Source organism: Sulfuricurvum sp. (assembly GCF_028713855.1).
Taxonomy (GTDB): Bacteria; Campylobacterota; Campylobacteria; order Campylobacterales; family Sulfurimonadaceae; genus Sulfuricurvum.
This window is the reverse complement of sequence record NZ_JAQTNN010000008.1, coordinates 1-57671: the sequence shown is the minus strand read 5'-3', so window position 1 is coordinate 57671 and position 57671 is coordinate 1. Positions and strand designations below refer to the sequence as shown.

Genomic DNA, 57671 nt, shown 5'->3' with positions numbered 1-57671 from the left:
GCTCGATAAGGTTGTGAGTGATGATCCTAAAATACAATCCTTGATAAAAGCTTCACGGGAAGAGATTGCGGCGGGTTGTATTACACTTCCAAAAAAATAGTATAGTTTTCATTACGAGCGATTTAGAATCGAATGAGCCATATTCGTGAAGATCAGGTAATGTAACGGGATCAGGATGTACCAGTAGAGTCGACCGATGATCCCATACGGGTAAAAATAGGCACTTTGGATTAGCTTGCCATCATGAATTTTAAACTCCAGCCACGCCTTTCCCGGAAGCTTCATTTGGGCGAACAAAAGCAACCGTTCGTTTTCAACCAAATCCACCACTTTCCAGAAATCGACACTGTCTCCGATACGGAGTGTGGTGGAATCACGGCGTCCGCGATTGGTTCCAGCACCTTTGAAAAGTTTGTCGATAAAACCGCGCAGACTCCAGAGCCAATCGTATCCGAACCATCCGTTTTCTCCTCCGATCGAACAAAAACTCCGAAAAACTTTTTCGTGTGTAAGGGTATTTAATTCGATAACACGGCGATCCATAAACAGTGCATCGGCAATATCATGGGAATGATCGATCTCCCATGCCTCTGAACCGCTGTCGCTCCATCGGCTGAGCACTTGATTCGATTCGATCTCACTGATAGCTTGTTTTACCGTCTCTTCGAGTGTTTTGGGATGGATTTTAAAGTATTCATGTTGCAGATTATTACTTACCGTCACTTCACTGCGCAGCCCTTCGATCAGTGAACTGGAGACACTGTAGGGAACAGGGGTGAAGATGGCAAGCCAATACGAGGAGAGCTTCGGAGTTAAAACATTGACCGGGATGAGATAGCGTTTTAACCCCATAGCTTTTGAAACACGCAGCATCAAATCACCGTAACTCATTGCCTCATCCCCTAAATCAATCATCAGGTTTGTGGTTGCAGGGAGCTCAAGCGCAGCTAAGAGAAAATCGATAACATCATCGACACCGATAGGTGTGACGAGTGTCCGAACCCATTTGGGGGTGATCATAATGGGGAGTTTTTGAACTAAGTGCCGAATGATTTCGAAGCTGGCACTTCCTGAGCCGATAATAACTCCGGCTCGAAACCAGATACAGCGTACTTTATCGGGACGGGAACTGAGAATTTCTCCTGTCTCTATACGGCTGAGGAGATGTTCACTTCCCGTTTTTTTATCTCCCAAACCTCCCAAATAGATAATGGTTTTTACATTTTGGCGCACACAGGCATCGACGAAATTCTGAGCGCTTTGACGATCAATTTCTCGAAAATTGCCGTGATTGAGCCCGTGGATGAGGTAGTAGGCGACATCGATACCTCGGAGTGCATCATCGAGCGTTGCGGGATTGAGAACATCTGCGGTCACGATTTGGGCATGTTCTTGAACAGCAGAGGATAAACTGTTCGCATTGCGCACCATTAATCTAAGCTCAATATCATCTTTAGAGAGTAAAGCGTATTTGAGGCGTCTTCCTATATAACCGTTAGCTCCGGTAAGTAAAATACGTTTCACGGGGAGACTCCTATAGGGTAAAAATTGTATTCATTATAGTGTAAAAAGATTAGGTTGAAAATGTATTTTTAAAATATTCCAATGCCCTCTTGGAACTTTGTTTATGATCCACAATGGGTTTAGGATACTCACACCCAGAGTCAGGAAGATATTTTTTGATATAAAGTCCCTCTTTATCAAATTTAGCACTTTGGGTGTAGGGGTTGAAAATTCGAAAATACGGTTGTGGATCGACTCCCGTCCCCGCGCTCCATTGCCATGAGAGGATGTTGGAAGCCGCATCGTAATCCATTAGATGCTCTGCAAAAAATCGCTCTCCCCATTGCCACGGCAGCAGCAGATTTTTCGTGAAAAACGAGGCACAGATCATCCGCACACGGTTGTGCATCTCTCCAGTACCCAATAACTCACGTATCCCTGCATCGACGATGGGGACTCCGGTACATGCTGTGCAAAATGCCTCAAAATAGTCGTTATTGTCGACTCCTCTGAACGGGTAGCGGAAGTTCTGATCCACGAGACGGGGGAACTGAGCCAAAAGCATCGCATAAAACTCACGAAAAATGAGCTGACGGAAAAATGGTTCGGTATCTACTCCCAACTTTTTTTGCTCCACCAACCATCGAATCACTGCTCGGATCGAGATCGTTCCAAACCGCAGATCAGTGCTCAACCTGGAAGTTGCATTCAGTGCCATAAAGTCGCGATCATGGGGATAAGTACCCAGTTTCGAAGCAAACTGTTTTAATTTGTCCTCAGGGAGGAGAAGCTGATGAGGTGATAGCGATTGCTCAAAAAATCCGATCGAGGTGAGGGAGAGGGGGACTTTGGTATGCGTATCTCCCTTGATACGGTGGATATCCTTATAATCAAAGGGGATAAGGCTCTGAGGAACAGCCATCGATTCCGCCATATGTTCAGGCCGAAACACTGCTTTTGCACGGTTGTAATAGGGGGTGAAAACGAGGTAAGGTGAGCCATCGTTTTTGAGGACTTCATCCGGTTTGAAAATGTACGTATCGTGTAGATAGGTAAATGGGAGAATATGCGATACTTCACGATCCCGCTCACGCGCATAGGGATCATAATCTCCCGATGCACATATGTCATAATGCGATTCTTGCGCTAAAAACCATTGAAAAACTTCGGTCGGTTTTCCATAAAAGAGGGCTAAATCGAGACCACGGATTTTTAGATTCTCTTTCAATCGTATCAGTGCATTAAAAATAAAGCTCACCCGACGATCGTTAGCGGAGAGTTTTTCGAGTATATCGGTATCGAAAATAAAGATGGGGAGGACGTTTCCCTCTTGAGATAGGAGCGGATTATCTTCTACTCTTAGATCACGCCGAAACCACAAAATACGACGCATACTCATTTCCCGCTGCTGATATGAGAACGTAAGGAAAGCGTTTTTGGGTAGGGGGTTAGAAACGTTTGGTCGAGGAGATAGTCGGTGTTGTATTTTTTGGCATAAAGATGGATTGTCGATGAGGGGACGATGAGGGGGATGATTTTTGAGGCGTAATCATCGATTTGGGTGTGTAATATCTCTTTTTCACTCTTGGTCAGTTCACTTTTGAAAAATCCTGCTAAATGTTCTAATACGTTACGGGTTTTTTTGATCGAGCTTTTTCGCGCGATCGCGGTTTTAAACCCCAACTCGTAGATCCCTAACAGTGTCTGGAGTGTATGGTTTTCTCGGTTTGCGACGATATTCCCCAATTCACGGTAAAGAGCTTCGTCTTTGGATTGAAGCATGAATTTGTTGATCGTATGAAAACGAACCAAATCGCCTATCGAGGGATTGGTTGCTTTGAACTGCTCATACGCATCATACGCAAATATTTGCATCACGAAGTTTTCCCTTAGCCATGCATCTTCAAGCCGTCCTTCCTCTTCCATCGGCAGCAAAGGAAATCGCTCGCGGCACAGATGCATGAACACCCCGTCTTCTTTCCCTTCGCAGTAACCGTTTTCGAGATAGAGTTTGGCACTTTTCATCCCACAGCTGGGTGATTTGGATTTGAAGATGATTCCGCAAAGTGACTGGGATTCGAGTCTACTCAACTCATCACGACTCGTTTGGATCAGCGCGTCTGTCAGATTGTTACCGCTTTTGTTCGAATGAACCTGTATAGTTCCCTCTACACTGACAAGACGAACAGAGGGGCGTGGAGTCCCGAAGGCTAAATGTTCAGGACAAAAGGGGATGAACTCAGCAAAAGCAGAGAGTTCATCGGTGATGAAACGGTCACGTTTGTGTCCGCCGTCAAAGCGGATTTTTTCGCCCAGAAGGCAGGAAGATACAGCGAGTCTCATGGAATAATCCCTTTTATACATAGTCATAGTGTAATAGCGCTGAACTTAAAAACTCTTCTTGCAGTTCACGATTGCTCCACATAACGCTCCTATACTGCTACAAATTATAAATGGCGGAGGAAACAACCATGAAAAAGATTATTATTGCGTTGGCTATTACAGCTTCAACAGCGCTTTTGGCTCACGAGAGTCACCCTAACGATAGTGTATATCGTGAGGCGCCTCGGAAAGTTATTTGTGTGCAACCGCGTATCGTCCATGTTAAACCGGCTCGGGTTTATTACGGATGGAATGATCGCCGTTATGATCGTGATTATTATAGAGGTTATGAACGTCGTGAAGACCGACGAGATGATCATCACGGGTGGAGACATGAGCGGCATGACGATGACGATCGGCATGATCGTAGATAATCCGTATTAAGAAGATTGTTGTCGTTTCAGTCAAAGATAAACAACCGATATATCTTTCTCATGGCATAATATATCGAGAAAAAAACGAAGGCAATTGACATGAACTACCAGCTGAATTTGAGAGAAGTTACGTATGCCCTTTCGGAAGCACTGGATTACGTTGGAATCGATGATACGATGCATGGGAAACGGGTCGCGTTTATGGCCGCAGAAATTGCTAAGAAATTGGGGTGGAGTGATAGCGAAATCAACGATATCATAATGATCGGCATGCTCCATGATTGCGGTGTATCATCAACCGATGTCCATTTGCATTTGGTCAATGAACTTGATTGGAATGATTCATACAAACATTGTGAACGCGGTGCGAAATTGCTTGAAAACGTTCAAATCTTTTCCCATTATTCCCAAACTATTTTATACCATCATACCCATTGGGATGAATTTCCAAACGAGATAGATGATGATACCAAGCGCAATGCAAATCTCATTTATCTGGTCGATCGTGTAGATGCCTTACGAGTGCAGCTTGGTGATACGACCGAACAAGAGCGTCATTCGATTTTCGCAATGATTGAAAAATACACCGGTTCGATGTTTTCACCTGAATTGGTGGAGGCCTTTTTGGTATGTTCCGCTGCCGATTCATTTTGGTTTTACATGGATCAAGAAGCCTTAAACGGATATTTCGATGTTTGGATGAAAAATGGACTTTCCGACGAGTACTCTTTTGAGCTTTTAAAAAATATTGCGATGATGTTTGCCGGTGTTGTCGATGCCAAAAGTACATTTACAACCGAACACTCTTACGGTGTGGCATCAGTTGGTGTGTATATAGCACGATTATACGGATTGAGTGAACGACAGCAAGAGATAGTCTTATTGGCTGCACTGTTGCATGATTTGGGAAAACTTCGGGTGGCAGATGCCATATTGCAAAAAGAAGGACCGCTGAACGACGATGAACGTCAAAAAATGAATCGGCATGGTTTCGATTCGCACATGATTTTACGTAAAATTAAAGGCTTCGATGAGATTGCCAAGATTGCTTCTTTGCATCATGAGCATATGGATGCTACGGGATATCCGTACCATCTTTCTGCCAATGAGATTCCTATCGAAGCGAGAGTATTGGCCGTAGCCGATATTTTTCAGGCACTTATTCAAGATCGTCCCTATCGAAACGGGATGCTTGCGGCGGAAGCTTTGGCAATATTACAGAGTATGGGATATGAAAATAAAATTGACACGACTATTGTTTCTGTGGTGACTGAACATTTGGAACAATGTTATGATCGCGCTCGTAACGGTTTGGAATTATATTAATACCAAATACATTATAAGCAGGTATCCGAATAGATATAATAATGTTCCTCGGTATGATGTTTCGCATAATACATCGCTTTATCGGCACTTTTGAGTAAGGTAGAGGGGTCACTGCCATGTTCCGGATAAAAAGCGATTCCAATACTGATGGAAGGGGTGATCTCATTTTCGTTAATGACAAGCGATTGTTTTATTTTATCAATAAGGTTTTGTGCCACAGTGATAGCTTCATCTCTCATATTGACGGATTCAAAAATGATGACAAATTCATCCCCGCCTAAGCGAGCCGCAAAATCTTCAGAGCGTATATTTTCCTGTAAATGCGTTGCAACGGATGTGAGCAGGATATCTCCGGTTTCATGGCCATGGGTATCGTTGACCTCTTTAAACTGATTGAGATCAATGAAAAATAAGGCAAATACTTTATGCGGGCGTTGTGAACGTGCGAGTGTTTGTTGAAGGATTTGATTGAAAAAGAGACGATTCGGCAATCCCGTCAAAGAATCATGATGAGAATGTATCAACAGTTGATGCTCATACTCTTTTTGAAGTGTAATATCACTGAGTATTGAGACATATCGTATCAGCTTTCCGGAATTATCGTAAATAGCGGAGATACTTTGCAAAGAGGGATAAACCTCGCCGTTTTTTCGTTTATTCCATATTTCTCCGTGCCAATTTCCGGTCGTATTAATGAGTCTGAACATCTCTTCGTAAAAAAGTTCATCGTGTTTACCGGATTTAAGTATTTTCGGATTTTCTCCTAATACTTCTTCCTCTGTATACCCTGTGACCGTGGTAAATGCTTCATTGACTTTTACGATTCTTTTATCGGCATCGGTAATAAAAATCACTTCGGATGTGTTATGAAATACCGCATCTGAAAGTAACAGTTTGGCTTCCCGCTCTTTAACATCTTTGATGTCATCGATACTGAGCCATACGTAGGGAACTTTGAGGATGTAGAGTAATTTGCCGGAGATTCTGACAGGGATGGATTGTCCGTTTCTATCAATGTAGAGACTCTCATAGGGACCGACAGAGTCATTTTGTTTGAGAAATCGCAACTGGCTTGTTTCAAACGCTTTATACTCATCAGCAATAAGATCAAAATAGTTTAGCCCCTCCAGATCCTCTTTATGAAGCGCGACAATATCTAAAAAACTGTTATTGGCATCGACTATTTTTCCTGCTAATGAGCATAATGCCAAACCGGTGGATGAATTGTTGATCAGCATCCGGTTGAAACGGCGGGATTCTTCGATATCTTGTACCAACGGTTTCAGAAAATACCAAAAAAAGATACTTCCGATCAATGCCAAAAAGATAGTTACTCCCAGAGCATATTCAACAGCTTCGATATACGGAGCACGAACTTCTGAGAGATCGATTTTGGCAACAATACCCCACCCTAAATCTTCGATGGGTTGATATGCGGCAAGCACAACGGCTCCGCGATAATCATACATAATACCAACCCCTTTTTTACCTTGTAACGCACGGCGCATCGGTTCGGCAAGATTCGATTTCCAGGGGGTAGATTTCAGCTTATTAGTATTGGCATGGCGATGTTTAATGAGAAACTGGATGTCCTCCCCTTCATGTTTTCCTAGGGCAAACTCACCGGTTTGTTCAAATCCTCCGTATTGATAATGGGCGTTTGCAATGTTTAAAATGATATTTTCGGCAACCTTTTTGGTCATTTTTGGAGAGATGTCTTTATGAAGGATAAGCTCTTGCTGTGCTATGACACGAATCATGAGGGCTTGGGTTTCCGCCAGCTCAACCAGCCGATTTTTTTGCCGTTCAAACCCTATATTGTACAAAAGAAATATTGTGAATATTACTATACAAAGCATATTGCAGATGAGGAGAGAAATAAGATAATAAGGGGTGTATTGTATCCGTCTATGCGAAAAACATTCAATGAAAGATTTTTTAATCGTGTTCATGACTTTTCCTTATATTTTATGAATCCTTGTTCAATTAATTCCACCACCATAACATAGAATAATCATAAAATAATCACAATGTTTTATTTGTGGATTGATCGATGAAATTGGTATTTATTTATTCAAAATATGTATGATTTTTGCTGTTTATGGGTGAAAGAAATATAAAAAATACCTATGAGGAGACGGAAGAGAAGTTCTTTTGTCTCCTTAGAATATCTTGAAGATCAAGACGGCGTATGCTCATTTTTTTGCATATAGTCAACGTATTCGCATACTTGATTGAGTTCGTTGCACGATTGATTATAGCCGGCGATTGGGTCACCTTCAAAATTTGCAAGATTCTCTGAAACAAAATTCCAATTGATAAGTTTCCACCAGTTGGAAAGATAATCGGGACGGACGTTTCGATAGTCAATGTAATAGGCATGTTCCCATACGTCGCATGTCAGCAACGGTGTATCACCATGCCGTATCGGCGTATCGGCATTCGTGGTCATTTTAATCTCCAGTTTGCCTTGCTTCGTAATGATGAGCCATACCCATCCTGACCCGAAAAATCCAGTGGCGGCGGCTAGAAAAGCTTCTTCGAATGCCTTCATAGATCCAAAATCACGTTCGATTAACTCTAAAAGCTCTACGGAAGGGCTTGAGGCAGTGTTAATGAGCCCTTTCCAGTAAAAATCATGATTGTAGACCTGAGCGGCATTGTTAAAAATAGCGTTATACGCATATTTGATAAGGTGGTCCAGCGATTTGTCCGCAAATTCTGTCCCTTCGATCAGCGTGTTGAGTTTGTTGACATATCCGGCATGGTGCTTACCATAATGATAGGAAAGTGTTTCGGCAGAAATGTAAGGTGCCAACGCTGATTGCTCATAGGGCAATTCCATAAGTACATGTTTCATAAATCCATCCTCCTGAATTGTAATACTCTGCTACGATATTAACTTATAATAATAAAATATTACAAAAACAAGATGAATTACAATCCTATTTCAGCAACGGTTCAGAATATTATTTATTTTAGGTATTATCGTTAAGCATACCGAAATGTAAGCAGGAAACTATGCAGCAATTTACTGAAGAAGAGCTCCGAAAATACAACGGTCGGGACGGTATGCCCGCCTACATCGCTTTTAAAGGGGAGGTGTACGACGTCACTTTGTCCGAATTTTGGAAAGAGGGCACCCACTTTAAAAAGCATTTTGCAGGGTGTGATCTGACGTCTGAAATGGCACATGCGCCTCACAGTGATGAGGTATTTGCAAATTATCCCTGTGTCGGACAATTTGTTTCCCCTAGCGCATTAGCTCCGGACAATAAAAAAGAACGGTATCGTCAATGGTATGTCAAATATCATCCGCATCCTGCGGTGATTCATTTTCCGATTGCACTGCACTATTTCAGTGCGTTTGCAGATGGTTTGTTTTTAGCCAACCCCTCCACTGAGTACGAAGCGGCTGTTTTTTTATCGTTTCTGATTGCCACCGTCATGGGATTTTTCGCATTGCTCACCGGAGTTTTCAGCTGGTGGATCAATTACGATTTTTCAACCTCAAAACCGTTTGTTATCAAACTCATCGGGGCATTGTTCACCCTGATAGTCGGTGTTATTCCGCTGGTTCAGAAACTGCTGAATCCCGATGTCCCTTTTAGCACGGGGCTTGATGGGATAATCTATCACACCATTATATTTATCACGGTTATTTCGATCACAATCGTCGGGTATTACGGCGGAAAAATCACCTGGGGGGCGAGACAATGAGAAATTCGGTTTCGGTATTGATCGGGGGGAGTGCCGGGCAGGGGATCGCGAGTATCGAAACTCTTTTGACCAAAGGGTTCAAGCGCTCCGGTTTTTATACCTTTTCGACCAAAGAGTTTATGTCCAGAGTCCGTGGGGGGAGCAATACGACGTTGATACGGATCTCCGATACGCCCGTCAATGCCCCCGATTTTAAGGTCGATATTTTCGTACCGCTTGATACGAACGCTTTTTTTCATGCACAAGAACGGATCACAGATGAGACGTTCGTGATCGCCAAAAAAGGGGATTACGAGTGCGATTGCGTACGGTACGATTATGATTTGGAGAGTTTGGCCAAAGCCATAGGCAATCCCATCGTCTCCAATACGATTGCGGCAGCACTGGTGTTTGGACTGCTGGGGTGCGATGGTGCGGTGTTGAGGGAGATTATTTCGGAATTCTATACCAATGAGTTGTTGGCGGTGAATCTCAAAGCATTAGAGGTTGGTGCAGAACTGGCACGTGAGAATGGGAACTGCCGCTACTGCATTAAACCAAACTCTTTAATGAGACCAAAGAATGATCTCTTTTTAAGCGGCACGGAGGGGATCGGATTCGGCGCGATTGCGGGGGGGTGCAATTTTATCTCCAGCTATCCGATGAGCCCCTCTACGGGAGTACTGACTTTTTTGGCGAAGCAGAGCCGAAACTTCGGCATCTGTGTCGAGCAGGCCGAAGATGAAATCGCGGCTTTTCAAATGGGTTTAGGGGTTTGGTACAGCGGAGGACGGGCGATCACGACGACGAGCGGCGGCGGGTTTTCTCTGATGGGTGAGGGGGTAAGCCTCTCGGGGATGACCGAGAATCCAATGGTCGTTTATCTGGCGCAACGCCCCGGCCCCGCTACCGGTCTTCCGACACGGACGGAGCAGGGGGATTTGGAACTCGCCATCTATATCGGACATGGAGAATTTCCGCGAATCGTACTGGCTCCCGGTGATCCGAAAGAGTGTTTTGAGCTTGCCCGTAAGGCATTTGAGCTCGCCGATGCGTATCAGATTCCGGTGATACTCATGAGCGATCAGTATCTGGCGGACAGTTATTTTAATGTCGAGCAGTTTGAAATCGAAGATAAACAGTCTACTGCACATGTGGTCAAAACTGATGCGAACTACAAACGCTATGCACTTACCCCAGAGGGTATCAGTCCCAGAGGGATTCCTGGATACGGCGGGGGGCTGGTACTGGTCGATTCGGATGAGCATACCGAGGAGGGGCTAATCACCGAGAGTATGTCTGTGCGCAACGAGCAAAACGGCAAACGGCTTAACAAACGTGAATTGATTTATGATGAGGTTATTACACCCGAAGTCGATAAAGAAGGGGAGATTGCTGTTGTCGGATGGGGAAGTACGAAACATATCATTAAAGAGGCAGTTGAGAGGCTAGCGGATGAGAGGATAGCGTGCATTCATTTCTCATGGGTCTATCCGTTGAGCGAATCTCAGCTTACACTGCTTCAAAAAGCCAAATACCTTATTGTCGTCGAAAACAATGCCACGGGGCAGTTTGCAAAACTTTTACGACTGCACGGAATTACTGTACATGAACAGATATTAAAATCTGACGGGCTGAGCTTTTTTGTTGATGAACTTTCCGAAAAACTCTCAGTGTTGCTAAAGGAGATCCGATGAACACACGGTTTGATAGAATCGTAGAGGATAACGCATGGTGTCCGGGATGCGGAAATTTTTCGATTCTGGCTCATCTGAAAGAGGCGCTGGAGGAGATGAGGCTTGACCCGCTTCAATGCGTTGTCGTATCGGGGATAGGGCAGGCGGCGAAAACACCGCAATATATGTCTGTTCATATGTTTAACGGACTTCACGGCAGAGCATTGCCCGTCGCACAGGGGGTGAAAGTCTCCAATCCCTCCCTCACGGTGATTGCCGAGGGGGGTGATGGCGATATGTACGGCGAGGGGGGAAACCACTTTATGAGTGCCATCCGCCGAAACGCCGACATCATCAACATCGTTCATAACAATATGGTTTACGGCCTCACCAAAGGACAAGCCTCCCCGACATCCCAGCGAGGGTTTAAAACACCCGTGCAGACCGAGGGAGTGCATGTGGAGCCTTTTAATCCGATAGCCACGGCGATATCGCTTGATGCATCGCTCGTGATCCGTACCTTTTCAGGGAATAAAGAACATTGTAAAGCTATGCTTAAAATCGCGATAGAGCACAAAGGGTATGTATTGATCGATATTTTCCAGCCGTGTGTCACGTTTAATAAAACCAACACCTTCAAATGGTTCAAAGAGAATGTGTATGAATTACCGGACAACTATGATCCGACGGATAAGGTCAAGGCGTTTGAAAAATCGCTGGAGAGCCATCCGTTCCCGATCGGAGTGATTTACAAAAGCCCGAATAAAGATACCCTTGAAACGATCCTCAGAGAAGAGAGTAATAGGAACGGTGCACCGTTGTACCAGCATCAGATCGATTATCGTTTACTCGGTGATGAGATAAACAAACACATTTAAAACGGGAGTAGAAGATGAAAAAATATGAATGTAACGTATGCGGATATATCTATGATCCGGCAGTAGGAGATCCTGATGGGGGTATTGCTCCCGGTACTGCTTTTGAAGATATCCCTGATGATTGGGTATGTCCGGTATGCAATGTCGGGAAAGAGGATTTCACTGAACTCGCAGAATAATCCATTTATGCTAAGATTATATCAAACCAAATAGAGTTAAAGAGGTTATGATAATGCAAAGTGAGCCCCATAGCCTTTCATCTAAAGAACAGCTAAAACTCAGTTTAAAAGCGGATGATCCGACGTATCGTTATTACAAGTCGATATTTCATCTCACCGACGGAATGATTGCCTTGAGTGACGGAGATCGGATTATTGACGCCAATAGGTCTTTTATCGCTTTTTTTGAAACGATCGGCAGGGATGTTTTTGATCCCTCATTTCGTCTTTCAAAGCAGTTTTTGTCCATCGATAAATACGGGTATGTTTATGAAGGATATTTAAATCATCGGTGGATTGATACGGTTTTATCGGAAGAAAAAGAGCATTACCGAGTCGGAATCAGCGGTTTGGAAAAGATTTTTACGTTTTCAGTTGCTGTAGCACGGTTAGATCCGAACCATGAGGTTTATGTCATCACTTTTTCAGATGTGACGGATATGATCAGCTACAAGTGCGTCCTTGAAGAAGGGCTGAAAACAAGTAATCATGAAAAAGCTCTGACACAATACATCCTGAGTCAATACAATCAAGCGATAGATATTTCTAATCTCGTAGCCCGATGTGATCTAAACGGTGTTATTACCTATGTCAACGATTCATTGTGCCAAGCATTAGAGTATACGCAAGAGGAGTTGGTCGGACAACATGTCTCGATTTTATTTGAATCAAATAACGAGGCAATGTGTCAAAAAATGGCCATGGATGCGGTTTTTGGCGGAGAAATTTGGAAGGGTGTACTTAAAAATATCGGTAAATACGGGAAATTGCACTATTTTGCAACGAGTATCATACCGATTAAAAATCACGAAGATCAAATCGTAGAAATTCTTTCCATACGTCATGAGATCACCGATATGGTCAAAGCCAAAGAAGAGGCGATTCGAACCCTCGAAGCTAAAACAAAATTTTTCGATCAGGTATCGCATGAGCTCCGCACTCCGCTCAATGCTATTCTCAATTTTACCGATCAGGCGCTTGAGAGTTATGATGAGATTACAGAGGATGAGGTGAGCAGAGAACTGGTCAAAAAATATCTCCAAAGAGCGTATAAAAATTCCGAGCATCTTTTGGAATTGATCAACTCCCTTTTGGATATGGCGAAGATCACTTCGGGAAAAGCCAACATTTCGATGGGGAATCATAACGCGGTAGGATTGGCGCGAGAAGCGTATGAAAATTGTTACAGTCTCACCCGAGATCTTTCCGTCGATTATCGTTTCAAGGCTGAAAAGAGCTTTATCGGAATCATGGGTGATCCTTTGAAATTTAAACAGATTATTACCAATTTAATCTCGAATGCTCTAAAGTTTACGACGAGCGGATTTGTCGAAGTGCGGATCAGTGATATGGATAATCAGTGTTTGATCGAGATCGAAGACAGCGGAATCGGAATCCCGAAAGACAAAATAGATATTGTTTTTGAACCGTTTCAGCAAGTACGCGATCACGGGTTTGGAACCGGATTGGGGCTTAGCATCTCACGTGAATACGCTCTAGCGATGGGGATGATGTTGCACCTTCGCTCAGATGAGGGCAAAGGGAGCTGTTTTTCGATAACCGCACAAAAATCGGCCGAACTGTGAGCGACACAACGTTAGACAGTCTCAATGTCCAACGGGAGAGAAATTTTAAAACAGGCTCCATGCGCGGTATTATAAACCTCCAATAGTCCGAGACCATGTTTTTCGACTATTGTTTTTGACATGTAAAGTCCGATGCCGGTTCCATTTCTTTCTATTTTTGTACTGAAATACGGATCAAAAATCTGATGGATGATATTTTCTGATATACCGCCGCCGTTATCTTCAATCTCTAAACAGCTCATTTGTCCTTCCTGTAGTGTACGAATCCATATTTTCGGCTCTAAAATCGCATTGTCTATGAGTACGTCTTCTGCATTTTTCAGCAGATTAAGGATCACTTGCTTGATTTCACGCGGATACATCATCAATGGATGATTTTCATGAAACGTTTTAATAACCTCAATATTTTTGGTTATTAAAATCGGTTTGATCATCATAAGACACCCTTCAATCAGGTCTTTCCACGTTGTCAGCTCTTTTGTTTTATCTTCTTTGAAAAAATTTCTAAAATCATTGATGGTATTTGAAAGTTCCAAAGAGAGATCGCCGATTAGATCAAGCTTTTCAATAAAGTGCTCTTTATGGTACTGATCCATGATCGCTTCAAGACTCAGCAATCCTGAAACAGTCGAGATCGACGCAAGCGGTTGTCGCCATTGATGCGCGATCATACTGATCATTTCCCCCATTGCCGCATACCGTGATTGCATCATCACCATATTATCTTTGTTTTTGAGTTCCGTTATATCCATGGCGGAGGAGATAAGAGCTTTTTTCCCGTCGATGATACCGAAAGGCGTTGAGCTGAACTGCCACGTAACCTTGGTTCCGGATTTGCTGTAGAATGAAAATTCTCCTTCATCGACTTTTTTGGTTATGTTAAATAGATTGCGAATATGTGCTTTAACTTCATCTTGGTGCTCTTTATATACTTTGTCAACCCAACTGTCCGTCGTCGGTGTTTCATCATGAGTATAGCCGCAAATATCTGTCCATGTCTGATTGATTTTTATTATTTTGCCGTCTTGCGTATGGACAATAATAGGGTTTGGAGCCGTATTTATCATATTTTCAAGCTCATCGTTCAGAGCTCTGATCTCTATTGTCATTTTACGTGCCATCGTTTGTGCCTGTTCAGCCGTTTGGGAAAATGAGAGAATCGTGAGCAATACTAAAAAAGAGATCGGCAAACCTGCCAATAAAATCATTCGTGAGCGATCTTTGTCTATCATTGTATTAAAAGTGGGAAGGGTTTGAAACACTGCCGTCCACGTCCGTCCGTACATAACGATAGGAATTGTTGCTGTAAAAAGCGGCTGATTTTTTTTAATATGTCTATTTTCATACAATAAAGCTGCATCGTCAATGGATATACCGTCATACAGTTTGATCGAGATAGTGGGACTTTTATTGAACACAATTTCTTTCATTAGATCATCGGCACGAAAAGGGGCAAATACAAACCCACTCAGATGCTCTTTTCTTTCTATTTGTGTCGATAATGGTTTTGGTGTAGTATAAAACGGTACATACATCAAAAAACCTGCTTGTCTATTGTTTGCCTGCTCTTGAACCAAAGTCACTTTGCCCGAAAGTGCGGTTTGTCCCGTATCACGTGATTGTATCATGGCCTGTTGACGAATCGGATTGGTAAACATGTCATATCCGATAGCGCGTCGGTTTCTCTCATCCAGCGGTTCAAGGTAGATTATAGAGTGATATTCCTCCCGTTTACCCGCAGGTTTAATCGTATAATCCGGGAATCCTTCGGCATGCATCTGTGAAATATGTTCGGCAAGTTTTGTGTGTGGTATCACTTTCGAAAAACCGATTCCCTGAAATCCGGGGTAAGATTTGGCTAGTTCCATACTTGATATATAAATGTGCCACTTTTTTCGATCCATTTGCTCACCGGTATTTAAAAGAGCAACACCGCTTTTTAACGTGTTTTCATAGGTGTGCATCCGAGAATAGATTTCATGAACGGTTTCAGCGTTAGACGTGTCAAAATGTATTTTAGCTTTTTGCATGGCATCGTTTTGTGCATTAATCCATAATACGAATGTGATTCCGACGGTAAGAAAAAAACCTATCCATGCAGCCATATTGGATCGGGATAATACATTGAGTGCACGATGCATTAAACGATTAGATAGCTTTAAATTCACGTATCAGCTCCATTTGTCGATTCGCGATATATTTGAGTAATTTATCACTATTGGGTGGTATAAGTTCAAATAGAAAGACAATGTGAAAAGTTTTGGCAAAGCTGTCAATTCGATAGACTGTTCCGCTGATAGAAAGATTTATTGGTTGGGTATCAGTTTCAAACACTATCACTATTCTGGCACTCTCGCCGGTTCCAAGGCCGGCAGGAAGGGCATCTATTTCAAGTTTAACCGAACAAATCGAAATATCGACAATCCGGGTTTTGCCGAAAAATTTTATTTCGTTTCGAAAGAGTGTGACGGTATGGCGTTCTTCGTCAGGTTCGAGGCGAATTTTACCCCTTTGATCGGCGCTCTCTTTAACGAATTGCATATCGGAAAAGGTTACCGTCTGCTGATCAAAATCAATAGCATTTGCCGCTTTGCACAAAACGCTGTAGGGAAATAACTCGGAAGTAATCGTGATATTTTTTGCCAGTTTGATCGCTTTTAATTGGGAATGTGCTGTTTTCAATACAACATTTTTAGTATCCATTTTTATTAAAACAGCACTGTTAATGATGGTCAGACCGCGATAAAAATTATGGAGTTTAACCTCCGAAGCGTTCTCTTTTATAACATTCATAAGTTTCATAACAGCGCTGCAATCATGAAGTTTTTGATCCTTTTTAGCGGCATCGCCGTCAAAAATCATCATCAAATTTAAATCGGTGATGTCGTCAAACGACAGAATTGAAAACCCCTCTTTTTCGGGGATTGTTCTAAGTTTCATAATCAAATGCCGCGCTTGTTTATGTTGATTCAAAACTTTTGTATGAAACAGTTTCCCGGGGTTTTCGAGCGCTTTTTCAAACCATCCGGATTCCGATGTCGGATACAAGAATCCCTGATGTTCTAACAGCAATCTATCAAGTCCTTCATATTGCTGCATAAATTCATCGAGGTTTTTGACGCCGAAAAAATCCAGGAACTGACGATTAACAAGGACGGGCTTTCCTTCATTCAGCATCATAATGAGATTGTTCTGATAGTTGAAAATATCGTTAAGCTGTCTTTCGAAAATCCGTTTATTATGTTCATGGTGGATCGAAAGGACGGCTTGATGCAAAGTGGTAATCAGCAAAGGGACTTTAGTCGGTTTGGAGAGATATCGAAAAACTCCGATATTAATCGCATGATGCAGATACTCTTTTTCATCAAAGGCTGAGAGAAAGATGATGCGGACATCATTATTTTCTTTTTTAATGGCTTTTGCTAAATCAAAGCCGCTCATCCCAGGCATTTTAATATCTGTCAAAATAATTTCAGGCGTATGTTTTCGATAATGTTCATAGCCTGTTTCACCATTCTCAGCGTAGTCAAGATGAGGAAAAAATTTTGTCAACAGCCCTAAAATGCTCTCTCTTAAGCCTTTGTTGTCCTCAACATACAGAACTTTTACACTTTTTCCTAATTCTTTTAATTCATTGACGATTGCATTCACTTTATTTGTCTCATAGCTTTTTGATTTATACGGTTTCGGTTACGTTTTGTCATCATATAGTGATAAAATCATAAAACTATCTCATTCATTCCACTTCTAGAATTAACGTGTCTTTGTAACCATTCTGAAACCTTCAACTATTAAAAAAAGGAATATTTATTGTTGTGACTTTTTTGAGATTTTTTATAACTAAGATTTCTGCAGTTTCAAATTTCAGACAAAAATATTTTGATGACATATTCGAGACATGAAACCCTATGATGGTGGATTATGAATGATATAAAACTACTGATTGTTGACGATGTCGAAGACAATCGTCTGATATTAAAAGCGATCTGTCGAAAGATAGAGGGTTTTGAGATACGGGAAGCGTGTGATGGAATCGAGGCGCTTGAGTCGGTCGAAGAGTGGCATCCCCATATTATTTTAATGGATGTGATGATGCCTCGTTTGGACGGTTTTGAAGCATCTAAAATCATAAAAAAACGTTATCCGGAAACGGTAATCATGGCCGTGACCGCTGTAATGGATCCGCATATGGAAGCCAATATGGCACAGATCGGCGTCGGGGCTTATATTCACAAACCGATTGATAAAGAACTGATACGCTTTAAGCTCAAAAATTTCGGTGATTTCATCCGCTCTAAAGGGGGCGATTACAAAAAACTTTCTCCCAAAAAAGCGCTGAATCCGTTTTGCTCAGATGTACGGAATTTTAAAACGATCTTTGAGATCGGTGATGCAGAAGCGATGATGGATTTTGGGATGTGGATATTGACCCAGTGTGAAAATAAAATTGTGGCATCGTGTTACCGTGTCGATTCCAGCATAGAACTGTTATATGAGCTGATGCGTCAGGGAACACGTGATAATCGCAGTATGAGTATCATCATCGAAGAGAGTTTTGAAGAGATTTTTGTCACCATGAAATTTGCAGAGGCGATACCTTCTCATCCCAGAGTAGCGATGCTTCTTGAGGATTTAGGGGAGAATAGTATTGTACAGGACAATATTGCTTGTATTCGAATCCGTATTTCTGATGAAACAAAAGTGCAAAAGGCTGCTGTAGCGCCGGTTCAAAAACCTGCTGAAGAAGCTGTGCTGCAATCCCTCATGCAACATGAGATACCCAAGTCTGGGATGGTAGAGAACACTCCTGACGTGATCAAAGAGAAAAGGGTTATCGATACCGAAGAAAAAGAGATGCTGCGTCAAAGTTTTGTTCATAAAACAGCGGCTATCGATTACGTTCGCGATATCGGAGGAGATGTTCTTGACGAGATCCGCGATTTGGAGAGTTTGGATGAAGAATGGGGAGAAAAACTCCGTATTTTTGATTCCGAACCGACAGTAGAAAATCTACGGGATTTTGCCGATGGAGTATTGGGAATCTACGTGCGGGGGATTAATAACCTTTTTGAATTTACCGCACTGGCGTATGCTCTTTCATCACTCGGTACCTTTTTAAAAGAGCACGCTGATTTGGTGACGCAGGATAGGGCAAAAATCAAAACACTTGTGATGTTGCTGGAACATTTGGGATTGGATCTCGTTTCATGGAGAGAACATATTTTCGCCTTGCAAGATACAGCGGATATTCACTATCTGGACAGTTCTTTTTTCAGTTCCTGTATGCAGATAGAGGGGATTATCGGAAACAAAGAGCTGGATGTTGATGATGATAATGACATGGAATTTTTTTAAAACACAACCAAGGAGGAAGTAAATGGCAAAGAGAGTAATTATAGTGGATGATTCAAGAGCGGTTATCGCAACGGCTGAGTTGGCGTTGGATCAGATGATCAGCAGCGGTGTTATTGAGTTCAAATCGTATTTGAATCCGGCGGAGCTTTTGAGTGCGCTGCAGGCAGGCAGTGAAAACTTTGACCTTTTGATTAGCGACGTCAATATGCCTCAGATGAACGGTTTGGATTTAGCCAGATCAATTAAAATGGATGACCGGTACAAAACGAAACCGATTATCATCCTTACCACAGAGAGTTCTGAACAGATGAAAATGGCGGGTAAAGAGATCGGAGTAACAGGGTGGATGGTGAAGCCTTTTAGTGATGACAAACTGGTGAAATCACTTAAAATGGTATTAGGAGTATAACGTTATGGAACAAAACACTGCTCAATCAAGACGGGAACGGTATCTCACTTTCTTTTTAGGAGGGGAGCAATACGGTATAGCCATCGGCAGAATTAAAGAGATTATCGCCATGATGAAGGTGACTAATGTCCCCAAAACACCTGAGTACATGCGCGGTGTCATTAATCTGCGCGGGTCGATTATCCCTGTTGTCGATACACGGCTGCGGTTTGGAATGGAAGAGAGAGAAGCCGACATGCACACGGCGATTATCATCGTCGAAGTGGAAAAAGTCAATATCGGTTTTATCGTCGACCGTGTCGAAGAGGTGGCGTCGATTGATGCAGCCAATATGTCTGAACCCCCAAAATTCGGTGGTCAGATCGATACCGATTTTATCTGCTCAATGGCACAAATGGAAGAGAACGTGGTGATGATTTTGGATGTTTTGAAGCTCTTTGAAGCGGACGAACTTTTAAGTCTTGAACAGATTCAAAAAATACAAACAAGTGAAGGGGAATAATATGAATTGGTTGGAAAATATGGTATTGCAAACAAAGCTGATGCTGCTTACAGGTGTCATGGTGATAGCAATGGTCCTTTTGGGCTTTATGGGATTTAAAGCGACCGATGGATGGCAGTCTGATATAACTGAAATGGCAGATGTCAGTGTCCCAAGTATTGTCAGTGTTGGGACAATCCGTAACGGAACACAATTAGTCGCTATTCAACAAAACCGTGCACGTGGATTAGACGGAGACCCTAAAATGCAGTCTAAAATGGCCGATGCATACAGTAAAATTGATGAAGGGTTTGAACGTTTAGATAAGGGGATCAAAGAGTACGATTCTATAAAAAAAGCGCCTAATGAAAGTAAAATATGGGATGATCTTCAAGATGACTACAAAAAATGGCGTGAGCAAAGCAATAAATTCAAACAAACTGTGAATACCTTATCACAAAGTAATGATACAGCCGAGATCAATGCACTTTTCACTCAGATGGGAGATCAAATAGAAGAGATGCGCACGTATCGTACTAACTTTATGAACGGTTTACAAGATATTTATGATATCAATAAGAAAGAAATCAAAGATAGTAGTACAGCAGCAAAAGAGAAATCGAGTAGCTACAAACAAATGTTTATAATTGTTGCGTTTATTTCGATCCTTTTTGCCATTCTTTTAGCATGGGTATTGATCCGCTCGATCACCCGTTCGATTACTGCAAGCGTCACATCAATCCGTGACGGCGCGATGCAGATTACTTCCGCATCGGATCAAGTTGCTGCATCCTCTTCATCGCTTGCCCAAGGGGCAAGTGAGCAGGCAAGCAGTGTCGAAGAGGTAAGCGCAACGCTCGAAGAATCCACTGCGATCAACACTCAAAATACTGACAATGCACGTCAAGCCGATATTTTGGCAAGAAATGCAAACGATTCGGCAAAAGCAGGATATGAAAAAGGTGAACAACTCTCTCACTCCATGCACGCGATTACCGAATCGGCGGCTAAAATCTCCGGAATTATTAAAACGATTGATCAAATTGCATTCCAAACCAATCTTTTGGCGCTCAATGCAGCAGTTGAAGCGGCGCGTGCCGGTGAACACGGTTTAGGGTTTGCGGTTGTTGCCGATGAGGTACGTAATTTGGCACAACGCGCGGCGTCTGCGGCGAAAGAGACTTCCGTTATCATCGAAGAGGTTGTTACTCAGATCAAAGAGGGGAATCAAATTGCCCTTGCAACGCATACATCGTTCCAGGAGATTGTTGAACAATCGAAAAAAGTATCCGATTTGATTGGAGAAATCGCTATCGCCGGTAAAGAACAGGCAGAAGGTATGGGGCAAATCAATCAGGCGATGGGTCAAGTCGATCAAGTAACTCAGCAAGTAGCGGCTAACTCCGAAGAAGCGGCTGCAGCTGCTGAAGAACTTAACGCACAAGCTACTTCGATGATGGAAACGGTTCGAATTCTTGCAAAAATGGTCGGGATGGAAAATGATGCACCCTCTCATGCTGTGCGCAAAGTAAATCTCCATCATTTAGACCCAAATCCGGTTATTGCCCACCGTTCACCGGTAAAGCCTCAACGTAAGGCGATTTCTTCTTCTAAAGCTGATGATATATTTCCTCTGCATGAAGACGATTTGAAAGAGTTTTAAATGCAATTCGATGGAGATGCGTTAACAATCGATCTGAATATGTCGATGGAAGAGGTGCGCGAGTTTGAACAATTCGTTCGCCCCCGTATCGACTATATCGAGACGATCGAGGTAGATGAGGGTGGGATTCTCAAAAACAGTGCGCTATTGGCTCTTTTGGTGAGCCTTAAACGGACCCGTCCGGAATTGAAAATTCCTTTTTTAGAGAGAGGGGTGAGTACCACGGGTATGTACGGAACACTGCATTGGATTTGTTATGAGTAAATCAAGTAGAGCCCAAAGCGGTTTTGAGTTCTAAATAATTTAATATTTTTGAGTTTTACCAGAGAGGGAGTTTTGATGTCCAATTTCACTGTACGCGGAAAAATATTGCTTTTGTTAACCGTAATCATAGGCAGTATGATGGCGATACTTTTATTTGGCTATGTTAGATATAGCCAAATTCTTACTATGAGTATTCAAGCAGGTGAGGTCACGGCAGCACAGATAGAATACTCTCGCAGCGCACAAGTTGAATTTAAAACCCAAGTACAGGAATGGAAAAATATTCTACTGCGTGGGACGGACGAAAAAGCGTATCAAAAATATTTGAACGGGTTTAAATCATCACAGCAAAAGACTTTGGAGTCGATGAAGAAGCTTCAGGAACAGCTTAAAGTGGATTCGAACGGGGATAAAATATTGCTCAATGTGGATCAATTTTATACTTCGTATGACAAGTTGAACAGTGATTATATGCAGGCGCTTGAGCTGTATCGTAAAGCTGACCCCTCAGTTGCATTTACGATTGCCGATCACGCTGTAAAAGGTAAAGATCGTGATGCATCACATATCATCGATACGATTGTTGAACAGGTAAAAGTTAAACAAGAGCAAATGAAAGAGGAGATAGAAACTCAAAAGCATGCACTGGAAACTGAGCTCATTGCGATTATTTCTATCATTTTTTTCGGGACATTGATGGTTGCAGCTTATATGATCCGTTCTATCACTCTTCCGATTACCGCCAGTGTTGCCTCAATTCGTGAAGGTGCCATGCAAATTACCGCTACAAGTGATCAAGTAGCATCTTCGTCCTCAATATTAGCGCAAGCCTCAAGCGAACAAGCCGCAAGCGTTGAAGAGGTAAGTGGAACGTTGGAGCAAAGTACTGCTATCAATGCACAAAATACCGATAATGCCCGTCAAGCGGATATTTTGGCTAAAAATGCCAACGATTCTGCCCGTGCAGGATACGGAAGAGGGGAACAGTTAGCGCATTCTATGCAGACTATTACCGAATCGGCAGTTAAAATTTCCGGCATCATCAAAGCGATTGATCAGATTGCATTTCAAACCAATCTTTTGGCGCTCAATGCGGCAGTTGAAGCAGCGCGTGCCGGAGAACACGGTCTTGGGTTTGCCGTTGTTGCCGATGAAGTTCGGAATCTTGCTCAACGTGCGGCATCTGCGGCAAAAGAGACCTCTGCAATCATTGAAGAGGTTGTCGGGCAGATTGAAGAGGGAAACCAAATTGCGCATGCAACCCATACCTCATTTCAAGAAATTGCGGAGCAATCGAAAAAAGTCTCTGATTTGATCGGTGAAATCTCTATTGCCGGACGTGAACAGTCAGAGGGGATGGTACAAATCAATCAGGCAATGGGAAAAGTCGATCAAGTGACTCAACATGTTGCGGCTAATTCTGAGGAGACCGCAGCGGCAGCCGAAGAGCTCAACATGCAGGCCGCTTCTATGATAGAAACGGTACGCATCCTAGCTAAAATGGTTGGAATCAAAGAGTAATGAAATCGTGCAAAGAAGGATTTAAGAGATGACTAAACAAGAGCAAGTCAAAGCGATATTTATCGAAGAAGCGGGTGAGATTATCGAAAAACTCGATGTTGATATTCTTCGATTTGAAGAGAACTCAGCTGATTTTGACCTATTGAATGAAATTTTTCGGGGTGTTCATACTCTCAAAGGGAATGCCAATGCATTTGGATTTACGCGCTTGGGCGAGTTTGTTCATCATTTTGAAGATGTACTCGATCACTACCGCAGTAGTAAAGAAGAGGTGGAAGAACATCATCTGGAACTGTTCGTAGGAAGCGTGGATATCATCAAAGAGGTGATGACCTGTGAACTCGATGCCCTTCCTGATTTGCCGTCAGATTATGGTGAGTGTTTATTCAAAATCAAAAATCTGATATCGTCAAAACGTAACGGAGGTGTGCTTGTCGTAGAGGTGCAGTCTCAAGAACCGATGATGATCGATTTGGCATCAGAATTCGGTTTGAACTGCGATGATCAATTTGAATCGGATATGGCAAATAGCATTCAAATCCACCAAATGTCTCAGGAAGAAGGGTTGAACCTCTACCGGATTGATTTGACATTGGACAGGGATGCCTACAAACGCGGATTCGATCATTTGCTGTTTTTAGGGTTGTTAAAAGAGAAAGCGGTGTCGTTGGAGAGCTTTTTCAATCTGGAAAATATTCAACCGCTCGAATCGTTTAACTCGGATGAGAATGCGATTGTCCACGCGGGTATCGTCCTTTTAACGCCTCAAAGTGCTGAGGAGGTAAGCGAAAATTTTGAATTTTTATTCGATCATGAGTATGCGGTTAAAACAATCCCTCTCCCTGCAGCAGAGAAAGTACAAACGCCTCTCGTCGAAGAGCCGCTTATCGAGATGAGAGCCGGAGAAGATCGCAGAGCGTCAGACCGAAGAGAAACCGGCAGTGTCACCGCTTCGAAATCAACCATTCGAATCGATACGTTCAAACTTGATGAGTTGTTTGACTCGGTCGGTGAACTGGTGATCGCTCAGAATTTTATTGCCCAAAATGAAAAAATCAGTGCTATCGAGGATGAATCGATCAGCCGAACCATCGAGACACTTTCGAAGATAACCAAACGGATTCAAGATCGGGTTATGAGTTTACGGATGGTTGCTATTCGCGATACCTTCGATAAGATGAAACGGGTGGTACGTGATACCTCGAAAAAGACCGGAAAAGAGCTTCATCTAAACGTGCAGGGTGAAGAGACGGAGATTGATAAAACGATGATCGACAGCCTTTCCGATCCGTTGATCCATATTATCCGTAACGCTATCGACCATGGTCTGGAAGCAGATGCAACTGAGCGTCTGGCAGCGGGTAAAAAAGTAGAGGGGAACATAACTCTGCGAGCTTACCACAAAAGCGGCAGTATCGTCATCAGTGTCAGTGACGACGGTCGCGGGATCAACAAAGATAAAGTGTATCGTAAAGCGATCGAACGGGGGATCATCTCCGGCGATGAAAATCTCACCGATTCTCAAATCTTCGGTCTGATTATGCAACCGGGCTTCTCGACTGCCGATGCGATCAGCGATCTATCCGGACGCGGTGTCGGACTGGATGTAGTAAAAACTTCCATCGAAAAACTGCGCGGCAAGATCGAGATTGAGTCTAAAGAAGGGGAAGGGACGACCTTCTCGATGGTTCTGCCTCTGACATTGGCGATTATCGACGGTATGCTGGTTCAAGCAGCCGGTGAGATATACATTATCCCGACCCTTAGCGTCGTTGAATCGTTCCGACCTGAACAGGAAATCGTTCATGCGCTAAAAGAGAAAGGGGAATTTGTATCGCTTCGCGGACAACATCTCCCTATTATCCGCCTCAGCGACATCTTTGAACTTTCGACACAGAGAATTGAGCCGTGGGAAGGGATTTTGGTCTGCGTCGAAACCGAATCGGGTCGGATCGCTATCATGGTTGATGAACTCGTCGGTCGCCAGCAGGTTGTCATTAAACCGCTGGGTAAATCACTGGCAAAACTAAAAGAGATTTCCGGCGGAGCAATTTTAGGCAGCGGAGATATTGCATTGATTTTGAATGTGGATGAATTACGTCCTCTTATGGAAGCCACTAATGTTTGAAATCGAGTTAAAGCCTGAAGAATTTTCCCTGTTTCGAAAGTATATTTACGAAACTGTGGGGATATCACTCTCAGACCAAAAGAGTACTCTGATCAAAGGGAGGCTAAACAAACGGCTGAACCAGTTGGGTATGAAATCGTTTAGAAATTATTATGATTTTTTAGTTCAGGACACCAGCGGAGAAGAGCTCTCTTTTTTCGTGAGTGCGATATCGACCAATGTCACCTCATTTTTCCGTGAGAGTGCACAGTGGACATGGCTGGAGAGTTATTTACCCTCACTGATAGCATCCAAACGGGAGAAAAAAATTCGGATATGGTCGGCAGGGTGCTCAAGCGGAGAAGAACCTTATACGATTTTGATGTTTTTGCAGCATCACCTAAGCGATTTTGACTCTTGGGATATCAAAATTCTGGCCACCGATATTTCTCACAAAGTATTGTCCCATGCGATTAAAGGACATTATGAGGCTAAAAATGTTGAGCCTCTTCCCAAAGAGATAGTCCATCGTGCTTTTGACAAAATACGTTCCGAGAATGGGATCAGTTACCAAATAGCGCCGCATCTCCGAGAGAAAGTGTTGTTTCGAAAGTACAATCTCGTCACCGACCCGTTTTTTTTCAAAAATCGGTTTGATATGATTTTTTGCCGTAATGTCATGATCTATTTTGATGATGTTACCCGTCACGATCTGATCGGGCGTTTTACAACGCTCTTGCCCAAAGGCGCTCCTCTCTTTTTGGGGAGTTCAGAATCACTGACAACTCATCGCGAAACCTTAAAACTTTTGGGTTCGTCGATTTATCAACGCGTATAAAGGGTTCATTATGGACAAAACAGAACATGCTCTGGCACTTAAAGAGGCCAAATTCGATATCAATGAACTCTTTTTCTCGATCACCGATCATGCCAGTACAATCTTGTCGGGTAACGATGTGTTTGTCCGAATCAGCGGCTATTCGAAAGAAGAATTAATCGGGAATTTTCACAACATTATCCGCCATCCCGATATGCCCCGTATTATTTTTAAGACATTATGGGATTATTTGAAGGCAGAGAAACCGATTGTCGCCTATGTAAAAAATAAAAGCAAAGATGGGGGATACTACTGGGTATTAGCAGCAGTATTTCCACTGGGGGAGCGTTATATATCGATTCGGATCAAACCGAACACTAAACTTTTTGCAGCGATTAAAGAAGTGTATGCAACGTTGTTGAGAACTGAGGGCAATGGCGGCATGGAAGAGAGCGGTCAACTATTACCCGAACTCTTAAAAATGCACGGATATGAAGATTATGACCATTTTATGAACGATGCATTATTGCAAGAGTTAAAAGAGAGACAACAAAACGTTTCCAAAGCTCTGATTAATGAAGATTATCATGCGCCCTCACCTACGCTTGAAAAACTTAAAACGGTGTATTGCTACAGTACCGAATTGATGAATCAATACGATGAATGGTTTGAAAAAATCGATTTATTTACTCAGGTAAAATCGATGTTTGAAGAGAAGGGGTTGAAATTACGTGAATTGGCACGTGATGTTGTTTTCTTGTCATTGAACGCTTCGGTTTCATCGTACAAAGTCGCAAACGGCGGAGAGACATTCGGTGTTTTAGCGAGCGATATCCGGTTAAATGCCAAACAAAATGATACGTTGATTGCCGAGATCGATACCGTTGTGCAACAATTGTCACTCGCGCTTAATGCCATTGTTTTCTCCGTAGCAGGGATGCGTTTACAGATTGAGATGGTGACTTATTTTATTCAGGAAGTATCACATAATGATAATGAGTTGAAGATTGAGGAACTCATTGAAAATATTTGTGATTTGTTTGCTTTGGTTATGGAATATTCAAATAAATCCAATGTGTTACAACGTAAGCTTGATCAGCATATACAAGAGGCACTGAAGTATTTGGATCAACTGGAGCAGCAAATGATGTATTTGGGCTATATCCAGATTTACGGCATTATCGAAGCGGCAGGCAGTCATGATGAATCGGTACGTTTCGGAGTGATTTTTTCGCAACTTAAAAGTTTGGTGAAAGAGACGACTCAAGAGATTGAATTAATGCAAAAAATGGGTCTGAATTTTTCCAATGAAAATCGCCATAGGATAGAAAAATCAAAAGCTATTGATACTCAGCTGAATCATCTAAAAGAAGAGATGCGTACAATCAAGAAAATGGAAGAATAATCAATGGAAAAAATTAAAAATGATGAAATTGCTTTTTTAAGCCGAAAAATTTTAGAGCTTAACAAGCAGCTCATTGAAAGCGAAAAAGCAAAATCACGATTTTTATCGTTGATTGCAAGCGAACTTAACAATCCGATGACGGCTATTTTGGGGATGATTCCCCATTTAGCCCCCATGGGCGGCGATCTACGCAAGGAAATTTTTGCACTGGTACATGAAGAAGCTCTTTTATTGGATTCACGTATTCAAAATTTGGTGGCTGCTTCTGAGATAGAGAGCGGTAAAATCGATATCACCTATGCCCTTGTCGATCCGAAAGTACTGGTTAAAGAAGCGATTGAAGCATTTAAATACCGTATTAATGAAAAAAATATCACGATAACTGTGACCAATAAATTAGACAAAAAGATAGTTTCAGATCCCAAAAAACTCTATCTTATCATCAAAAATGTTTTGGGAAATGCATGTGATTACGGACTCGTAGATGAAGTAGTTCATGTGGATATTTTCGAGAACAAGAGTGAGATGATTATTGCGATAAAAAATCAGGGGAAAGCGCCACAGGTTGAGTATAAACCTCAGATTTTCACCCGTTTTGCCGAAGGACCGGAGGGGAATCACGGTCTGGGATTAGGCTTGAGTGTAGCCAGAGAGCTATGTGAACGTATGGATGGCGGGATTGATTACACCACCGATGAAACATCAGTGACCTTTATTATTACGTTGCCGCTTCAAAGTGCATGTGCCGATTCCGATGCGTGCGGTTCAAATGAATTTTTATTTGAATCGTTCGATGATGCAATCGAACTCTGATGATACAGGGAAGCTCGACGTTCATCCATGTGGGACAGATACACGTGGACAGTGCGCCGCATGCGATTTCGACAGTCTTAGGGTCGTGCGTTGCCGTCTGTTTGTATGATACTGCGCTGGGTATCGGCGGAATGAACCATTATCTGCTTCCGTTTTGGAACGGGAACGGATTGCAATCACCGAAGTTCGGAAACATAGCGATCCCAAAATTGATCGAAAGTATGATCATGAAGGGATCAAATCCCAAAAATCTGCAAGCAAAAATATTCGGAGGGGCCTCTTTGAATATGGGGATTTCGGATGCGATGATGATCGGACAAAAAAATATATTGGTAGCCAAAGAGATTTTACGAGAGTACAACATTGTTTTAGTTGCCGAAGATGTCGGAGGACAAAACGGACGGAAGATTCAGTTTGATTTGGAACGGGGAAAAGTGCTCTTAAAATACGCGCAGCGTAGCGATATGGTAAAGGGGGGAGTATAAATGGCAATTCGGGTATTGATTGTCGATGACAGTGCAACCGCACGGGCGGTTTTGAGAGAAATTTTGGAATCCGATCCTATGATAGAGGTGGTGGCGACCGCTTCGGATGCCTATATAGCACGGGATAAAATCGTTGAACTGCGTCCTGACGTCGTTTGTCTGGATGTGGAGATGCCTCGTATGGACGGGATTACCTTTTTAAAACGTCTCATGCACTATATGCCTATTCCCGTCATTATGGTTTCATCATTAACGCAAAACGGAGCCAAAACAACGCTTGAAGCACTGGAAGCAGGTGCGGTCGATTTTGTTCCAAAACCCCATTCGCATATTTATGACGGTAAAGATGAGATGCGAGACGAGCTTCTCTCCAAAATTAAAGTCGCTTCAAAAGTACGTGTTCAAAAGCGGATTTTGACGAATCCTCAGCAAGCCAATACCACCTCATTGGCAGAAACAACCCATAAAATTTTGGCTATCGGCGCATCGACCGGCGGAACCGAAGCGCTTAAAGACGTATTGATGGGATTACCGAGAAATGCCCCGGGAACCGTTATTGTTCAGCATATGCCGGCAAACTTTACGGCACCGTTTGCGGATAGATTAAATGGATTGTGTGCAATGGAAGTACGCGAAGCCCGCAACGGCGACTCGATTACCCCGGGAGTCGCATTAATCGCTCCGGGGGATTATCATATGGTCGTACGTCGTTCGGGTGCGCGCTATTATGTTGAAATCGGCAGTGGCGAAAAGGTTTCGGGACATCGTCCTTCGGTGGATGTACTGTTTAACTCGGTGGCTAAAATTGCCGGAGCGAATGCAATCGGTGTTATTCTGACAGGGATGGGGGGTGACGGTGCCCGAGGTCTTCTTTCGATGCGTAATGCGGGAGCCAAAACCATCGGTCAGGATGAGGCGAGCTGCGTTGTGTACGGCATGCCGAAAGTAGCCTATGAATTGGGAGGCGTCGAGAAACAGCTGCCGCTTTCACAAGTGGCAAACGGTATACTTGAGATGCTCTAGCGGTTGTGATTGTTTTAAGACTTTATTCGTTTATAATAGGGTTTATAACAGAATTGAGGAAGGAATGTTTTTATGGGATGGTTTAACGATGACACTAATTTGCTCCGTGAGCTGAATAATGTAAAAAATGATAATGATTCTCTGCGAAATGAAATTCTCCGACTCAAAGAGGAACTCAACGAAAAAAACGGATCTCTGCAAGCACAAACTGAACAATTCAAATGTCAAGACGCTTCGGATGTCATGGCGTATCAAAATGAACAGCTTAAAAAAAATCTGATCGATATTCAGGGCAATATGGCTCAGTCTGTTGCCTCTTCAAAAGAGAATATCGCGCAGTCAACGACACTGTTGGATAATATCGTCGGATTAGTGAGTAAATCCTCTAATATTTCGGAAACATTGGAAAACCTAAATCACCTGGCGGCTGATTCGATGGATACGGTGCAGGCACTCTCTATTAGAGCACAGGATGTCGCGAGTATCTTAGGGTTGATCAAAGATATTTCCGACCAAACCAATCTGTTGGCTCTTAACGCCGCCATCGAAGCCGCACGTGCGGGTGAACACGGACGCGGCTTTGCCGTTGTAGCGGATGAAGTGCGGAAATTAGCCGATCGCACCAATAAAGCGATCAGCGAAATTAATATTTCGCTGCAATCAATGAAACAGGATGTCTCGACTATAGGCGACAAGTTTGAGTTGATTCAGGAGAATATTTCCGAATCCAATGATTCCATCAGAAGTTTCAATGAAAACATGGAACAAAATGCATCTATGATGAATCAGACATTTATCAGTACTGCCCATACCGCTGAGCGGATTTTTATGAATTTGGCAAAGCTTGACCATGTTATATGGAAAGTCAATACCTATCTTTCCGCCGTATCGAAAAAAGAGCAGTTTTCATTTGTTGATCATCATAATTGCCGATTGGGAAAATGGTATCATAATGGTGAAGGTGCCGACTTTTTCCATAAAACGCCGAGTTATGGACAGCTTGAATCTCCGCATGCGATTGTTCATAACTCAACCCATAAAGTATTCGATTTGATCCAAACGAAAAGTATCGGTTCTGAAGATTTTTTTAGAGTTTTCCAAGATATGGAACATGCCAGTGACGAAGTCTTTGTGATATTGGATCGAATGCTTCAAGAGAAGCAATAAGAGTGTTGAGCGTAAAGGGTAAAAGATGGCTACGTTTAAAGATCTACAAAAGTTTTCTCTCCGATTGAACGTATTGTATGTCGAAGATAACGAGGCACTCAGAGAAGAGACAAAAAAAGTTTTTGAACCTTTTTTCGCACGTGTCGATCTTGCTCAAAATGGTGAAGAGGGACTTTCACAATACAACGACGCTCATTATGACATCATTATTACCGATATCAATATGCCGGTGATGAACGGGATCGATATGATTGAGCGTATCCGGGAAATCAATCCCGAACAAAAGATTATTGCGATTTCAGCGCACGATGAATCCACTATTCTTATCAATCTGATGCGCAACGGTATAAGCAGTTTTATTCTAAAACCGATAAATTTGAATGATATGCTCACTGCGCTTTATCCGGTTTGTCGGGATGCTGATGCCCAAAAAGTCAATCTTGAACTCTTTGATACCCTTCATGAGGAGCGAAAAAAGCTTAAAAAAGTGGTTAAACTGCTTACATCGCATTTGCATGCACTTAACGTTAAAAACGAGCAGCTTGGAACACTCTATTCACAAACTCAGCCGGAGGAGAGATCCGAACTTTTAAAAGAGTATTTTGCAAAAGACGAAGACCAAGGGGAAGAGAAAGTAGTTTTTATTGCCGATGACAGCGAAGAGATGAGAGATCTGTTAAATGAGATTCCCGATGAACTTGCTCTTTACACTCAAAATGCGCAGATGCGCCACATTCACAAAACCCATGAGGATCTTTCCAAAATATCCAATATCCTGTTTCGTTATTCCCCTTTTCTAGATCCATTGGCGGAAAATTTAAAAGAATTAGCCCGTCTCATAGCCGAAGCAAATGATTTCATAGCTTTGTTGAAGGATAAATCGGATTTGGTATTAAGACTTTTTGACGCCGTGTGCATCGATTTAAGCCTCTATGTTCAGCGTTTTTCAACAGAGAGTATGGCTATGCGCAATATCCACCATATTCATCAGCCGACATCGCTCAGTATCCAGCAGATTATCGCCTTGGTTCATCCTGATGATGCCGAATCCGGCGATATCGAATTTTTTTGAGATGCCCATGTTGAAACGGATGATTTCTCGCACTTCTCTCTCGTCAGATTTTATACAAAGTCGGTTTGTTACGCTCATGGGATTTGTCTTATCGGTGATTGTCGTTGTCGTCGTTTGGTATGGAACGGACCGATTGTTATATGAGCGTTCCCAAAAACTATTTGAGCATTATGCGGAGGATAACCGTGATGCTACAGACAGACGAATACACCGATATGAAAATGCCTTGCGAAGCGGCGTCGGATTCATGCAAGGGAGCAGTTATGTCTCTCGACAGGAGTGGCATCAGTTCGTTCAGACGCTTGACCCCCAAAATTATTACCCCGGAATGCAGGGGATTGGTTATTCCATGATGCTGACGCCTGAGCAGGTTTCTCCGATAGAAGAAAAAATGAGGAGTGAGGGTTTCTCTTCGTTTGCCCTCAGACCTGCCGGTCAACGAGAATTCTACAGTGCCATTCTCTATCTCGAACCCCTCGACAAACGGAATCAGGCTGCTATCGGATACGATATGTACTCTGAACCTACCCGCCGCGAAGCGATGCAGCGGGCAGCAGATACGGGCAAATTCTCGATTTCGGGAAAAGTAAAATTGGTTCAGGAAATCGATGAAAAGGTACAGGCAGGGTTTTTGATGTACCTTCCATTTTATAAAACAGGAGAACGTCTTGACACGATCGAAGAACGCCGTCATGCATTAATCGGATTTGTGTACAGCCCGTTTCGGATGAACGATTTGATGGAGGCGCTCGGTCAACATGACGAATCGCTTCGAGTGGAGATTTATGACACTCCTCAGCGCACCAAAGAGCATCTCCTTTACCGTTCTGTGCTTAGCGGTTATAGTTCTGAACATACTTCCCATACAACCATGACCATCGGCGGCAGAACATGGCATCTTTATTACTCCAGTTCACCGCAATTCGACCGATCAACGGATAACTTTTATCCTATCTTTGCGGCGATGGTGGGATTAGGACTCTATTTTATCCTGATGTATACCATTGTAGAGCTGTTGCGAAGCCGAAAACTGCTTCAGCGAAATACGGTTGAACTTGAATTAAGCCGTTCATGGTTTCAAAGTATGTTAGAATCTTCCGTTGACGGTATCCATATCCTCGATTCTGATGGAAATCTGATTGAATGCAGCCCGTCGTTTCTCCAGATGCTCGGATATGATGAACATGATACTCAGAGTTTGAGAGTATATGATTGGGAAGCAAAATTGTCAGATGAAGAAATTGTGCATGCATTGAATACCGTATCGGCTGTTCCGATGAAATTTGAAACGGTGTTCCGACGTAAAGACAGAACCTTGTTCGACGTTGAAATCACGGCACGCCGTGTCGATGCAGACGGGGTAGAGTATCTGTATGCTTCCTCTCGGGAAATCACCGAACGAAAAAAAATAGAGCGGTTACTCAAAGAGAGTGCAGAATTCTATCAAACGATGTTTGCCTCGATTAATGAGGCGGTTTGTATTTTAGCGGATGACATTATCATCGATTGCAATGATGAAGCGGTACGTCTGTTTGAAATGACGAAACAACAGTTAACGGGGATGAATATTTTTGATACCGCTACGCATATAGAGTGTCGGGAAAATGACTTTGCTTTTTATCTGAAGGCTGCCTATCGAGGTGAGTCTACAACGACAGTGTGCTCATTGACATTGCTAAACCATTATAATGAGAGTAAGATCGTTGAGATTACCCTTTCAGGTTTTGGCCGGAGTAACAGCAACAAGCTGGTTCTGATCGCCCGTGATATTACCGACCAAATTGAGCAGGAAAAATTATTTAAAATGCATACCCGTCAGGCTCAGATGGGGGAAATGATCTCAATGATTGCCCACCAATGGCGACAGCCGTTAGCCATAATCAACGCTATAACCTCTCAAATGCGTTTACAGGAGCTGATGAAAGACGAGAATGATCCTCACATGATCGAAAATCTGATCAAAATTGAGGAACAAAGTATCCACCTTTCTCAAACGATAACGGATTACAGAGATTTTTTCCGTCCCGATAAGCCCAAAGAACTCTTTAATATTTCGACTCTCATCGATCATGCATTACGTCTGATTGACCATACCCTTAAAAATTATGGGATAACGATCAAAAAAATATCGATACAAGACCCTCAACTGATCAGCTATCGAAATGAAGTGCTGCAGGTATTGATTTCATTGTTGAAAAATGCACTCGACGCATTTGAAGAGAGTCGTGCGCAAGGTTCGATCTCTATTACGATCGATCAGGATGAGCACTATGGCATCGTCACTATTCATGACAATGCCGGCGGAATTGCTCCGGATGTCATGAATAAACTGTTTATCCCCTATTTTACGACCAAACATAAATACGGTACCGGGTTGGGACTGTACATGAGTAAAATTATTATTGAAGAGCACTGTGCAGGAGTGCTTGAGGTGATGAGCGAAGGCAATGAAACGACGTTTACCATCAAACTCCCATACGAAAATCATACAAATCAGGATGCAGAGAATGTTTAAAAAACTTGATTTGTTTGAAACGGTCACTCCGATTGTTTTAATGGTATTTTTATTGGGGATCCGGCTGGGCGAGGGGTATCTACTGTTTCATGTTCTCGTTGAATTATTCGCGGTGATCATAGGGGTACTTATCGCGATTATCGCCTATTACATGTACAAATTCACCCGTAACAATTTTTTACTCTTTCTAGGAATCGGTTTTTTCTGGACAGCGATATTGGATTTGTTTCATATGCTCAGTTACTACGGGATGAATATTTATTCTGACGTTTCTACTCAGAATCCTTCAACAACCTTATGGATTGCAGCCCGAATATTTCAGATTACTACCTTGTTGATTGCCCCTTTTATCCGTTTTGATACGATCTCGCCGCGCAGAGTATTTGGCTGGTTCGCCGTTGCGGCAGGGGGAGCCTATATCGGAACCTTCATGGGGATTTTCCCGACAATGTATGTGGCGAATGAAGGGTTAACGGCGACAAAAATTGCATCCGAATATGCCATTATGTTCGCATCCATGATCGCTCTGGTGATCTACCGTTCCAAACGAGAGAATTATCATCCGCTCATGTATCGTTCGATTTGTTGGTCTTTGTTGCTCGGGATCGCTGCAGAGGGATGTTTTACCCTTTATATCGATGTATACGGCTTTATGAATTTAGTTGGGCATATCCTGAAATTTTTTGCCTATTGGATGATTTTTAGAGGGATCGTGGTGACGGCGCTTAAAGAACCGTTTTCGGTGATGGCGAAAGCATCGAGTGCTTACGATGCGATTCCGGTTCCTGTGGTCGTTGTTGATACGGAGGGGATCATCCGTCAGATCAACCGTGCAACGGCACAATGTGCTACCCCTGTTTTCGATGAGTTCGTCGGACAGAATAATCATGATTTACTCCATCCACCGGGTATCAGCCAATCCGAATGTGAAGTATGTCAGGCAATAGAGAAAGGGGAATACCGTACGTTTGAAGTGGCCTTTGCGGATAAATACAAACAATACACGATTAGCCCTATCAAAACAAAAGATACGATTAGCGGAACCTTACAAATCTGTATCGATATGACGGCACAGCGTCAGGCAGAACGACGGCTTATCCAAGAGGGGACGCTTTTGAAAACTATTATCAATACAGCTCCGGTGAGGCTGTTTTGGAAAGATAAAGAGTCGGTCTATTTGGGATGCAATAATTTGTTTGCCCAAGATGCGGGGTTGGATGATTCGGAATCAATAGTCGGAAAGCGTGATGATGAGTTGATTTGGCACGATCAGGCTGAATTATACCGTTTGGATGATCATCAAGTGATTGAAAGCGGTATATCGAGAATTAATTACGAAGAACCGCAGGAGAGAGGGGTAGAGGACACCAGTTGGTTAAGGACGTCCAAAGTACCCTTGAGAGAAGACGTTGATGGCCCTATCTCCGGTGTGGTCGGTGCTTATACCGATATCACGGAGATTCGTCGAACACAGTTGCAGATTAAAGAGAGCGAAAAATTTTATCGGACGATTTTTGCATCGGTTCATGAGGCGATCATCGTTTTAGAACAGTATACGATCGTGGACTGCAATGGGCTGGCATTATCATTGTTTGGTACGGATAAAGAAACTTTGATCGGCAAAGATATTTTCGATTTGGCCTATGACATAGAGTGCCGAAAAGAGAGTTTTCACTACTATCTTGATTTAGCGTATCAGGGACAATACGTAACCGATGAGTGTTCGCTTCGACTTTATAATGCCCCTGATGAAATCAAAATCATCGAATTTACCCTTTCAGGCTTTAGTGATAATGATGAAAATAAACTTATCATGATCGCAAGAGACCTTACCGAGCATATCGAAGAGGAAAGAATTTTCAGAATGAATACCCGCCAGGCTCAGATGGGGGAAATGATCTCGATGATTGCCCACCAATGGCGACAGCCATTGGCAATTATCAATGCCATAACTTCTCAAATGCGTTTACAGGAGTTAATGAAAGATGAGAACAACATTCACCTGATCGATAATCTGAAAAAAATCGAGGAACAAAGCACCCACCTCTCTCAAACTATTTCAGCGTATCGGGATTTTTTCCGTCCCGATAAACCTAAAGAGCATTTTAATATCTCGATACTCATTCATAATGCTTTGAGCCTTGTTGATCATACGCTAAAAAATCATGGAATTTTGGTGGAAACAATCTCTTTGCACGATCCGAAACTCTTTACGTATCGTAATGAAGTGCTGCAGGTTTTGATTGCATTATTGAAAAATTCGCTGGATGCCTTTGTCGAGAAACGAATTTTAGACGGTCATATCCGGATCACTCTGGATGGAGATGATGAATACGGGATTATCTCGATCCGTGACAATGCCGGAGGAATCGCTCCTGAGATCATCAATAAACTCTTCATCCCGTATTTTACGACGAAGACAAAAAACAACGGTACCGGCTTGGGACTGTATATGAGTCGAATGATTATTCAAGACCACTGCCACGGCATGATAAGTGTGAATAGTCAGGGAAATGAAACTATCTTTACAATTAAATTACCGTATGAAAAGGAAACGAAATGACCTTTAAAGAGATGGTACATGAATTCTCATTATTAGCCGATGGAATGAGAATCTTATACGTCGAAGATGAGCCGTTGATACGCGAAAATACGAAGTTGTTGTTAGAGACGATTTTCTCTAATGTTCAAACGGCTTCCAACGGCATAGAGGGATTCAAACTGTACCAAAGCGGAGTGTTTGAAATTGTCATAACCGATATTTTAATGCCTGAAATGAACGGTGTCACCATGGTAAAAAAAATCAAAGAGCTAAATCCGTTGCAGCCTATTATTATCACGTCGGCGTGTGAAGAGAGCAGCTATTTGCTGGAACTTATCAATCTGGGAGTGGCTCAGTTTCTTCTCAAACCGATTCAGACGGATAATATGATCAAAATTGTTCACGAAGTGGTCACGAATATTTACAATCAGCGTAAGGTCAATGAATTTACCGCTCAGCTCAAACAAGATTTGATTCATCAAACGACGCTGTTAGAACAATACAAAGAGATTGTCGATATCTCAACGATCGTCACCAAAACCGATCTTCAGGGGAATATCATATACGCTAATGATGCTTTTTGCAAGACCAGCGGCTACGATTCTGATGAGATACTTTCCAAAGGACACCGGATACTTCGCCATCCGGATATGTCATCGGAATTTTATGAAAATCTTTGGAAAACTATTTTAAGCAAACAAACCTGGACGGGGAGCATAAAAAATCTCAAAAAAAACGGGGAACGCTACATCACCGATACGACGATTAAACCGATTTTGGATGAGTTTGGCAACATCATCGATTTTATCAGCATCAGTCACGATGTCTCTGAACTCTTTGATCTGAATGATGAAATATGGCAAACGCAGCATGAAATGCTTTCATTGTTGGGGGAGGTTGGGGAGACTCGATCCCAAGAGACAGGAAACCATGTACGTCGTGTCGCTAAATACTCCAAATTACTGGGGGAACTTTATGGCTTGGAAGAGGAACAAATACGGTTAATCTACAGTGCTGCACCGATGCACGATATCGGTAAAATCGGAATTCCGGATGCAATTTTGCTGAAACCGGGCAAACTGGATGTAGATGAATATACTGTGATGAAAACGCACAGCAATATCGGATATGATATTCTTAAAAACTCCAATCGTCCATTATTGCAAGCTGCTGCGATTATTGCCCACGAACATCATGAAAAATGGGATGGTTCAGGCTATCCGAATGCGCTTGATGGAGAAAATATCCATATTTATGGACGGATTATCGCATTGGCAGATGTATTTGATGCTTTGAGCTGTGACAGAGTTTATAAAAAAGCATGGCCGATGGATAAGATCATCGAGTTAATTATCAATGAACGAGGTCGTCATTTCGATCCAAAACTGGTCGATATGTTTATGGCAAACATCGACCAGTTTACCGAAATAGCAAACAAATTTAAAGATTAAGGGGAAAAGATGGCTAAATTCAGCGAATTTAAAAATCTATCCGTCTTATACGCTGAAGACGATAATACATTGCGTGAGATAACTGAAAAAACGTTGCAGCTTGTCGTAGGCAAAGTTCATTCGGTAGCCGACGGTAAAGAAGCATTGAAAATTTATACAACCAATCCGATCGATATCGTGATCCTTGATATCCATATGGGAAGCATCAGCGGTATCGAGGTCGCCAAAAAAATACGTGAACAAAACGATAAAGTCCCTATAGTTATCGTTTCCGGATCGATTGCAACGGAAGATTTATTGGCCGCGTGTAAACTCAATCTGATCGATTATATACACAAGCCGATCGAGTTTAATGCGCTGATTAAAGTACTTTACTCGGCAGTTGATCGTCTCAAATCGCACGGGTTGCTAATAGCAAAAATCAATGAGAACGTATCCTACGATTATTTTGCCAAAGTATTTATTCGCTCGGGGGGTGAAAAAACGGCTTTGACAAGAAACGAGATTCATGCGATAGAATTGCTTCTTTCCCATCGCGGGCAAATAATTCAATATGAAACGTTTTCTCAGGTATTGGATGAAGAGATGTCAGATGGTGCATTAAAAAATCTTATTCTTAGACTTCGCAAAAAAATAGGTGATGACAGCCAATTACAAAATCTCGCTAAAATCGGGTACAAATTAAACTAATCGTTAATGCATCGGTTGCACGTTAATGCGTGACTTGCAATCCTTGCGCTTTCCATTGGGTTATTCCCCCTTTGACATTAAGAGGAACAAAGCCCTTTTTAACCAGAATACGTGAAGCAACGGCACTTCGGTTTCCGCTATGGCAATAGACGATAATTTGTTTCTCTTTGACCCCCTGAAGCTTCGCGAGTCTTTCACTCAACACTTGCACGGGGATGAGGGTTGCACCTTCAATATGCTCTTGGGCAAACTCTTCCGGAGTTCGGACATCCAAAAGGGTAACGTTATTATCGTTTTGTAAAAGCAAGTAGGCCTGTTTAGGGGTAATCGAGTCAAAGTTGGTAAAGATCCACCCTTTGGAATAAGCAAAATAGACGGCTATCGCTACAAATCCGCTCCAATAGAGGATGTTTAATATCTGCTTTTTAGAAAATTTACTCATCACACTCTTCTTTATCTTCTTTTGATTTACGACTGACCAGTTTAACGATGATAAACATCAGACACAGGAGAATAAACAAAAGCGAAAATGTATCCATACCTGTCACCTTTAATGAATTGGGAATATTATAGCACTCGAAGGGGGAATCTTACATTCCCCGCGATTTTTTAATCATTTCATATGCGGCATTGATCTCTTGTACTTTTTCGGTTGCTTCTTTGAGATACTCATCCGATGCACCTTGCGATTTGATGATGTCGGGATGGTATTCACGTACCAATGCACGGTATGCTTTTTTGACCGCATCGTTCGTCGCATCTGTGCTAAGTCCCAATAGGGTATAGGCTTGAGAGATAGAACTCTCTTTGACGCTGTGGCGATGGTAAGAACCAAACTGCTGAAGCATGGAAGATAGCATCTCTGCACTAAAGTGCAAATGGATGGCGATGGTATGGAGCATAGCCTCTTCTGAGCTGCTTAAAACTCCATCGATATAGGAAAGATTGACGAGAAATTCCAACATCTTTTGGCGTTTATGAGGATCATTATGTAAAACGCCATAGAGCGCCTGAGCTACTTGAACGAGATTGTCGGGCACTTGTTTTTCGATATCGAAAATCTGTTTGAGCAGATTTTTAGTTGCATCCGGATCAGGAAAAAGGGCGCTGATATCGTTGAACATATTGCTGATGAGTTCTGCTTCGAGTTCATCGATTCGTCCGTCAGCTTTGGCAACTTTGGCGACGAGAGCAACAAAAAGCCCGAGTTCGCTTTTGGCGAGATGTTCTTTGGTGAGTACGAAATGTTGAAACTGTTTTTTTGAATACACGATCTGGTTACGGGAATACCCTCTGTATACCCAGTAAAAGATGGTGATGACAAAGATCAACAGAAAAATTTGAGTCATGAAAAATCCTACGATGAAATAAAGCGGTAGTGTACCCATAAAACGCTAATGAAAAGCAAGCTGGAACAGTACAAATGTTCAGTTGGCTATAATCATACGATTGAGATAAATAGAAGGATGATACGATGCCAAATACTCAAATACCATCTCTGATATACGGAACAGCATGGAAAAAAGAGGAGACGGCGAATTTGGTCGAGATGGCTATTATGAGCGGATTTCGGGGAATTGATACGGCATGTCAGCCGAAGCATTATCATGAAGCGGGTGTGGGCGAGGCGCTGGAGCGATTGAATAAACGGGGGATAATGAGAGAATCGTTATTTTTACAAACCAAATTTACCCCCTTAAGCGGCCAAGATCCTTTACGTATTCCGTATGATCCTGCTTCCCCATTAGAGATGCAGGTTGCTCAGTCATTTGAAGTATCGAAGCAGAATCTGCGAACCCAATACGTTGATTCGCTCGTACTTCATTCGCCCTTATTTCCCTATACAGATCTCCAAAAAGTGTGGAGAGCGATGGAAGAGATTTACCATTGCGGCGGAACACGCCGACTCGGAATCAGTAACTGTTATGATCTGGAGTTACTTAAACGGGTTTATGCCAATGCTGAGGTAAAACCAACCGTAGTACAAAACCGTTTTTACGCTGATAGCGGGTATGACATTGAGTTTCGTGCATGGTGCGATGGAGAGAATATTACGTATCAGAGTTTTTGGTCGCTAACCGCCAATCCCCATATTTTAGAAAGCCAAACGATCCTAGGGTTAGGACGTAAATACGCTAAAACCCAAGCACAGATTTTCTATCGCTATCTCTGTCATAAAGGTATCGTCCCCCTTATCGGTTCTACCTCGAAACACCATATTGACGAGGATTTGCAGATATTTACGTTTGAGCTTGAGCCCGATGAGATAGCCGCTGTTAGCTCTCTTTTAGAGGTATAGAGCTATAATTTCGTCCAAAAAATGAGGATGATTTATGGTTCAGCGTTTAGTACTGATATGTTTTTTACTCTTTAGCACTGCCAATTCGGCGGAGCTTTCTACCATGGATTCGATCCGATCAAAAATACTTACATCGGCAGTGTCGCTTTATTTCAGTGCACGCGGATATGGCAAGGTTGAAAACGTAACGGTCGATACGACGAAAAAAACGCTTAGTTTTAATCTTTTACCCGAAGGAGAGAGTCAAAAACTCTCTGTGGTTATCGGCTCGTACATGACTCTCACGGTCGATAAAGAGCAGTATTTGGTTCTCCAAAAAGTACAAACCAATCGCGTTTGGCTTAACCGTATCTTTGCCGATCACATGGAAGAGGGGATTAAAGTACCGTTGGGGGTTGTTTCAAAAGGGGCAGGATCGTTATTGCTCAGCATGTAATGTACAAATCCTTCACGATTTCATAATACGCTTGCTTAAAAGGATGACATCATGAAAAAAATCGTTTTATTGATGGCAATATTGTCACAAATTTTGAGTGCAAAAGTCCTGAGTGCCACGTATGAAGTTTCTTTCGGGATTTTTCAGACGATGGGAGTAGCCGATGCACGGTTTGAAATCAAAGATGATCAGACCTATACCATCCGCATCGAAGCCAAAACGACAGGAATCGCCAAGGTTCTTTCCGGAAATCGTATTGAGATTTATGAGAGTCGCGGAACGGTGAGAAACGGTAAATTACTACCCGATATGTATAGCAAAGTCCGTAAAAATAATTCCAAAAAAGTGACCAAAATCTATACGTTTGACCACGTCAACAAAGTGGTATGGAAAGAGACGATAGAGGGGAATGAACGCAATAAAGAACCATACGATTTTTATGCGGCCGAAGATATTTTGACCCTCTTTTTTAATATCGATACCTATTTGAAAACACGCCAAGATCGAGTGTTACATGCCATCGGAGGCAGTGGAAAAGACGGTCGTATCGATGTGGTGTTTCCAAACAGCAAAGTTTTGAAAGAGATGAAAAAAGAGCTGGATAGGGAGGATGGAGAATTCCTAAAAGTGGTTCTGAATGATCGAATTTTCAGCAGTGCAAACGGTGAACTGCTGATCAATTTGGGTTCGGATGGGCTATGTGACAAAGCGGTACTTGAAGATGTTCTCCTCTTTGGGGATGTTGTAGGGGTGAGGGTCCGTTAAACTTCCATACCGAACACTTCGCGCAGTAACACGATGAGGTCTTCTCGGGTCGCTCCGGCAAACGTATTTTCGATAAATCGTTTGATCCCTTTGTTTTCATGATGGATCAGAGGGACGATTTTGATTCCGGTAATTTCAGACATAAAATGCGAAGCATCTCCCTCTTCATATGCGTGTAACAAAATGGAGCGTGAGAAGTTGTTCAGGATATGATAATAGATATGTAAAAACTCTACTTCGAGAACTTTGAGCCCATAAAAATGGGTGATGATTTTGTTCTCATGGCTGGCAATCGGATGGACTTTATCCGGCTTGATAGTGATACCGATCTCCTCTTTTATCTCTCGTACCAGTGCTTCTAAAAGAGTCTCTCCCTCATTGACCGTTCCGCCCGGAAACCCCATTCGGCCGTCCCATCGGTCGATCATAATAATTGCCGGACATTTGAAATGCTGCATATCGTCTTTAAAATATTTCCACGGAGAGATCGCGTCGACATAGATGGCTAGAAACACGGCATTTTTTTTGTCGGGGTTTGTTTGGCCGAACGGTACTCTCTGTGTTTTCATACGATTGAATCTTCATTGAGAATATGGGTAAGTGTCTGGGCAAAAACGTGTGAGGAGACATTGGTTGGGAGGAGATAACGAATATGATTTTTTTTGACTTGTTCCATAAAACTTTCACTTGCATTTTCAACGACTAAAACGACATTGGTATTTTGGATAATTCCGCGTGATTTTAACATTTTGATCAATGCGCTCAAACCTGATATCTGGTGATCGATGAAAATGTAATGGGGTACTTCTTTCGTGAGCGATTCGACCATTTTATCATAATCCATTGTTGTTTCCAGATCGATGTATTTGTCAATCGAGGTGATAACCGATTTGAGCCGCATCGCATTGTCGATCTCTGTCGTTAAATAAAGAACTTTATGGCGGTGCAGGTTTTCAAGATAGGGGACAAGTGCGGCCAACTCTTGCTGCTCTGCGGAAAAATTTTCATGGTTTAGCGATTGCAGATAGTATTTGAGGTACGTTAAGCTCGAAAGCTGACCTTTGACATAGGATTTTTGAAAATGCATTTTAATCGGTTTGGAATCCCGGGAATATTTCCATAATGAAATATCAAAGACATAGGCGGCTTTATTTAATAAATCGGTAATTTTTTGATCAAAAATAATGGCTTGAACCGCGTATTTCTTGGCAAAGCTCTCTTCATTTTCAGTGATAATCATGTCAATAAACTGGACAAGTTTGAAATTTTCCTCTTCCTGTGATCTTTTTGCATGGATTTCGTCGACGATAATCCGTTTTGCCTTTTTCATTCTTTGCTGAATTATGAGATAGTAGTCCGATGACTCAGGCGTTTTTTTGATGTGATACTCCAGTTTGGCGATTGCAGCCTCTGCAACCGTTATGTTGGAATTATGGTGCTCTATAGAGCTTTTATTGGATTCAACTCTCTTCTGAGCTTGTACAAATTCATCGTTTCGACTGAGAAAAAGGTCGTAAAACGCTTTTTTGATCTGTTTGGATTTTTGTTTGAATGCATCGTAAATATCGCTTAACGACATCAAATCTTTCAGAATGTCCGCTACATTTGAATTTTTAAGATCCAGATCCAAGTCGACGAGATTATTATAGGTTGTGAGGAGAAAGCGGCGCAATTTTATAAAATCGATACTGTTCGGTGCGTTCTCGTATTGGGTAAACGATTCAAGGGAATGATTGATTGTAGTGAAATAATCAACAATGGCACTTTCGGTACTGAAGAAAAGTTGGGCAGATTCATTGCCCTCTGTTTTATTGTCCGAAACCGACTCTATCCTCATGTCAACAACCAATACATTAATTTGATAGAGAAAAACAAATATATTATGGCATTGTTTTATTTAAAAATAGGAAATGTTTTTTTTACACATTTTTTACACACTTTAGCCATGATACCGTTCACTAATTCTTTCTATAGGACATTCATCATGCGTTTAGCTCTTTTTATCGTACTGTTTGCAGTTACGTTTGCCTTTGCGGATACAAAAAAATTTATGATCGATTTGAAAACCGGTGATATGGAATCGTTTAGCAATCAGCTTTTGATCGGGGTTCCCGGAACGATCGATTATTTTACGGCTCAGGGAGACACGGTCGAAGTAGCCGTCGTCATACACGGCGAAGCCTATAAATTTTTTGTCCAAAATCTCGAAAACACCCAGTATGGAATGGATAAATCACTCGTCGAACACCAAGAAGCCATCCATAAACGGCTCGAAGAGATCGAAAAGAAATACCATATCCATTTGGATATCTGTATGTCTGGAATGCATAAAAAAGGGATTTTGAGTGAAGATTTATACCCTTTCGTCACACCGATCAAATCGGCTATGGTTGGCTTGGTCAAATGGCAGAATGCCGGATATGCCTATGTGCCTGCACACTAATAAATGAACTTTTAAGGGATTTTGTTTTATAATTCCCTCAGTGATGCGGGAATAGCTCAGTTGGCTAGAGCGTCAGCCTTCCAAGCTGAATGTCGCGAGTTCGAGTCTCGTTTCCCGCTCCACTCCTCTCTTTTTAAACAATCTACTTTTATTTTGCAATCACATTCTTTATCCCCATTAAACCCTCACAAATAGCGTTAACAATACTATTTGGATCAAATATTGGCTAAAACAGGGGGCTGCTAATGTCAGTCACGTATTAGGGTGTGACACCGCATACATGCTTTTTGAATATCTAAATATGCATTTTGAGCAGTTTCCCAATGTGCGGTATTCATACTCGCATTGATTATTATAACGTTATCGTCGATTGTTCGAGAGGACATCATTGCGATGCGGACTTTGTTTTCTTTCCCTTTTGGAAGCAAAGCCGCCATAAGCTTTTCATCACCGAAAAGCATTTTAGCCTCTCCATTCAGAGCATTAGCCGTTCGTACCGCTTTGTCTTTATCACCTTCTATAAATGCGGCTTGCATTTGTATCATGTAACTGTTAAGTTTGAGCATATTGTCTTTTAAACTATATTCAATTGCGAAAGCATTCATGGTCAAAGTCAATGCCGTAACGCCGATTAGTACTTTTTTACTCATTTGAATCCTCCTTCTCGAACTATTGTTACAATATAGTAGATAATGAATTAAATGAGTATAACTTTTTTTAATGCTTGCGCGTTTTAACGTAGAAATTAAGTTTTATAAAATTTGTATACTAGGGAAATAGCCTCAATTACCCCATATTCTTTTTTAATACATCGATCGGCATTACAAACAGTGCTTTAAACAGAGGTGATACGCGTGTCGTTTTCTCATCGACTACTTCCAACGCATTAAACGTGAATCCTTCTCCATCGGCCGCATTGGCCGGTGTGACGGTAAAGCTAAGCGGTTTGAGAGTACGAATCATATTGAGGATGTTTTTATGACGTTTGTCTTCTGCCGGAAGAAGGATATTGCCGTCTTTAGTGCGTACTTTTGCCGATTCGATGAGGAGTCTCCAGTTATCGGCATGAAGCGTTTTATTCCATGTCATCACGCCGTTGGAGTAGTTGATTTGTTTTTTTTCTCCGACGATAATCCCCTCACGGGTTGTACGGATCGTCTCAGCGAGAGTGAGGAAAAAGTTTTTGCCTCCGACGGAATCGGCACACTCACGTAGTAATTCACTCAATGATTGTTCGGTTGTCATAAAATATCCTTTTCTTTATCCTCATCATATCCAAATTTACCCTAACGAGCGGTTGCTTTTTTCTCCTCTTTGTCCACCGACAACAGCAAAACAGGCAAAATAAACAGATCACTTAGTAGTGAAATGAACATCAAAACGGCTCCGTAAGCACCGATAAGCTGCAGAGATTGGAGCTGGGTGAAGGTCAACAATGAAAATACGATCATTAAGACGGTAGCACTGATGATTGCGGGAACAGCGGCATAGAAAAACATAATTTCCAAAGCATGTTTTCGGGTACGTCCGAAATAACGGCTTCTGAAATATTTGTATCCGAAATGGATAATCGTATCGGAGGTTAATCCCACCGATATAGTCATGGCAATCAATGCTTCAATCGTTAACTCAAATTTAAATAGAATCATAAATAATACGAACCAAATAATAGGGATGGCATTGGCTGCAAAGCCGACCCATCCGATTGCGACAGAGCGAAAAATAATTCCCATTACCAGAGCAATGATTAGCAGTGCTGAGATTAACGATGAAACGAACAGGACCATTTTTTCCATTTTTGAGCTTTGGGAAAGGCTGTCTGTATCGGTCAAGTAAATCGGTAACGCTTTGTACGATTCCAAAAAGCGTATGACGGCAGAGTGATCTGCATTTTTTAACGTGATGGTGATGTTGAGGGAGTCTTGATCCATATAGGATTTTTCAAGATCATACAGTTCGAGAAAAAATAATGCTTGTAACAGGCGCTGCTCATCCAACGGGTTTTTCGGAGTATTCGCCAGATCAAGCTGCCTAAGAACTGTGATAACCGAATCGACTTTGACAACCCCGTACGTATTGCTGCGCAGATCTTTTTCAAATGTCTCTATTTTTTGGAGCATTCCCAAATCGATCTCTTTAAACGGTACTTTAAGGGTCATCGTTTCATCAGCAACATCCCGCTCAAAAAGGTTAGGGGAAATGTATAGACGAATCCCGACGAAGATGAGGATCAGCAGCGTGAGAAGCATGAACTTTTGGAGCAGTTTGGGATTGTAGTGAACTTCTTGATTGGCAAACCAATAGCATACCCGGGCAAGAGAAATTCTGGGATGCGAAACCGAAAAATAACTGAGGAGTGCAGGTAAAAATACGATACTGACGACATACGCTACGATCGAGGAAATCATTAAACTCAGGCTCATCATTGTAACAATCTGAGAGTTGGCAAAAAGGAGTGATCCTAAACTGATGAGAAGAACCGGTAATGTCCAAACAGCCGGGTGAAGATTTCGATTGATACTTTTTTCGAGGGCTCGATTTGGATCACTTTTAAACTGTGAAACATGCCAGCGATAGTAAAAATAGAGGTAGTGCCCGATAGCAATGCTTACTACCATGAGGCTCATGGCAATATGAATTTGCTTATTACCGGTTAAGAGATAGATTAATGAGAAAGTCCAAATCAGGGTGATGATAGTGACACTGATTGCTCCGAATGCAGCAATGATGTTTTTGAAAACAATTTGCGACATTGCCATCACAACCAATAAAATAATCCCTATATACCAGAGATAATGAGATAATTTGGCTTCAACAAGCGGTTCGGAGTATTCGTACTCAAAGGGAATGCTCAATTGATCGAGTTGGATAGGCGTTTTGGAATGAATAATAAAATGGAATCGGTGGAAATCATTACTCACAAACCGGCGGTAAGGCTCAGGAAGAGTTTTGACAAAAGTAATGATTTTGTTCGAAGACATTTGCGTGATCGGTAAGGCCTTGACCAAAGCAGATTCTTCAGAAGTTTGATCGTTGAAAATCATATACGATGAAAAAAGAGATTCTACTTGCTCAATTCCCTTTTTATGCTCAAGTTCCGTTTGGAGGGCTTGCAGGGTGTTTTTTGAAGCATCATTAAAGAGGGGAATATCTATGCTTAGGCGTCCTACGTAGGTTGCAGAATACAATTGCTCCTGATTTTTTTGAAGTTGTTTGGATTCACTGAGCCAAAATACCGTATCTGAGGAGATTAACTCGGGTTTGAGAAGATTAAGTGCAAACGATGAAATGAGAAGAAACAGCGTTAGGATAAGTACTCGAAATCGTCGAATAAGGCTGATGTAGCGTGATGTGTCGGGAGTGTGGTAATACATGGCTACTTGTTCTCTTTCAATATAATCAGATAAGGGCGTTTTGAAATACCAATGGTATCAGCTACACGGGCGATATCATCTATTTTCGCTTCAATTTTTGGTTCAATTCGGGTATCTGTCACTATCTCTTTGCCCCCTACCATCACTTCGAGTGTTCGTTGCAGTGGCGAAGATGACGCATATAGGGTTGCTATTAGGTTATGTGAATGAAAACGTTTTAGCTCGTAAAAAAAGATATAGTATCGATAAATGCCCCGCATTTTTGCATTCTCATTAATCATAGTGATAAAATCACGCGAATGGGGACACTTAGGATCAACAAATACATATATTTTTCGTTCACCTTCTCCATAGATGATTGCATGTTGTTCGATGGGTTGTATTAATGCTATTTTTTCTTTTTGAGTATCCTCGGATGCATGTACTTGCATGATAACTGCACACAGCAGTAAAATCATTGAATGAATTGCAGGTAATAATATTTTCATTCTGTATATCATAACGTCATTGTACACCAATCTGTATTACTGTTTTGCTACAAATGTGATGAAAAAGTGATCATTTATTGTGAATTTTGTATTTTTGTACGTCAATCTAAAGGGTTGAAATAGATTGTTTTAATCGCAAATATGCTATTTTTCGACTATGAAACAAGATGAAACTGCCCAATTTTGGGAAACAAAAACCCTCGACGAATTAACACCGCACGAGTGGGAAGCACTGTGTGACGGATGCGGACTATGCTGTTTGAACCGTCTTCAGGATGAAGATGACGATACGGCACCTATCTATCTGACCCGTGTTGCGTGCCATTGCTACGATATAAAAGCGGGACAATGCAGCGATTATGCCAACCGTTTTGCGAGAGTAGAGGGGTGTATGAGACTTACCCCCCAGCGGGCGGCAGAGTATACATGGCTTCCTGATACCTGTGCCTATCGTTTACGCCATCAGGGGAAACCGCTTCCGTCATGGCATCCGCTCATCACAAAAGACCCTCACTCCGTACGCCCGTTCGGAATGCACGCTCTTGAGCCTGTTTTGGAGAGTGACGATATTGAGTTGGAAGATTATATTGTGGATGATTTTATCGAGGATTCGTAATTTTGTAGATAAATTTAAAGACTTCCGCAACTGCTACATAGAGCTTTTCGGGGATCTCTTTATCGATTTCCACTTTGCTCAAAAGCTCTACCAAATCTTCATCTTTACGGATGGGGAGGTTATGGAGTTCGGCTATTTTGATAATATTTTCAGCCGTTATCCCTTTGCCTGAAGCAATGACGCGCGGGGCATTTTCCTTTTCGCTATCGTAGCGCATTGCGACCGCTTTTTTCATACCTTTACCTCAAATCCTAAATCCGTTCCGTTTCGCTCAGTCGTATAGGTTTCTTTTAGCGGTGATAGTGTCTCTTTCATCTCAAAAACCCGTATAGACCTCGGAGTGAGATCGGCATTGATCAGCAGTGATCGCAGCTGCGAAATATTTTCTTGAATCAAAGTTTTAAGCTCTGGTTTTTCGGTGTGGGCTTGGATTTCGAGCTGATTTCCCTCATACAATGCCATCATCAGATTCAGCTCGCCGTACTCTTTGAGACGGAGATTGATTTCGCAATAAAACTTTTCCCCCGCTGTTTTTTTAAATGCCATTGAACCCTCTTCGAGTTGATCCCATGCGAAGGGGATGTAAATGGAATTCGAAGCACCCAGATAGGAGATCAGCTGATGATAGTCGATCTGAGTCAGAAGCTTATCGGTTTGTTCCAGTAGCGTAGGAGCATTGGGATCGCTTGAACGGGTGAGTTCTTCGTGCAGAGAGAGGAGATTGGACTTCAGATCATCGGCCATCGATTCTTGTAAGAAGGTTTCGCTTACCAGCTCTTTTGGGTTGGTAAACTCGCTTAGTTTGGTGATAAGAGAGGAGAGCTCTTTGGTGATATCACCTTCATTTATGGCACTTTTGAGCTGTTGGGTAAATGTTTTTAACGCTTCGGTAGGGGCATTATTCAAATTTTTGAGCAGTTTTTCGATGGAATCAAGTAACTCATTCGTATCAGGGGCACTGCTGCGTAAAAGGGTACCGTAGAGTTGGGAGAGAGTCGTTTTTAGCTCTTGAACGACACTGATCTGATCGAGTTTTTGGGCGAGGGCAGAGACCTCTTTGGAGTAGAGAGGATCGCTTTTGGAGAGAAGAGTGTGGAGATTATCGGTCACTTTCTTCAATGTATCGGTGAGGGTGAGGGCGTTTTGGAAGTTTTGGGATGATGTCGAGAGAATAGGATTTTCTAAAAGAGTTAAAATTTGTCTTTGAAGGACTTTGGCTTCGCTTTGAGGGCTTTTACTCAGAACATTGCTAAGCTGTTCGAGGGTTTGTGTGAGATCGGGGAGTTTTTGTAACGCTGCGGCAAATTTGGACTCCATGAAAACCCCGCTGTTGGTCACTTGATTTTTGAGCGTTTGGGTATCAATAAGAGCAATATTTTTGAGAAATTTTTCCAATACAGCAGTTTTAGGAGAGAGATCGGGAGATGTTTTTAACTCTTTTAGGAGGGATTGGAGATTATCGGTGAGACTCCCCAACTTTTTAAAAACGGTAGAATTTTTTAAAATATCGAGTAAAACAGTATCGGATTTGGTAGAGGTGATTTTATCCTGAAATACGGATGTGAGGAGCCCTTTGAGATCTTTTCCCTCTTTGAGTGTTTCGAGCTGTTCGGGGGTAGCATTTTTGATCGCTTCACCGAGCGCTTTGTTCATGTTGGGAAGGAGGATGTTCAGCCGTGCTTCAGGGGGTAACGTTATCATGGAATAATAATATCACAGATTCTGTTTGTATAAAATTTTAGAGATGAATAGAATAAAAAAATAACGAAAAAATTCTCTGAAATCACGATAACACTGCTATAATCGTATCAATCACCTTTTAAAGGAACCTGATGCGACGAATTGCCGTTTTATTGCTTAGCTCCTTCATGTTTACCCCCTTATTTGCAAAACCCTTAATATTTGGGGTTGTGCCTCAACAAAGTCCGATTGAGCTGATTAGAGATTGGCAGCCGGTTGTGAGCTATTTGGAAAATGCTACCGGAGCAAAAGTTATTCTTAAGATCGAGCGTTCCATTCCCGAATTTGAAAAAGTACTGTATAGCGGAGGGTATGATATAGCGTATATGAATCCGTATCATTACGTTGTTGCACATAAACGCCAGGGATATATTGCGAAAGTACGGGATGAAAAAAATATTGTCGGGATTTTGGTTGTCCGAAAGAACAGCGATCTTTCGGATATTTCGATGCTCAAAGGGAAATCGTTCCTTTTTGCTGCACCCGATGCGTTTGCCGCAACGCTTCTGCCAAAATACGAATTATTAAAAAAATACGGAAATGATATTAACAAAGATAAAAATTATCGTTATGTTAATTCGCACGATTCCGTCTACAAGGGAGTTGCTCGGGGGATAGGCGACGTCGGGGGAGGAATAGAGCGGACATTCAATAATCTTGAAGATAAAGAGACTAAAAATGCTCTTGTCATTTCGTATAAAACCAAAGCATATCCCAGTCATCCGTTCGCTTTTAGAACATCTATGCCTGAAAGTCTCAAAGCAAAAATGACAAAAGCTATTTTAGAGATTCCTGATCCTATGATTGCTTCTTTGAGTATGAAGCATCTTATTCAAACGGATGATAGTGAGTATGACGCGGTACGCGATATTGCAGTGGCACTACCTTCTACGCAAGAATAAATGATGAAACTCTCATTTCGATATCGATTTATCCTCTCTTTTTTGAGTATTGAAATCCTGTTTATTTCTCTGATCGTTTTTTTTAACTTCTCCTCTCAGGCAAAATTATCCCGCTCTCTTATTGATGAAAAAATTCAAACGGGGGGCACACTTTTTGCAGAAATGGCAAAGACACCTCTAGCGGTATATGATCTGGGGACATTGGATAATCAGGCTAGAAGTTTTGTTCATCTAAAAAATATTGTAGCGGTGAAAGTTTTCGACAATCAAGAACGGTTGCTTTCTTACGCTAGATCAGATACGACTCTCAATATCGATCATTTTAGCATATCATCCGGCGATATATTACATAAAGAGAGAGCTTTTAGAGTAAAAATCGTCCCAATTGACATTGATGGAGAGATACTTGGAAATGCAAAAATTCTTTTTGAAATTACCGAAAGTTTACAAGCGATCGAAAAAAATAGAAATTGGACATTTTTTCTAATCGTGATTGAGATTAGTATCAGCTCTTTTATCGCGTATATTATCGGCCGTAAATTGACCAATGCCTTAAATGAATTGACCTTTTATGCACAGCGCATAGCACAGGATGAACAGACAGATAGTTTGGAAATCGGAACCGATGGAGATGAGATATCGGTTCTCTCAGAGACACTGCATCTGATGCAGGAGCGTATCGCTGAACGCAATGCTACATTAAATGAAGCGGTCATACGACTCAGAGAAGATATTATTCAGCGGAATGAACTCGAAAACAAACTGATTTACGAGAAAAGTATCAATAAAACGCTGGTTGAAAGTGCCAATGCCATCATCGCGATTATTGATCGCCAGGGGGTTATGATCAACCTTAACCCATTTGGGGAACGTTTTACCGGATACACTCAACACGAGATTGCGTCAGAACCCTATTTTTGGGCGAGATTTTTACCGATGCAAATGCGAGACAAAGTAGTCGGTATTATTGAAAATGCACGAGAGGGGAACATCACTGAAAGTTTTCAGAACTCATGGATATCCAAAGACGGTGAAGAGAAGATATTTGAATGGTCTAATGCTCTTGTTAGCGATGAAGATGGTCAAATGCAGTATGTCACGACCATCGGAATCGATATCACAGAACAAAAAGAGCGCCAGAGGGAACTCGAAAAAGCTAAAGAAGCAGCCGAGCAGGCGGCGAAAGCAAAATCTGACTTTTTAGCCAACATGTCTCATGAAATTCGGACACCGTTAAACGGCATTATCGGATTGACAGAGTTGGTTCTTAAAACCGATTTGGAACCCACGCAACGCGATTTTCTCGAAAAATCAAATATATCTTCTCACGCGTTATTGGATGTTATTAACGATATTCTCGATTACTCTAAAATTGAGGCAGGGAAGTTTGATTTGGAATACAAACCATTTGAACTGAACAATGTCCTTCGTAATATTATGAGTCTTTTTGAGTTTCAAGCACATCAAAAAGGGTTAGCAATCAACTTGGAAGTTGATCTGATTGAGAGCATGATGATTGGTGATCCTCTGCGTTTGACACAGATTTTGACGAATCTGGTCGGTAATGCGGTGAAGTTTACCGAATCGGGGACTATTACGATTTCTGTTATTGTGACACAGGAAGATGATAACTACTATCACCTATTGTTTAGCATCAAAGATACGGGAATCGGAATGAATACGGAAGCTCAAAGTAAACTCTTCCAAGAGTTTTCACAAGCTGATACTTCTATTACACGCCAATTCGGAGGGACAGGGCTTGGGCTTGCCATTTCAAAACAATTGGTGCAGATGATGGATGGTGATATAAGCGTGGAGAGTGAAGCAGGTGTCGGGAGTACCTTTAATTTTACGGTGAAGTTCGGGAAAATGAAATTGTTTTCAGACCAACCTATTCATGAAAAAACCGTGATCACTCCAGAGCGTTTGAATGCACTTCAGGGTTCGCGTATTTTACTCGTAGAAGACAATAAAATCAATCAGATTGTTGTATTGGGAATGTTGGAATCTTTGGATGTCATTGTCGATATAGCGACAAACGGAAAAGAGGCGGTAGAACTTGCGCAAACGATGTTGTATGATTTGATCTTGATGGATTTGCAAATGCCGATTATGGATGGATTTGAGGCAACTAAGGTAATCAGAATGATCTCCGAGTATAAAGAGGTGCCGATTATAGCCCTGAGTGCCGCTGTTATGCAAAAAGACAAAGAGCTTACGTCTGCGGTAGGGATGAATGAACATTTGAGTAAACCTATCGAAAACGATGCCTTGCTTGAGACGCTAGTACGATGGATTAAACCTAAAGAAATCTTTTTTAAAAAGGTTGAAAAAGTCAAAAAAGAGGTTCCTCCGGTAGAGAGTTTGAAGGTTGTAATCGATGGGATTGACATGCAATCATTAACAGATAGAATCGGAAGCGATAGCGAACGGATGAAACGGTATCTGCTGTATTTTTGTGATGAATATGAAGGGATTGAATTTAATGCTGATGAGGTAGAAACGGAACCGTTTAAACATCTTATTCACACCCTGAAAGGGATCAGCGGGAATCTTTCTATGGAGAAAATCTATAGCCTCTCCAGTACTATAGATCTTTCCGATGATCCGAAAAAAATACAGTCATTGATACCAGAACTTGTCATATTAGTAAATGAAATGATCCGAAATATCCGGATGTTTTATCAAAATGAGAGTTCATTGAAGCCGGATACGATTTTCAGTGCTGAAGAGACCGCATCGTTTATAGGGAAGGTTATGGAAGATTTGAGACATTCCTCCATTATCCAGGAGGGAAGGGTTCTAACTCTTGAAAAGATGTTATATACTACGTATGGCGAAGAATCATGTAAAACAGTGATCGAATATTTACATACGTATCAATACGATAAGGCTTTAGAAATACTTCAAAAAATATCAGGTTCCGTACAATGAAAGAGAATATCAAGCAAAAAATTTTAATGGTGGATGATGAGCCTTTAAATATATCGGTTGTGGCTGAAATTCTATTCCAAAAGTACGATTTATTGGTTGCAACCAATGGTGAAAAAGCCCTCCAAATCATATACTCCGACACAAAGCCGGATTTAATATTACTCGATATTATGATGCCGGGGATGAGCGGGTTTGAAGTGGCAAAACGGATTAAGGATAATCATAAAACCAGTCATATTCCTATCATATTTTTGACCGCTAAACACGATAATGATAGCATTGTAAAAGGATTTGAGCTCGGAGCGGTTGATTATCTCTTAAAACCCTTTCAGAAAGAGGAATTATTAGTTCGTATTAAAAATACGTTACAAACCTTTAATCTTCGAAATACGCTGAACCGTGCGTTGGAAAAGTCTCAATCATACGTAAAAACGATTGAGAAACAAATGGCGCTTATCGATAAAAATATCATTATCTCTAGCACCGATTTAGAGGGAAATATTACCGAGGTATCCGACGCATTTTGTAAGGTATCAGGATACAAAAAAGAGCAATTGATCGGAAAATTACATCGGATTGTCAGACATCCTGATATGAAAGCATCAGTATTTGCAAAACTATGGGAGACTATTACCAAGGGAGATACTTGGTGCGGAGAGATCAAAAACCGTAATAAAAACGGATCTTTTTATTGGTTGGATACGATGATATATCCTTTGTTTGATGATTTGGGAATAAAAGTCGGTTATACCGCAATCAGTCAAAACATTACCGACAAAAAACGGGTTGAAGAGCTCTCTATAACCGATCAGCTTACCCAGCTGCATAATCGGATGTATTTAGAAAACAGTTTTAATAAAGAGATTAAACGTTCAAAGCGTTACAGCCACACCTTTGCGGTTATTATGCTCGATATTGACCATTTTAAAGAGGTAAACGATACCTATGGGCATGATGTAGGGGATCATGTTCTGGTCGCTATTTCAAAAATATTATCGGAACATATCCGTGAAACGGATATTTTGGGGCGTTGGGGCGGTGAAGAATTTTTAATTATCTGTCCTCACACAACAGAGATTGAGGTTAGCTTATTGGCGGAAAAGCTTCGCAGTTCGATTGAATCGTACCGATTTGATACCATAGGTCAAAAAACTTGCAGTTTCGGTATTTCGGTGTTTGATCTCAATGATGATGGTTATAAAGAGGTGGTTAAACGTGCCGATGAGGCTCTCTATACTGCCAAGAATAAAGGGCGGAATCAGGTTGTTGATTATGAGTCACTATCAAAATAAAAAGATATTTTAAAGATTTTCATCGCCGTTGAGCCGTGATGAAAATCAGATTGTCGATTATATCAATTGTATCTTCGGTATAGATTTGCTCGATTTCTTTAATCCCTTCTTCGATCTCTTGATCACTAAAGACTCCCAAATCAGACATAAAACGGTGTCTAAGCATCTCGTACCAACTCTCTTTCGGGAGGGTAAAAGTGTGGCTTCGCTGGGTAGTTATAACCTCGAATCCGCACGCTTTTAGTTGATTTTCAAAAAGCTCATGCGGAGGCTGATTTCGTACAAATGCCTCTTTGGCTGCTGCAAAAAATGGAAAAGCGATGTGTTGCGGACGTGTGATAATGAGGAGTTTTCCTCCATTGGGGAGCATAGCGTACGCCTTTTGCCAAAAGCTTTCTCTCTCAGGGATATGATGGATTACCTCTTTGAGAAGCATTTTGGTAAATGGGGTTTTGGAGGTTAAAAAAGTATGGGCATCTGAACAAAGTGCTGTGATATTTTCCAGTTTGGAGGCTTCATCGCACATCGCAGACGAGGGTTCTATGCAGTACGCTTTTCGCAGATTCGCTTCATTCATCAATCGGCTTGTAAATGTTCCTGTTCCCCCTCCGATATCGGCGAGGATATCATTGTGTGATAGGGACATATCTCCTATGATATGCTTTATGACAAAATCTTTGTAATCGTCAGAGAAATACCAAATACGGTTAAAGACGTCAGCGATAGAATCGAAATGATTAGTATTGTCCACAGTGTTTTCCCTTTCTTTAAAATCGAACTATGACGTAAAAAAATAGTTTGCCAACTTATAAAAATAAACTGGAGTAGTAGTTTTTTCCAAAAAACAACAAAAAACATTTTAGTTTAATAATTATTTCGGTATAGTTTTCGAATTTAAAATAACATCAATTAATCTAAAAGGTTTTTTATGGAGATTGCCGCTTCTCTCCTTAGCCCCCT

Annotated in this window: 52 protein-coding genes and 1 tRNA gene (1 of these 53 running past the window's edge); 35 read left to right on the top strand and 18 right to left on the bottom strand. The window is 41.9% G+C overall.

The features are described from left to right. Positions 1-100: the final stretch of a PA2778 family cysteine peptidase gene (locus tag PHI47_RS08700; RefSeq protein ID WP_299936286.1), read on the top strand. The gene continues 812 nt to the left of window position 1, outside the view; the window shows 100 of its 912 coding nt (coding positions 813-912); the start codon falls outside the window, past its left edge; its stop codon occupies positions 98-100. 11 nt (positions 101-111) lie between these two features. Here PHI47_RS08700 and PHI47_RS08695 read toward each other — a convergent pair whose 3' ends face one another. From PHI47_RS08695 to PHI47_RS08685, 3 genes are read right to left on the bottom strand one after another with little or no spacing between them, the layout of a single operon-like run. Next, complete coding sequence (locus PHI47_RS08695) at positions 112-1524, bottom strand: SDR family oxidoreductase (RefSeq protein ID WP_299936283.1); 1413 nt, start codon at positions 1522-1524, stop codon at positions 112-114. Between the two features lie 49 nt (positions 1525-1573). Further along, positions 1574-2896, bottom strand: a complete 1323-nt coding sequence (locus tag PHI47_RS08690) for a deoxyribodipyrimidine photo-lyase (protein WP_299936281.1) — start codon at positions 2894-2896, stop codon at positions 1574-1576. 2 nt (positions 2897-2898) lie between these two features. After that, positions 2899-3846 (bottom strand): DUF523 and DUF1722 domain-containing protein, encoded by a 948-nt coding sequence (locus PHI47_RS08685; protein ID WP_299936278.1) that lies wholly within the window; start codon positions 3844-3846, stop codon positions 2899-2901. 128 nt (positions 3847-3974) lie between these two features. On the opposite strand from PHI47_RS08685, the gene PHI47_RS08680 reads away from it, so the two are divergent. Continuing rightward, the gene (locus PHI47_RS08680) at positions 3975-4259 is read left to right on the top strand and encodes a hypothetical protein (protein WP_299936276.1); all 285 of its coding nucleotides are present in this window, start codon (positions 3975-3977) and stop codon (positions 4257-4259) included. 99 nt (positions 4260-4358) lie between these two features. Then, the gene (locus PHI47_RS08675; protein WP_299936273.1) at positions 4359-5585 is read left to right on the top strand and encodes an HD domain-containing phosphohydrolase; all 1227 of its coding nucleotides are present in this window, start codon (positions 4359-4361) and stop codon (positions 5583-5585) included. An 11-nt stretch (positions 5586-5596) separates the two neighbouring features. Here PHI47_RS08675 and PHI47_RS08670 read toward each other — a convergent pair whose 3' ends face one another. Together PHI47_RS08670 and PHI47_RS08665 are read right to left on the bottom strand one after the other, a co-directional pair. Beyond that, positions 5597-7537 (bottom strand): diguanylate cyclase, encoded by a 1941-nt coding sequence (locus tag PHI47_RS08670; RefSeq protein ID WP_299936270.1) that lies wholly within the window; start codon positions 7535-7537, stop codon positions 5597-5599. A gap of 227 nt (positions 7538-7764) precedes the next feature. Then, positions 7765-8445, bottom strand: coding sequence for a superoxide dismutase (locus tag PHI47_RS08665; protein ID WP_299936267.1), 681 nt, complete (start codon positions 8443-8445; stop codon positions 7765-7767). A 161-nt stretch (positions 8446-8606) separates the two neighbouring features. Between PHI47_RS08665 and PHI47_RS08660 the strand changes: the two genes are divergently transcribed. From PHI47_RS08660 to PHI47_RS08640, 5 genes are read left to right on the top strand one after another with little or no spacing between them, the layout of a single operon-like run. Further along, complete coding sequence (locus PHI47_RS08660) at positions 8607-9305, top strand: cytochrome b5 domain-containing protein (RefSeq protein WP_299936264.1); 699 nt, start codon at positions 8607-8609, stop codon at positions 9303-9305. Beyond that, positions 9302-10981, top strand: a complete 1680-nt coding sequence (locus PHI47_RS08655) for a 2-oxoacid:acceptor oxidoreductase subunit alpha (RefSeq protein WP_299936261.1) — start codon at positions 9302-9304, stop codon at positions 10979-10981. The genes PHI47_RS08660 and PHI47_RS08655 overlap by 4 nt, the downstream gene beginning before the upstream one ends. Further along, a complete protein-coding gene (locus tag PHI47_RS08650) occupies positions 10978-11838 on the top strand; it encodes a thiamine pyrophosphate-dependent enzyme (RefSeq protein ID WP_299936259.1) in 861 nt (286 codons plus the stop codon). Before PHI47_RS08655 ends, PHI47_RS08650 begins: the two co-directional genes overlap by 4 nt. Before the next feature lie 14 nt (positions 11839-11852). After that, positions 11853-12017 carry a rubredoxin gene (gene rd / locus PHI47_RS08645; protein ID WP_299936257.1) on the top strand — a complete coding sequence of 55 codons (165 nt, stop codon included), beginning with the start codon at positions 11853-11855 and terminating at the stop codon, positions 12015-12017. Between the two features lie 53 nt (positions 12018-12070). Continuing rightward, positions 12071-13642, top strand: coding sequence for an ATP-binding protein (locus PHI47_RS08640; RefSeq protein WP_299936255.1), 1572 nt, complete (start codon positions 12071-12073; stop codon positions 13640-13642). 11 nt (positions 13643-13653) lie between these two features. Here PHI47_RS08640 and PHI47_RS08635 read toward each other — a convergent pair whose 3' ends face one another. Both PHI47_RS08635 and PHI47_RS08630 read right to left on the bottom strand, forming a co-directional pair. Beyond that, the gene (locus PHI47_RS08635; RefSeq protein WP_299936252.1) at positions 13654-15810 is read right to left on the bottom strand and encodes a CHASE domain-containing protein; all 2157 of its coding nucleotides are present in this window, start codon (positions 15808-15810) and stop codon (positions 13654-13656) included. After that, the gene (locus PHI47_RS08630) at positions 15791-17293 is read right to left on the bottom strand and encodes a response regulator (RefSeq protein WP_299936249.1); all 1503 of its coding nucleotides are present in this window, start codon (positions 17291-17293) and stop codon (positions 15791-15793) included. Before PHI47_RS08630 ends, PHI47_RS08635 begins: the two co-directional genes overlap by 20 nt. 270 nt (positions 17294-17563) lie before the next feature. On the opposite strand from PHI47_RS08630, the gene PHI47_RS08625 reads away from it, so the two are divergent. From PHI47_RS08625 to PHI47_RS08540, 18 genes are all read left to right on the top strand, one after another. Beyond that, positions 17564-18997, top strand: coding sequence for a response regulator (locus PHI47_RS08625; RefSeq protein WP_299936246.1), 1434 nt, complete (start codon positions 17564-17566; stop codon positions 18995-18997). A 22-nt stretch (positions 18998-19019) separates the two neighbouring features. Continuing rightward, positions 19020-19406: a response regulator gene (locus tag PHI47_RS08620; RefSeq protein WP_299936243.1), complete on the top strand. Its 387-nt coding sequence runs from the start codon at positions 19020-19022 to the stop codon at positions 19404-19406. Positions 19407-19410: 4 nt separating this feature from the next. Next, complete coding sequence (locus tag PHI47_RS08615; RefSeq protein ID WP_299936240.1) at positions 19411-19908, top strand: chemotaxis protein CheW; 498 nt, start codon at positions 19411-19413, stop codon at positions 19906-19908. A 1-nt stretch (position 19909) separates the two neighbouring features. After that, positions 19910-21550, top strand: a complete 1641-nt coding sequence (locus PHI47_RS08610) for a methyl-accepting chemotaxis protein (RefSeq protein ID WP_299936237.1) — start codon at positions 19910-19912, stop codon at positions 21548-21550. Beyond that, complete coding sequence (locus PHI47_RS08605; RefSeq protein WP_299936234.1) at positions 21551-21814, top strand: hypothetical protein; 264 nt, start codon at positions 21551-21553, stop codon at positions 21812-21814. A gap of 75 nt (positions 21815-21889) precedes the next feature. After that, on the top strand, positions 21890-23335 hold the full coding sequence (locus PHI47_RS08600) for a methyl-accepting chemotaxis protein (protein WP_299936231.1): 1446 nt from the start codon (positions 21890-21892) through the stop codon (positions 23333-23335). A gap of 28 nt (positions 23336-23363) precedes the next feature. Beyond that, positions 23364-25463, top strand: coding sequence for a chemotaxis protein CheA (locus PHI47_RS08595; protein ID WP_299936228.1), 2100 nt, complete (start codon positions 23364-23366; stop codon positions 25461-25463). Further along, positions 25456-26280 carry a protein-glutamate O-methyltransferase CheR gene (locus PHI47_RS08590; RefSeq protein ID WP_299936225.1) on the top strand — a complete coding sequence of 275 codons (825 nt, stop codon included), beginning with the start codon at positions 25456-25458 and terminating at the stop codon, positions 26278-26280. The genes PHI47_RS08595 and PHI47_RS08590 overlap by 8 nt, the downstream gene beginning before the upstream one ends. 10 nt (positions 26281-26290) lie before the next feature. After that, a complete protein-coding gene (locus PHI47_RS08585) occupies positions 26291-27664 on the top strand; it encodes a PAS domain-containing protein (RefSeq protein WP_299936222.1) in 1374 nt (457 codons plus the stop codon). Positions 27665-27667: 3 nt separating this feature from the next. Next, on the top strand, positions 27668-28477 hold the full coding sequence (locus tag PHI47_RS08580) for a HAMP domain-containing sensor histidine kinase (protein WP_299936219.1): 810 nt from the start codon (positions 27668-27670) through the stop codon (positions 28475-28477). Continuing rightward, a complete protein-coding gene (locus PHI47_RS08575) occupies positions 28477-28962 on the top strand; it encodes a chemotaxis protein CheD (protein ID WP_299936217.1) in 486 nt (161 codons plus the stop codon). Before PHI47_RS08580 ends, PHI47_RS08575 begins: the two co-directional genes overlap by 1 nt. Then, positions 28963-29985, top strand: coding sequence for a chemotaxis response regulator protein-glutamate methylesterase (locus PHI47_RS08570; RefSeq protein WP_299936215.1), 1023 nt, complete (start codon positions 28963-28965; stop codon positions 29983-29985). Positions 29986-30057: 72 nt separating this feature from the next. Further along, positions 30058-31152, top strand: a complete 1095-nt coding sequence (locus PHI47_RS08565; RefSeq protein WP_299936212.1) for a methyl-accepting chemotaxis protein — start codon at positions 30058-30060, stop codon at positions 31150-31152. 25 nt (positions 31153-31177) lie between these two features. After that, positions 31178-32224 carry a response regulator gene (locus PHI47_RS08560; protein ID WP_299936209.1) on the top strand — a complete coding sequence of 349 codons (1047 nt, stop codon included), beginning with the start codon at positions 31178-31180 and terminating at the stop codon, positions 32222-32224. 76 nt (positions 32225-32300) lie between these two features. Further along, positions 32301-34739, top strand: coding sequence for a CHASE domain-containing protein (locus PHI47_RS08555; RefSeq protein ID WP_299936207.1), 2439 nt, complete (start codon positions 32301-32303; stop codon positions 34737-34739). Then, positions 34732-37302 carry an MASE3 domain-containing protein gene (locus PHI47_RS08550; RefSeq protein ID WP_299936204.1) on the top strand — a complete coding sequence of 857 codons (2571 nt, stop codon included), beginning with the start codon at positions 34732-34734 and terminating at the stop codon, positions 37300-37302. Before PHI47_RS08555 ends, PHI47_RS08550 begins: the two co-directional genes overlap by 8 nt. Beyond that, complete coding sequence (locus tag PHI47_RS08545) at positions 37299-38732, top strand: HD domain-containing phosphohydrolase (RefSeq protein ID WP_299936201.1); 1434 nt, start codon at positions 37299-37301, stop codon at positions 38730-38732. The genes PHI47_RS08550 and PHI47_RS08545 overlap by 4 nt, the downstream gene beginning before the upstream one ends. A 9-nt stretch (positions 38733-38741) precedes the next feature. Then, positions 38742-39422, top strand: coding sequence for a response regulator (locus PHI47_RS08540; protein ID WP_299936199.1), 681 nt, complete (start codon positions 38742-38744; stop codon positions 39420-39422). Positions 39423-39444: 22 nt separating this feature from the next. On the opposite strand, the gene PHI47_RS08535 is transcribed toward PHI47_RS08540, so the two are convergent. Both PHI47_RS08535 and PHI47_RS08530 read right to left on the bottom strand, forming a co-directional pair. Then, positions 39445-39864, bottom strand: coding sequence for a rhodanese-like domain-containing protein (locus tag PHI47_RS08535; protein WP_299936196.1), 420 nt, complete (start codon positions 39862-39864; stop codon positions 39445-39447). A 148-nt stretch (positions 39865-40012) separates the two neighbouring features. Next, a complete protein-coding gene (locus tag PHI47_RS08530; protein ID WP_299936194.1) occupies positions 40013-40771 on the bottom strand; it encodes a DnaJ domain-containing protein in 759 nt (252 codons plus the stop codon). 125 nt (positions 40772-40896) lie between these two features. On the opposite strand from PHI47_RS08530, the gene PHI47_RS08525 reads away from it, so the two are divergent. The 3 genes from PHI47_RS08525 to PHI47_RS08515 are packed head-to-tail and all read left to right on the top strand — an operon-like array spanning position 40897 to position 42922. Beyond that, positions 40897-41721, top strand: a complete 825-nt coding sequence (locus tag PHI47_RS08525) for an aldo/keto reductase (RefSeq protein ID WP_299936190.1) — start codon at positions 40897-40899, stop codon at positions 41719-41721. Between the two features lie 34 nt (positions 41722-41755). Continuing rightward, positions 41756-42157 (top strand): hypothetical protein, encoded by a 402-nt coding sequence (locus PHI47_RS08520; RefSeq protein WP_299936187.1) that lies wholly within the window; start codon positions 41756-41758, stop codon positions 42155-42157. Positions 42158-42208: 51 nt separating this feature from the next. Beyond that, positions 42209-42922 (top strand): DUF3108 domain-containing protein, encoded by a 714-nt coding sequence (locus PHI47_RS08515; protein ID WP_299936184.1) that lies wholly within the window; start codon positions 42209-42211, stop codon positions 42920-42922. Here the strand turns inward: PHI47_RS08515 and PHI47_RS08510 are convergent. Together PHI47_RS08510 and PHI47_RS08505 are read right to left on the bottom strand one after the other, a co-directional pair. Further along, positions 42919-43491 carry an NUDIX hydrolase gene (locus PHI47_RS08510; protein WP_299936182.1) on the bottom strand — a complete coding sequence of 191 codons (573 nt, stop codon included), beginning with the start codon at positions 43489-43491 and terminating at the stop codon, positions 42919-42921. The two genes, PHI47_RS08515 and PHI47_RS08510, sit on opposite strands and share 4 nt — an antisense overlap. After that, positions 43488-44759, bottom strand: coding sequence for a hypothetical protein (locus tag PHI47_RS08505; RefSeq protein WP_299936180.1), 1272 nt, complete (start codon positions 44757-44759; stop codon positions 43488-43490). The genes PHI47_RS08510 and PHI47_RS08505 overlap by 4 nt, the downstream gene beginning before the upstream one ends. A gap of 147 nt (positions 44760-44906) precedes the next feature. Between PHI47_RS08505 and PHI47_RS08500 the strand changes: the two genes are divergently transcribed. Then, positions 44907-45365: a DsrE family protein gene (locus tag PHI47_RS08500; RefSeq protein WP_299936178.1), complete on the top strand. Its 459-nt coding sequence runs from the start codon at positions 44907-44909 to the stop codon at positions 45363-45365. A gap of 45 nt (positions 45366-45410) precedes the next feature. Beyond that, positions 45411-45487 (top strand) — tRNA-Gly (locus tag PHI47_RS08495). Between the two features lie 126 nt (positions 45488-45613). On the opposite strand, the gene PHI47_RS08490 is transcribed toward PHI47_RS08495, so the two are convergent. From PHI47_RS08490 to PHI47_RS08475, 4 genes are all read right to left on the bottom strand, one after another. Further along, positions 45614-46015 carry a hypothetical protein gene (locus tag PHI47_RS08490; RefSeq protein ID WP_299936175.1) on the bottom strand — a complete coding sequence of 134 codons (402 nt, stop codon included), beginning with the start codon at positions 46013-46015 and terminating at the stop codon, positions 45614-45616. A gap of 136 nt (positions 46016-46151) precedes the next feature. Continuing rightward, the gene (locus tag PHI47_RS08485; protein WP_299936173.1) at positions 46152-46610 is read right to left on the bottom strand and encodes a hypothetical protein; all 459 of its coding nucleotides are present in this window, start codon (positions 46608-46610) and stop codon (positions 46152-46154) included. A gap of 41 nt (positions 46611-46651) precedes the next feature. Beyond that, the gene (locus PHI47_RS08480; protein WP_299936171.1) at positions 46652-48739 is read right to left on the bottom strand and encodes a hypothetical protein; all 2088 of its coding nucleotides are present in this window, start codon (positions 48737-48739) and stop codon (positions 46652-46654) included. A gap of 2 nt (positions 48740-48741) precedes the next feature. Then, positions 48742-49227: a hypothetical protein gene (locus PHI47_RS08475; RefSeq protein WP_299936167.1), complete on the bottom strand. Its 486-nt coding sequence runs from the start codon at positions 49225-49227 to the stop codon at positions 48742-48744. Between the two features lie 157 nt (positions 49228-49384). On the opposite strand from PHI47_RS08475, the gene PHI47_RS08470 reads away from it, so the two are divergent. Then, positions 49385-49843, top strand: coding sequence for a YcgN family cysteine cluster protein (locus tag PHI47_RS08470; protein ID WP_299936164.1), 459 nt, complete (start codon positions 49385-49387; stop codon positions 49841-49843). On the opposite strand, the gene PHI47_RS08465 is transcribed toward PHI47_RS08470, so the two are convergent. Then, positions 49827-50078: an EscU/YscU/HrcU family type III secretion system export apparatus switch protein gene (locus PHI47_RS08465; protein ID WP_299936161.1), complete on the bottom strand. Its 252-nt coding sequence runs from the start codon at positions 50076-50078 to the stop codon at positions 49827-49829. The genes PHI47_RS08470 and PHI47_RS08465 overlap by 17 nt on opposite strands. Next, the gene (locus PHI47_RS08460) at positions 50075-51544 is read right to left on the bottom strand and encodes a flagellar hook-length control protein FliK (RefSeq protein ID WP_299936158.1); all 1470 of its coding nucleotides are present in this window, start codon (positions 51542-51544) and stop codon (positions 50075-50077) included. Before PHI47_RS08460 ends, PHI47_RS08465 begins: the two co-directional genes overlap by 4 nt. Positions 51545-51675: 131 nt before the next feature. Between PHI47_RS08460 and PHI47_RS08455 the strand changes: the two genes are divergently transcribed. Genes PHI47_RS08455 through PHI47_RS08445 form a run of 3 tightly spaced genes read left to right on the top strand, consistent with a single transcriptional unit; the run spans position 51676 to position 56711 of the window. Next, positions 51676-52485, top strand: coding sequence for a phosphate/phosphite/phosphonate ABC transporter substrate-binding protein (locus PHI47_RS08455; RefSeq protein ID WP_299936155.1), 810 nt, complete (start codon positions 51676-51678; stop codon positions 52483-52485). Continuing rightward, positions 52486-55419, top strand: a complete 2934-nt coding sequence (locus PHI47_RS08450; protein WP_299936152.1) for an ATP-binding protein — start codon at positions 52486-52488, stop codon at positions 55417-55419. Then, a complete protein-coding gene (locus PHI47_RS08445) occupies positions 55416-56711 on the top strand; it encodes a diguanylate cyclase (RefSeq protein WP_299936149.1) in 1296 nt (431 codons plus the stop codon). Before PHI47_RS08450 ends, PHI47_RS08445 begins: the two co-directional genes overlap by 4 nt. Positions 56712-56730: 19 nt before the next feature. Here the strand turns inward: PHI47_RS08445 and PHI47_RS08440 are convergent, their stop codons facing one another. Next, positions 56731-57462 (bottom strand): class I SAM-dependent methyltransferase, encoded by a 732-nt coding sequence (locus PHI47_RS08440; RefSeq protein WP_299936147.1) that lies wholly within the window; start codon positions 57460-57462, stop codon positions 56731-56733. Positions 57463-57671: the final 209 nt, after the last annotated feature.

Excerpts from the sequence above, each read along its gene's own strand:
- PHI47_RS08640 (WP_299936255.1), top strand. The coding sequence starts at position 12,071 with ATGCAAAGTGAGCCCCATAGCCTTTCATCTAAAGAACAGCTAAAACTC.
- PHI47_RS08535 (WP_299936196.1), bottom strand. The coding sequence starts at position 39,864 with ATGAGTAAATTTTCTAAAAAGCAGATATTAAACATCCTCTATTGGAGC.
- PHI47_RS08655 (WP_299936261.1), top strand. The coding sequence starts at position 9,302 with ATGAGAAATTCGGTTTCGGTATTGATCGGGGGGAGTGCCGGGCAGGGG.
- PHI47_RS08585 (WP_299936222.1), top strand. The coding sequence starts at position 26,291 with ATGGACAAAACAGAACATGCTCTGGCACTTAAAGAGGCCAAATTCGAT.
- PHI47_RS08570 (WP_299936215.1), top strand. The coding sequence starts at position 28,963 with ATGGCAATTCGGGTATTGATTGTCGATGACAGTGCAACCGCACGGGCG.
- PHI47_RS08445 (WP_299936149.1), top strand. The coding sequence starts at position 55,416 with ATGAAAGAGAATATCAAGCAAAAAATTTTAATGGTGGATGATGAGCCT.
- PHI47_RS08660 (WP_299936264.1), top strand. The coding sequence starts at position 8,607 with ATGCAGCAATTTACTGAAGAAGAGCTCCGAAAATACAACGGTCGGGAC.
- PHI47_RS08470 (WP_299936164.1), top strand. The coding sequence starts at position 49,385 with ATGAAACAAGATGAAACTGCCCAATTTTGGGAAACAAAAACCCTCGAC.
- PHI47_RS08595 (WP_299936228.1), top strand. The coding sequence starts at position 23,364 with ATGACTAAACAAGAGCAAGTCAAAGCGATATTTATCGAAGAAGCGGGT.
- PHI47_RS08650 (WP_299936259.1), top strand. The coding sequence starts at position 10,978 with ATGAACACACGGTTTGATAGAATCGTAGAGGATAACGCATGGTGTCCG.
- PHI47_RS08505 (WP_299936180.1), bottom strand. The coding sequence starts at position 44,759 with ATGAGGATAGAGTCGGTTTCGGACAATAAAACAGAGGGCAATGAATCT.
- rd (WP_299936257.1), top strand. The coding sequence starts at position 11,853 with ATGAAAAAATATGAATGTAACGTATGCGGATATATCTATGATCCGGCA.
- PHI47_RS08555 (WP_299936207.1), top strand. The coding sequence starts at position 32,301 with ATGGGATTTGTCTTATCGGTGATTGTCGTTGTCGTCGTTTGGTATGGA.
- PHI47_RS08500 (WP_299936178.1), top strand. The coding sequence starts at position 44,907 with ATGCGTTTAGCTCTTTTTATCGTACTGTTTGCAGTTACGTTTGCCTTT.
- PHI47_RS08590 (WP_299936225.1), top strand. The coding sequence starts at position 25,456 with ATGTTTGAAATCGAGTTAAAGCCTGAAGAATTTTCCCTGTTTCGAAAG.
- PHI47_RS08525 (WP_299936190.1), top strand. The coding sequence starts at position 40,897 with ATGCCAAATACTCAAATACCATCTCTGATATACGGAACAGCATGGAAA.
- PHI47_RS08460 (WP_299936158.1), bottom strand. The coding sequence starts at position 51,544 with ATGATAACGTTACCCCCTGAAGCACGGCTGAACATCCTCCTTCCCAAC.
- PHI47_RS08530 (WP_299936194.1), bottom strand. The coding sequence starts at position 40,771 with ATGACTCAAATTTTTCTGTTGATCTTTGTCATCACCATCTTTTACTGG.
- PHI47_RS08615 (WP_299936240.1), top strand. The coding sequence starts at position 19,411 with ATGGAACAAAACACTGCTCAATCAAGACGGGAACGGTATCTCACTTTC.
- PHI47_RS08600 (WP_299936231.1), top strand. The coding sequence starts at position 21,890 with ATGTCCAATTTCACTGTACGCGGAAAAATATTGCTTTTGTTAACCGTA.
- PHI47_RS08515 (WP_299936184.1), top strand. The coding sequence starts at position 42,209 with ATGAAAAAAATCGTTTTATTGATGGCAATATTGTCACAAATTTTGAGT.
- PHI47_RS08610 (WP_299936237.1), top strand. The coding sequence starts at position 19,910 with ATGAATTGGTTGGAAAATATGGTATTGCAAACAAAGCTGATGCTGCTT.
- PHI47_RS08475 (WP_299936167.1), bottom strand. The coding sequence starts at position 49,227 with ATGAAAATATTATTACCTGCAATTCATTCAATGATTTTACTGCTGTGT.
- PHI47_RS08675 (WP_299936273.1), top strand. The coding sequence starts at position 4,359 with ATGAACTACCAGCTGAATTTGAGAGAAGTTACGTATGCCCTTTCGGAA.
- PHI47_RS08480 (WP_299936171.1), bottom strand. The coding sequence starts at position 48,739 with ATGTATTACCACACTCCCGACACATCACGCTACATCAGCCTTATTCGA.
- PHI47_RS08455 (WP_299936155.1), top strand. The coding sequence starts at position 51,676 with ATGCGACGAATTGCCGTTTTATTGCTTAGCTCCTTCATGTTTACCCCC.
- PHI47_RS08550 (WP_299936204.1), top strand. The coding sequence starts at position 34,732 with ATGTTTAAAAAACTTGATTTGTTTGAAACGGTCACTCCGATTGTTTTA.
- PHI47_RS08605 (WP_299936234.1), top strand. The coding sequence starts at position 21,551 with ATGCAATTCGATGGAGATGCGTTAACAATCGATCTGAATATGTCGATG.
- PHI47_RS08665 (WP_299936267.1), bottom strand. The coding sequence starts at position 8,445 with ATGAAACATGTACTTATGGAATTGCCCTATGAGCAATCAGCGTTGGCA.
- PHI47_RS08540 (WP_299936199.1), top strand. The coding sequence starts at position 38,742 with ATGGCTAAATTCAGCGAATTTAAAAATCTATCCGTCTTATACGCTGAA.
- PHI47_RS08575 (WP_299936217.1), top strand. The coding sequence starts at position 28,477 with ATGATACAGGGAAGCTCGACGTTCATCCATGTGGGACAGATACACGTG.
- PHI47_RS08580 (WP_299936219.1), top strand. The coding sequence starts at position 27,668 with ATGGAAAAAATTAAAAATGATGAAATTGCTTTTTTAAGCCGAAAAATT.
- PHI47_RS08450 (WP_299936152.1), top strand. The coding sequence starts at position 52,486 with ATGATGAAACTCTCATTTCGATATCGATTTATCCTCTCTTTTTTGAGT.
- PHI47_RS08690 (WP_299936281.1), bottom strand. The coding sequence starts at position 2,896 with ATGCGTCGTATTTTGTGGTTTCGGCGTGATCTAAGAGTAGAAGATAAT.
- PHI47_RS08560 (WP_299936209.1), top strand. The coding sequence starts at position 31,178 with ATGGCTACGTTTAAAGATCTACAAAAGTTTTCTCTCCGATTGAACGTA.
- PHI47_RS08680 (WP_299936276.1), top strand. The coding sequence starts at position 3,975 with ATGAAAAAGATTATTATTGCGTTGGCTATTACAGCTTCAACAGCGCTT.
- PHI47_RS08685 (WP_299936278.1), bottom strand. The coding sequence starts at position 3,846 with ATGAGACTCGCTGTATCTTCCTGCCTTCTGGGCGAAAAAATCCGCTTT.
- PHI47_RS08485 (WP_299936173.1), bottom strand. The coding sequence starts at position 46,610 with ATGACAACCGAACAATCATTGAGTGAATTACTACGTGAGTGTGCCGAT.
- PHI47_RS08510 (WP_299936182.1), bottom strand. The coding sequence starts at position 43,491 with ATGAAAACACAGAGAGTACCGTTCGGCCAAACAAACCCCGACAAAAAA.
- PHI47_RS08545 (WP_299936201.1), top strand. The coding sequence starts at position 37,299 with ATGACCTTTAAAGAGATGGTACATGAATTCTCATTATTAGCCGATGGA.
- PHI47_RS08625 (WP_299936246.1), top strand. The coding sequence starts at position 17,564 with ATGAATGATATAAAACTACTGATTGTTGACGATGTCGAAGACAATCGT.
- PHI47_RS08465 (WP_299936161.1), bottom strand. The coding sequence starts at position 50,078 with ATGAAAAAAGCGGTCGCAATGCGCTACGATAGCGAAAAGGAAAATGCC.
- PHI47_RS08565 (WP_299936212.1), top strand. The coding sequence starts at position 30,058 with ATGGGATGGTTTAACGATGACACTAATTTGCTCCGTGAGCTGAATAAT.
- PHI47_RS08520 (WP_299936187.1), top strand. The coding sequence starts at position 41,756 with ATGGTTCAGCGTTTAGTACTGATATGTTTTTTACTCTTTAGCACTGCC.
- PHI47_RS08670 (WP_299936270.1), bottom strand. The coding sequence starts at position 7,537 with ATGAACACGATTAAAAAATCTTTCATTGAATGTTTTTCGCATAGACGG.
- PHI47_RS08620 (WP_299936243.1), top strand. The coding sequence starts at position 19,020 with ATGGCAAAGAGAGTAATTATAGTGGATGATTCAAGAGCGGTTATCGCA.
- PHI47_RS08490 (WP_299936175.1), bottom strand. The coding sequence starts at position 46,015 with ATGAGTAAAAAAGTACTAATCGGCGTTACGGCATTGACTTTGACCATG.